The 57,671-nt window shown below is 51.4% G+C and carries 53 protein-coding genes and 3 tRNA genes (1 of these 56 running past the window's edge); 29 read left to right on the top strand and 27 right to left on the bottom strand.

Annotated elements, in window-relative coordinates:
* From fliG to PsB1_RS01925, 6 genes are all read right to left on the bottom strand, one after another.
* Positions 1–366: the start of a flagellar motor switch protein FliG gene (gene fliG / locus PsB1_RS01950; RefSeq protein WP_284358714.1), read on the bottom strand. The gene continues 642 nt to the left of window position 1, outside the view; the window shows 366 of its 1,008 coding nt (coding positions 1–366); its start codon is at positions 364–366; its stop codon lies off the left edge, out of view.
* 5 nt (positions 367–371) lie between these two features.
* Positions 372–1,973 carry a flagellar basal-body MS-ring/collar protein FliF gene (gene fliF / locus PsB1_RS01945; protein WP_284358713.1) on the bottom strand — a complete coding sequence of 534 codons (1,602 nt, stop codon included), beginning with the start codon at positions 1,971–1,973 and terminating at the stop codon, positions 372–374.
* Between the two features lie 234 nt (positions 1,974–2,207).
* Positions 2,208–2,477, bottom strand: coding sequence for a CtrA inhibitor SciP (gene sciP, locus PsB1_RS01940; RefSeq protein ID WP_284358711.1), 270 nt, complete (start codon positions 2,475–2,477; stop codon positions 2,208–2,210).
* Between the two features lie 139 nt (positions 2,478–2,616).
* Complete coding sequence (locus PsB1_RS01935) at positions 2,617–4,008, bottom strand: flagellar hook protein FlgE (RefSeq protein WP_284358710.1); 1,392 nt, start codon at positions 4,006–4,008, stop codon at positions 2,617–2,619.
* 123 nt (positions 4,009–4,131) lie between these two features.
* A complete protein-coding gene (locus tag PsB1_RS01930) occupies positions 4,132–4,812 on the bottom strand; it encodes a flagellar hook assembly protein FlgD (RefSeq protein WP_284358709.1) in 681 nt (226 codons plus the stop codon).
* A 15-nt stretch (positions 4,813–4,827) separates the two neighbouring features.
* Entirely contained in the window at positions 4,828–6,480 is a 1,653-nt protein-coding gene (locus tag PsB1_RS01925) for a flagellar hook-length control protein FliK (protein ID WP_284358708.1), read from the bottom strand.
* A 715-nt stretch (positions 6,481–7,195) separates the two neighbouring features.
* Between PsB1_RS01925 and flgK the strand changes: the two genes are divergently transcribed.
* The 6 genes from flgK to PsB1_RS11865 all read left to right on the top strand — a co-directional run bounded on the left by flgK (position 7,196) and on the right by PsB1_RS11865 (position 13,997).
* Positions 7,196–9,340, top strand: a complete 2,145-nt coding sequence (flgK, locus tag PsB1_RS01920; protein WP_284358707.1) for a flagellar hook-associated protein FlgK — start codon at positions 7,196–7,198, stop codon at positions 9,338–9,340.
* Between the two features lie 39 nt (positions 9,341–9,379).
* On the top strand, positions 9,380–10,303 hold the full coding sequence (locus PsB1_RS01915) for a flagellin family protein (protein ID WP_284358706.1): 924 nt from the start codon (positions 9,380–9,382) through the stop codon (positions 10,301–10,303).
* 120 nt (positions 10,304–10,423) lie between these two features.
* Entirely contained in the window at positions 10,424–11,629 is a 1,206-nt protein-coding gene (gene mnmA / locus PsB1_RS01910; RefSeq protein ID WP_284358705.1) for a tRNA 2-thiouridine(34) synthase MnmA, read from the top strand.
* Positions 11,630–11,637: 8 nt separating this feature from the next.
* The gene (locus PsB1_RS01905) at positions 11,638–12,159 is read left to right on the top strand and encodes a hypothetical protein (protein ID WP_284358703.1); all 522 of its coding nucleotides are present in this window, start codon (positions 11,638–11,640) and stop codon (positions 12,157–12,159) included.
* Positions 12,156–12,986, top strand: a complete 831-nt coding sequence (locus tag PsB1_RS01900) for a 23S rRNA (adenine(2030)-N(6))-methyltransferase RlmJ (protein WP_284358702.1) — start codon at positions 12,156–12,158, stop codon at positions 12,984–12,986. Before PsB1_RS01905 ends, PsB1_RS01900 begins: the two co-directional genes overlap by 4 nt.
* Positions 12,987–13,190: 204 nt before the next feature.
* Positions 13,191–13,997, top strand: coding sequence for a cold-shock protein (locus PsB1_RS11865; protein ID WP_284358701.1), 807 nt, complete (start codon positions 13,191–13,193; stop codon positions 13,995–13,997).
* A 28-nt stretch (positions 13,998–14,025) separates the two neighbouring features.
* Here PsB1_RS11865 and PsB1_RS01890 read toward each other — a convergent pair whose 3' ends face one another.
* Positions 14,026–14,865: a hypothetical protein gene (locus tag PsB1_RS01890; RefSeq protein WP_284358700.1), complete on the bottom strand. Its 840-nt coding sequence runs from the start codon at positions 14,863–14,865 to the stop codon at positions 14,026–14,028.
* Between the two features lie 112 nt (positions 14,866–14,977).
* On the opposite strand from PsB1_RS01890, the gene PsB1_RS01885 reads away from it, so the two are divergent.
* The 3 genes from PsB1_RS01885 to PsB1_RS01875 all read left to right on the top strand — a co-directional run bounded on the left by PsB1_RS01885 (position 14,978) and on the right by PsB1_RS01875 (position 17,557).
* Entirely contained in the window at positions 14,978–15,964 is a 987-nt protein-coding gene (locus PsB1_RS01885; protein ID WP_284358699.1) for a P1 family peptidase, read from the top strand.
* A 37-nt stretch (positions 15,965–16,001) separates the two neighbouring features.
* Positions 16,002–16,078 (top strand) — tRNA-Arg (locus tag PsB1_RS01880).
* A 285-nt stretch (positions 16,079–16,363) separates the two neighbouring features.
* Complete coding sequence (locus PsB1_RS01875; RefSeq protein WP_284358698.1) at positions 16,364–17,557, top strand: Fic family protein; 1,194 nt, start codon at positions 16,364–16,366, stop codon at positions 17,555–17,557.
* A 108-nt stretch (positions 17,558–17,665) separates the two neighbouring features.
* Here the strand turns inward: PsB1_RS01875 and PsB1_RS01870 are convergent, their stop codons facing one another.
* From PsB1_RS01870 to PsB1_RS01850, 5 genes are all read right to left on the bottom strand, one after another.
* Positions 17,666–18,685 carry an adenosine deaminase gene (locus PsB1_RS01870; protein ID WP_284358697.1) on the bottom strand — a complete coding sequence of 340 codons (1,020 nt, stop codon included), beginning with the start codon at positions 18,683–18,685 and terminating at the stop codon, positions 17,666–17,668.
* Positions 18,686–18,822: 137 nt separating this feature from the next.
* A complete protein-coding gene (locus tag PsB1_RS01865; protein ID WP_284358696.1) occupies positions 18,823–19,023 on the bottom strand; it encodes a hypothetical protein in 201 nt (66 codons plus the stop codon).
* A 24-nt stretch (positions 19,024–19,047) separates the two neighbouring features.
* On the bottom strand, positions 19,048–19,995 hold the full coding sequence (locus tag PsB1_RS01860; RefSeq protein WP_284358695.1) for an NAD-dependent epimerase/dehydratase family protein: 948 nt from the start codon (positions 19,993–19,995) through the stop codon (positions 19,048–19,050).
* A gap of 166 nt (positions 19,996–20,161) precedes the next feature.
* On the bottom strand, positions 20,162–20,836 hold the full coding sequence (locus PsB1_RS01855; protein ID WP_284358694.1) for a DUF6134 family protein: 675 nt from the start codon (positions 20,834–20,836) through the stop codon (positions 20,162–20,164).
* Between the two features lie 48 nt (positions 20,837–20,884).
* Positions 20,885–21,640, bottom strand: a complete 756-nt coding sequence (locus tag PsB1_RS01850) for a ChrR family anti-sigma-E factor (RefSeq protein WP_284358693.1) — start codon at positions 21,638–21,640, stop codon at positions 20,885–20,887.
* Positions 21,641–21,726: 86 nt separating this feature from the next.
* On the opposite strand from PsB1_RS01850, the gene sseA reads away from it, so the two are divergent.
* Together sseA and metC are read left to right on the top strand one after the other, a co-directional pair.
* Complete coding sequence (sseA, locus tag PsB1_RS01845; RefSeq protein ID WP_284358692.1) at positions 21,727–22,581, top strand: 3-mercaptopyruvate sulfurtransferase; 855 nt, start codon at positions 21,727–21,729, stop codon at positions 22,579–22,581.
* 8 nt (positions 22,582–22,589) lie between these two features.
* Positions 22,590–23,798, top strand: a complete 1,209-nt coding sequence (gene metC / locus PsB1_RS01840) for a cystathionine beta-lyase (protein ID WP_284358691.1) — start codon at positions 22,590–22,592, stop codon at positions 23,796–23,798.
* Here metC and PsB1_RS01835 read toward each other — a convergent pair.
* Positions 23,785–24,273: an Lrp/AsnC family transcriptional regulator gene (locus PsB1_RS01835; RefSeq protein ID WP_284358690.1), complete on the bottom strand. Its 489-nt coding sequence runs from the start codon at positions 24,271–24,273 to the stop codon at positions 23,785–23,787. The genes metC and PsB1_RS01835 overlap by 14 nt on opposite strands.
* A gap of 162 nt (positions 24,274–24,435) precedes the next feature.
* Between PsB1_RS01835 and PsB1_RS01830 the strand changes: the two genes are divergently transcribed.
* The gene (locus PsB1_RS01830; protein WP_284358689.1) at positions 24,436–27,915 is read left to right on the top strand and encodes an indolepyruvate ferredoxin oxidoreductase family protein; all 3,480 of its coding nucleotides are present in this window, start codon (positions 24,436–24,438) and stop codon (positions 27,913–27,915) included.
* A tRNA-Met gene (locus PsB1_RS01825) sits at positions 27,906–27,982 on the top strand. Before PsB1_RS01830 ends, PsB1_RS01825 begins: the two co-directional genes overlap by 10 nt.
* Before the next feature lie 33 nt (positions 27,983–28,015).
* Here PsB1_RS01825 and PsB1_RS01820 read toward each other — a convergent pair.
* On the bottom strand, positions 28,016–29,269 hold the full coding sequence (locus PsB1_RS01820) for a pentapeptide repeat-containing protein (protein WP_284358688.1): 1,254 nt from the start codon (positions 29,267–29,269) through the stop codon (positions 28,016–28,018).
* 294 nt (positions 29,270–29,563) lie between these two features.
* Here PsB1_RS01820 and queC point away from each other — a divergent pair, with 294 nt between their 5' ends.
* From queC to queD, 3 genes are read left to right on the top strand one after another with little or no spacing between them, the layout of a single operon-like run.
* Positions 29,564–30,301 (top strand): 7-cyano-7-deazaguanine synthase QueC, encoded by a 738-nt coding sequence (queC, locus tag PsB1_RS01815; RefSeq protein ID WP_420887854.1) that lies wholly within the window; start codon positions 29,564–29,566, stop codon positions 30,299–30,301.
* Positions 30,298–30,933, top strand: a complete 636-nt coding sequence (gene queE / locus PsB1_RS01810; RefSeq protein WP_284358685.1) for a 7-carboxy-7-deazaguanine synthase — start codon at positions 30,298–30,300, stop codon at positions 30,931–30,933. The genes queC and queE overlap by 4 nt, the downstream gene beginning before the upstream one ends.
* Positions 30,930–31,301 (top strand): 6-carboxytetrahydropterin synthase QueD, encoded by a 372-nt coding sequence (queD, locus tag PsB1_RS01805; RefSeq protein WP_284358684.1) that lies wholly within the window; start codon positions 30,930–30,932, stop codon positions 31,299–31,301. The genes queE and queD overlap by 4 nt, the downstream gene beginning before the upstream one ends.
* Positions 31,302–31,319: 18 nt before the next feature.
* On the opposite strand, the gene PsB1_RS01800 is transcribed toward queD, so the two are convergent.
* On the bottom strand, positions 31,320–31,997 hold the full coding sequence (locus PsB1_RS01800; RefSeq protein ID WP_284358683.1) for a crotonase/enoyl-CoA hydratase family protein: 678 nt from the start codon (positions 31,995–31,997) through the stop codon (positions 31,320–31,322).
* Positions 31,998–32,163: 166 nt separating this feature from the next.
* Here PsB1_RS01800 and pyrC point away from each other — a divergent pair, with 166 nt between their 5' ends.
* Complete coding sequence (gene pyrC, locus PsB1_RS01795) at positions 32,164–33,249, top strand: dihydroorotase (protein ID WP_284358682.1); 1,086 nt, start codon at positions 32,164–32,166, stop codon at positions 33,247–33,249.
* Between the two features lie 18 nt (positions 33,250–33,267).
* A complete protein-coding gene (locus tag PsB1_RS01790) occupies positions 33,268–34,485 on the top strand; it encodes a cation:proton antiporter (RefSeq protein WP_284358681.1) in 1,218 nt (405 codons plus the stop codon).
* A 10-nt stretch (positions 34,486–34,495) separates the two neighbouring features.
* Here PsB1_RS01790 and PsB1_RS01785 read toward each other — a convergent pair.
* The 3 genes from PsB1_RS01785 to PsB1_RS01775 all read right to left on the bottom strand — a co-directional run bounded on the left by PsB1_RS01785 (position 34,496) and on the right by PsB1_RS01775 (position 38,416).
* Positions 34,496–34,570 (bottom strand) — tRNA-Thr (locus PsB1_RS01785).
* Between the two features lie 241 nt (positions 34,571–34,811).
* Complete coding sequence (locus tag PsB1_RS01780) at positions 34,812–35,936, bottom strand: alkaline phosphatase D family protein (RefSeq protein WP_284358680.1); 1,125 nt, start codon at positions 35,934–35,936, stop codon at positions 34,812–34,814.
* A gap of 149 nt (positions 35,937–36,085) precedes the next feature.
* Positions 36,086–38,416 carry a TonB-dependent receptor gene (locus tag PsB1_RS01775; protein ID WP_284358679.1) on the bottom strand — a complete coding sequence of 777 codons (2,331 nt, stop codon included), beginning with the start codon at positions 38,414–38,416 and terminating at the stop codon, positions 36,086–36,088.
* Positions 38,417–38,683: 267 nt separating this feature from the next.
* On the opposite strand from PsB1_RS01775, the gene murA reads away from it, so the two are divergent.
* From murA to PsB1_RS01735, 8 genes are all read left to right on the top strand, one after another.
* Positions 38,684–39,961 carry a UDP-N-acetylglucosamine 1-carboxyvinyltransferase gene (gene murA, locus PsB1_RS01770; RefSeq protein ID WP_284358678.1) on the top strand — a complete coding sequence of 426 codons (1,278 nt, stop codon included), beginning with the start codon at positions 38,684–38,686 and terminating at the stop codon, positions 39,959–39,961.
* Positions 39,962–40,417, top strand: a complete 456-nt coding sequence (locus PsB1_RS01765) for a DUF2948 family protein (protein ID WP_284358677.1) — start codon at positions 39,962–39,964, stop codon at positions 40,415–40,417.
* Between the two features lie 74 nt (positions 40,418–40,491).
* Positions 40,492–41,796 carry a histidinol dehydrogenase gene (gene hisD, locus PsB1_RS01760; RefSeq protein WP_284358676.1) on the top strand — a complete coding sequence of 435 codons (1,305 nt, stop codon included), beginning with the start codon at positions 40,492–40,494 and terminating at the stop codon, positions 41,794–41,796.
* A 38-nt stretch (positions 41,797–41,834) separates the two neighbouring features.
* Positions 41,835–42,308: a UPF0262 family protein gene (locus tag PsB1_RS01755; RefSeq protein ID WP_284358675.1), complete on the top strand. Its 474-nt coding sequence runs from the start codon at positions 41,835–41,837 to the stop codon at positions 42,306–42,308.
* A gap of 5 nt (positions 42,309–42,313) precedes the next feature.
* Positions 42,314–42,757 carry an arsenate-mycothiol transferase ArsC gene (locus PsB1_RS01750; protein ID WP_284358674.1) on the top strand — a complete coding sequence of 148 codons (444 nt, stop codon included), beginning with the start codon at positions 42,314–42,316 and terminating at the stop codon, positions 42,755–42,757.
* Between the two features lie 74 nt (positions 42,758–42,831).
* Positions 42,832–43,137, top strand: a complete 306-nt coding sequence (locus PsB1_RS01745) for a hypothetical protein (RefSeq protein ID WP_284358673.1) — start codon at positions 42,832–42,834, stop codon at positions 43,135–43,137.
* A 10-nt stretch (positions 43,138–43,147) separates the two neighbouring features.
* Positions 43,148–43,984, top strand: coding sequence for a HesA/MoeB/ThiF family protein (locus PsB1_RS01740; protein ID WP_320412708.1), 837 nt, complete (start codon positions 43,148–43,150; stop codon positions 43,982–43,984).
* On the top strand, positions 43,920–44,570 hold the full coding sequence (locus tag PsB1_RS01735; protein ID WP_284358672.1) for a transglycosylase SLT domain-containing protein: 651 nt from the start codon (positions 43,920–43,922) through the stop codon (positions 44,568–44,570). Before PsB1_RS01740 ends, PsB1_RS01735 begins: the two co-directional genes overlap by 65 nt.
* Before the next feature lie 17 nt (positions 44,571–44,587).
* Here PsB1_RS01735 and PsB1_RS01730 read toward each other — a convergent pair whose 3' ends face one another.
* The 7 genes from PsB1_RS01730 to PsB1_RS01700 all read right to left on the bottom strand — a co-directional run bounded on the left by PsB1_RS01730 (position 44,588) and on the right by PsB1_RS01700 (position 50,028).
* The gene (locus PsB1_RS01730; RefSeq protein WP_284358671.1) at positions 44,588–44,950 is read right to left on the bottom strand and encodes a hypothetical protein; all 363 of its coding nucleotides are present in this window, start codon (positions 44,948–44,950) and stop codon (positions 44,588–44,590) included.
* A gap of 7 nt (positions 44,951–44,957) precedes the next feature.
* The gene (locus tag PsB1_RS01725) at positions 44,958–45,242 is read right to left on the bottom strand and encodes a DUF2312 domain-containing protein (RefSeq protein ID WP_284358670.1); all 285 of its coding nucleotides are present in this window, start codon (positions 45,240–45,242) and stop codon (positions 44,958–44,960) included.
* 83 nt (positions 45,243–45,325) lie between these two features.
* On the bottom strand, positions 45,326–46,315 hold the full coding sequence (locus PsB1_RS01720) for an alpha/beta fold hydrolase (protein ID WP_284358669.1): 990 nt from the start codon (positions 46,313–46,315) through the stop codon (positions 45,326–45,328).
* A complete protein-coding gene (locus PsB1_RS01715) occupies positions 46,312–46,863 on the bottom strand; it encodes a tetratricopeptide repeat protein (RefSeq protein WP_284358668.1) in 552 nt (183 codons plus the stop codon). Before PsB1_RS01715 ends, PsB1_RS01720 begins: the two co-directional genes overlap by 4 nt.
* A 106-nt stretch (positions 46,864–46,969) precedes the next feature.
* Positions 46,970–47,587 (bottom strand): HAD-IA family hydrolase, encoded by a 618-nt coding sequence (locus tag PsB1_RS01710; RefSeq protein WP_284358666.1) that lies wholly within the window; start codon positions 47,585–47,587, stop codon positions 46,970–46,972.
* A gap of 5 nt (positions 47,588–47,592) precedes the next feature.
* Positions 47,593–47,718, bottom strand: a complete 126-nt coding sequence (gene ykgO, locus PsB1_RS01705; RefSeq protein ID WP_085339923.1) for a type B 50S ribosomal protein L36 — start codon at positions 47,716–47,718, stop codon at positions 47,593–47,595.
* A 450-nt stretch (positions 47,719–48,168) separates the two neighbouring features.
* On the bottom strand, positions 48,169–50,028 hold the full coding sequence (locus PsB1_RS01700; protein WP_420887853.1) for an ABC-F family ATP-binding cassette domain-containing protein: 1,860 nt from the start codon (positions 50,026–50,028) through the stop codon (positions 48,169–48,171).
* A gap of 161 nt (positions 50,029–50,189) precedes the next feature.
* On the opposite strand from PsB1_RS01700, the gene PsB1_RS01695 reads away from it, so the two are divergent.
* Both PsB1_RS01695 and PsB1_RS01690 read left to right on the top strand, forming a co-directional pair.
* Complete coding sequence (locus PsB1_RS01695; RefSeq protein WP_420887852.1) at positions 50,190–51,689, top strand: amidohydrolase; 1,500 nt, start codon at positions 50,190–50,192, stop codon at positions 51,687–51,689.
* A complete protein-coding gene (locus PsB1_RS01690) occupies positions 51,686–53,035 on the top strand; it encodes an amidohydrolase family protein (protein ID WP_284358660.1) in 1,350 nt (449 codons plus the stop codon). Before PsB1_RS01695 ends, PsB1_RS01690 begins: the two co-directional genes overlap by 4 nt.
* Positions 53,036–53,057: 22 nt before the next feature.
* Here PsB1_RS01690 and cobT read toward each other — a convergent pair whose 3' ends face one another.
* Positions 53,058–55,016: a cobaltochelatase subunit CobT gene (gene cobT / locus PsB1_RS01685; protein WP_284358658.1), complete on the bottom strand. Its 1,959-nt coding sequence runs from the start codon at positions 55,014–55,016 to the stop codon at positions 53,058–53,060.
* Between the two features lie 250 nt (positions 55,017–55,266).
* On the opposite strand from cobT, the gene tig reads away from it, so the two are divergent.
* Positions 55,267–56,859, top strand: a complete 1,593-nt coding sequence (gene tig, locus PsB1_RS01680; protein WP_284358657.1) for a trigger factor — start codon at positions 55,267–55,269, stop codon at positions 56,857–56,859.
* A gap of 20 nt (positions 56,860–56,879) precedes the next feature.
* On the opposite strand, the gene PsB1_RS01675 is transcribed toward tig, so the two are convergent.
* The coding region (locus PsB1_RS01675; protein ID WP_284358656.1) for a response regulator at positions 56,880–57,671 on the bottom strand (792 nt) is incomplete at its 5' end.

The raw sequence follows: 57,671 nt of genomic DNA, 5'->3' as shown, positions 1-57,671 counted from the left end.
ATAATTGGCGAGCGTGGTTTCAGCGACATTACCCAATTTATCCCACATGGTACGTCCAGCGGGGCCACGGATTTCTTCCATAATGGCATCGACTTTGTCTGCCGGGAGAATGGATTGCAGAAGCCTTTGGGTCTGCTCATAAGAGCCCATTACCGCGCCCGTTGCCGACATGCGGCCAACAAAATCAACCATCAATTCTTCGACTGCGGAGGCCTGAACATTGCCCAAATTGGACATGGCTTGAGAAATCTCTTTGATTTCATCATCGTCGAGCAATTCCCACAGATTTTTATGCTCATCGCCAAGCACGAGTAGGAAGACCGCTGCTTTTTCCGCACCTTTGAGTTGATTAATGGAAGTGATCATGACGGCTACTTATCTTCCTGCAACCATGAACGAATGACAGAAACGGTCTGATCAGGATTTTCTTTAACCATATCAGAAACCTGCTTCATGGCATTCGCATTGAGCGAGCCTTGAATGCGCGCGATATCAATTCGATCTTCGTCAATCTCCCCATCCTCGGTCAAGGCAATCGACCCATCAGGGCCAACGACGCCAAGAACGCCCATCGGACCTGTAGCAGGTTTAGGAGGCTCAAATAGACCTTTGATCATCGGCCGCGCGACAAAGAATAACAAGGCCGCTGCTACTAAGGTCATGGCCAGGATTTCTGCGGCACGCAAGATGTCATTCTTATCAAAGGCAAATGGCCCAGGCGCAGTTGAACCTATATCATTTGGAGATTTGGCAAAGCGCACATTCACAACTTCAATCTTATCGCCCCGTTCAGGGTTAATCCCTGCTGCGGAACTAACAAGGGCTGTGATTTGCTGCATTTCGGCTTGCGGACGTGGCGACCAAGTTGGAGCACTGCCAGCTTTTGCTGCCGGTGTCGTGACCCCGTCTACGGCAACAGCGACGGACAAGCGGGTTACTTTGCCAGGTGTAACGATTTCGGTGCGCGTGCTCTTTGAAATTTCATAATTAACCGTCTCGTCGGTTCGGTTGGAGTTGGAAGCATTGCCCCCTGCATCGCCTGGATTCTGCCCGTCAGGAACATTTTGCGCTTGGGTTACGCCTTGATCTGTACTTCTGTCGGCAGCGACTTCTTCAATTGTGCGCGTTGAACGAGGTGCTACTTGGTCTGGATTGAAGTTTTCTTGCGTGGTTGTGACTTGAGAGAAATCAAGGTCAGCTGTGACTTGAACCCGAGCGCCCCCAGCCCCAACAATGCCTTCAACGATCTCTTGTAAGCGGCGGCGTAATCGCTCCTCATATTGGGTTGTGCGGTCATCCATCGCCGCAGAAGCGGCATCAGCCCCGATACTGGCCCCTGCCAAAAGCTCACCCCGCTCGTCAAGAATAGTCACTTTATCAGGGGAGAGACCCTGCACAGCGGCAGCAACGAGGCTTCGGATTGCCGCAGTTTGCTTTTCAGACAAAGAGCCACGTTCCAGGCCAACGACGATAGAAGCCGTGGGCGGTTGACGATCAGTTTCAAACAAGGCCTTTTCAGGGATAACCAAATGAACCCTGGCCGATTTTACGGTTTCTAAGCTATCAATAGAGCGTGCCAATTCCCCTTCCAAAGCGCGTAATTTATTGACATTTTGCACAAAGGTAGTGGCACCGAGTGCATCTTGTTTGTCAAAGATTTCATAACCAATGGATCCTTGGCCCGGCAGACCGTCAGCCGCCAAACGCATACGCGCTTCAGCCACTTTTGAGCGGGGAACAAAAATGCTCGAGCCTTCCGGCGACATTTGAAAGTCGACATTGGCGGCAGTGAGGCTTTCAGAGATTGCCGCTGCGTCTTTGGGCGATAAATCAGAATACAATAAGGCACGCTCTTCAGCGCCAACACGAAACATAATCGCAAAAAGGGCTACTGCAACCAAAGCAGTTACCCCAAAGGCGGCGATCAGTTTGACCGGTCCTGCTGATTTAAGAAGACTGAGCAACCGATCCAAAACCCACACCCTCCAAGACGAGCCATCAAACCGGCGGATTTGATAGCGTTTCCGCCTGACATTCTAACGCTACTCAACCATTTACCAAGTCATTGACGACATGAATTGGCTCAGGCGTGAAGGCAAGATAACCAAGTGGCCCATGCAGACCACTCGGTCATTTTTGCCTGCTAGGCAGCTTTTTCCCGGTGTTAGGTAAAAAATAAGTTAATTTTGGCCCATAAGCCTGTAAACTTATCGATAATTTTGTAGGCGTGTTACACGAAGGCCTGGTAAACCATGGCGATCTACTTGTCTTTGCCAACCTAGGAATTCCTCAGTTGTGATACGATAACGCGTGCAAGCATCTTCAAAGCTCAACAAACCCCCTTTGACAGCCGCGACAACTTCTGCCTTCCGACGGGCAACCCAGCGCGCCGTATTTGGCGGCGGTAAACTCGATAGGGTAAGAGGTGTTCCCTCTGGCCCTGTTACAGATAATTCTCGTTGCATGGCGTGCACCATGTGCTCACCTCCATATCTTCTCGTGCGAGAAGATATGCCTTTCGATTTAAGGTCGCCCTAAGCGACAGGCTTAATTTTGAATGATTTAAGTCATCAGAATTTTTCTGATCGCCACATGAATTGGGTTAAGCTAGTCGTCTTAACGCTTCATGCGAATCACTTCGTCGAGCATTTCATCGGCCGTCGTGATGATTTTGGATGACGCACTATAGGCGCGTTGCACACTGATCATATTGGTAAATTCCAGTGCCAAATCCACGGTAGAGGCTTCTAAACTTGATGAGTTCACTTGACCGGCACCACCCTCTCCAGCTTGTTTGAGATTATAGTTTCCTGAATTATCTCCTGGCCGATAAATTCCACCACTGCCTGGACGAAGCCCTTCGGGATTAACAAAAGTGCCTATGGGCAGTTTGTATAGCTTTCGGGTGACACCATTATTGAACAGCGCGGTGACAAATCCATCCTTACTGACTTCAATGCCACGAACTTCACTAAACAGGGCACCGTCGGTCGTCGTACTGCTGATTGAGGTTGCGCTATCAAATTGAGTGACCCCACCTTCAGGAGAGATCTGACCAAGGTCAAGTCTAAAACTTTGTGCCGCAAGACCTGTACTTGGGGCCCAACTGACAGTACCCGGAGCTGGTGGATTTGCCGTTGCTGCCCCAATGTTAAAGGCACCTAATAGGGCAGCCGTTGTATTGGTGGTATCAATACGGCCGTTGGGGGTAAATGCTAAAGTGCCTACCGCGATCTGACCATTAACTAAGGGTGCACCAGCAGCAATATTGCTGGCAGGGGAGGCATAGATTTCAGTTGTCCATTGATTGGCAGTCGCACTTTTAAGCATACCTAGGGTGAACGTTTTTAACCCTCCCAGACTGTCATAAATTTGAAACGTCCAAGCAACATCTGGCTTTACCGCGCCAGAGGCCATATTGTTGGTTGCAACATTATATGTGTTGTTGGTTATATTTGGGTTGGTTGGTGTTGTGGACTTCAGATTGCCGTTTATTTTGGCTATGGTTGAAGGCGTAGCTGTACCTGAGACAGAATTAATGTTAACCGTTTCAAGGAGCGTAAGATCGGTTGGGCTGGTTGTTAGATCCCCATTTGATTTTACCCGCCAGCCTTGGAGATAAAATCCCGCCTGATTGACAAGATTGCCATCATCATCAGGGGTAAAAGAACCCACACGCGTGAAGGCGACATCATCAGCAGCTGATCCTACTGGCTTGTTGGGAGAAACTACAAAAAATCCTTGCCCGCTGATTGCTAAATCTGTCACGGTGCCAGTTGAGTTTAAACTACCTTGCGCAGTGATCAGCTGTCGTGTTCTTGTAGTAACCCCACCAGCCGAATAAGGGATGCTTGTGCTTTGGACATTCACGAGACGGGTAAAATCGCTTCTATTGCGTTTAAAGGCTGTGGTGTTTGAGTTTGCAATATTATCTGAAACCACAGACATGGCGGTGGAATTGGCCAGCAGGGAGGAAACCCCCGCCAACATGGCACTAGAGATCGACATTGAATGCTCCTGGTCGTGTTTATGTTAGGAGCATTCTGCCCAACCACTTAAGTCCGTATTATCAGACCCAAGTATTGATTTTTCGTTGATTTTATATGTTATGCTGTATGTTGATTTAAATGATTAGGATGATTGCAGTCCGATTTTAAGAACCGTGGACAAAGGAAGGGGAACCCCATTAATTGTGATCCTAGGCGTTGTCCCTGATAGATCGACACCAGAAATAATGCCCTTTTGTTTGATCGTACCTGCAATGGGTTTTCCATCGCCGCCTATACCCACAACTTCCAATCGATACGTGCCACTGGGTGCATTATTGCCAGACATATCTTTACCATTCCAAGTAAAGGATTTTTCGCCAACGGAGGTTTCCCCAGTTGATGTAAACACAACTCGGCCACTCGAATCGAGAACCCGAATGGTGGTACTGGATGAAGCGCGCGGCAATTCATACGTCCATTTGGCTTCCCCCCCGGTTGTTAAATTTGTTGATGGCCAGATTGCGGTGGCTTCTTTGCCCAGATAAGCAACAGCCGTAGCGCCAACGCTTAATTTGGTGGCATCGGTGAGCGACGTTAACAATTCATTGGTTTTGAGCTGTTGTTCTACGCCAGAAAATTGCACTAATTGATTGGTGAAGTCTTTAGTATCTAAAGGGGAAAGCGGGTCTTGATTTTGTAGCTGTGCAGTCAACAAAGTCAAAAAAGTCTCAAAATTTTTCGCCAAGGACGCTTTTGAATTCTGGTTCGTAGTGTTAACATTTGTAAGCTGGTTGTTTGTGTTCGAGATATTTGAGGTGGTCATCGTATTTCCTTATTCTTATGCAGTTAAAGCGATGCGGGTGCGTTGCCATATTTCAACTGGACTAAAGGCTCTTTGCTTGGTCTCGCGCTCTATATCCACACGCGCAGCATCGGCTGAATCAAGTTTGTCTGGGGTAAGGGTTTGTGGTTGAGGTGCCGACTGTTCCCCCCCATGCTGGTGCTGTGCATGGCCTTGATCGCTCATAGAAAATGACAAGCCATTTTCCTCTAGCTCCAGACCTGAGTCCATCAGGGCGCGCGCTAAGTCTCGCGCCGACCGGGTAAGGTCATTGAGGGCTTCAGCTCGGTCGGTACTGACGACAGCGCGAACTTTTTTATTGGCACTGACTGTCAGGCGAACATCGACTCGCCCCAATTCAGGGGGGTCAAGGCGCAATGTGAATTCCTTCATCCCATTATTGTATCGCCTCATCATTGCGGCTGCCAAAAGGGGAATGGTTTGGGGCCCAAGGCTTGGTGGTTTGTGGGAAACATCACCCCCAGCCACTACGTTAAGAGCGTCACTTCTGCTCGCCGTGGTAACCCCGTCGCCAGATCCGATCAATGGAGCAGAAGATGCTATACTCTCTATGCCTTCAACCTTACTTTGGCTATCTTTCGGGCCTGACTTGGGGGTTGACCCAATCAAAGCACCCGTCGCTAATCCCATAGCTTGTCCTGAGTTGGTCGTTTGCAAGAGGCTAGGATCAGGGGTAGGCGTGTTGGTTCCACTCGGGCCTCCTTGGGTGCCAGTATTGATGGTCCAACCAGCCGATCCATTCCCTTTGAGTGCGTTCACGTGCGAGTTGATCATCTCGCCAGCACGCTGAGCACCAGGCCCCTTGGCTTCACCCCCGATTTCAAGCTTAAGGCCTATAGCGTCGATTTGTTTGGTTCCTGGGCTGGAGTAAGAATCGGTCCCAGACACAAATGTGGCGGCTGGTGGGGAAGGTGGTTCGGAAAGATATCCACCCCCTATCTGTTGTTCATGCAATTGGGCACTCATTTTACTCCAAGCATTGGCATCAGCCCCTTGAAAGGGGTTGGACACCACCGCGGCCTGAGCATTCGCCAGATTATTTGATTGAGTATTTGCCTGGGCACTTATGTGGGTTGGGAATAGGGCCTTTGCTCCATCAGCAATTGGCGTTTGGAGGGATTGAAGCAGCGACAATTGGGCCGCATCTGTTGTTTGAGTGGCTGGCTCTGGGCTCATAGTCTGCAAACCAAGCCCAGCAAGCATGGCCATCAATGCAAGATCATCGGATTTGGTACCCGCTTGCGGCCCCTTGCTTACCCCCTGCTCGGTCAAGGCGGGCGCAAGTGGTGGCGTTGGCGTGGTGGGAGTGCTGAGACCATCCGGCGGAGCTAGACTGCGTGTTTCACCAGCCTCATGAGACTGCGCGCCATCGGTTTGGTTGGCATAATGTGCGGCATCTGAAGAGACCATACCTGTCCCATTACCCTTCGATGCATTTGTCTCTGGCTGGCTAGCCCCTTCATCAGGGGTGCGTGGTTCTTGATTGTGGGCAGGGGTTTGGGTGGGCTGGGCCAAGCCAATCATGGTATTTGCAAAGCTTGGGGCTTCTTGATCGTTGCTATCGGAATTTGGACGCGAAACAGGCTTGGCGCGCCGCGATTGGTTCGACCCATCCACTGTATCCAACATCCTTCCCCCAACTTCCAACACTCTTTCCCCCAATGAATGTCCCAACCCATGTTTAGGATCTAATCAGCTTTATGGCTCCGATAAGCCAAGGGTGGCATGTACGTTGGAGCTTTCAGAACCAAACGCATTCAAGTTTTAAGTGACGCGCGGTTTGGCTCTTTCAGAACCAAACGCAATTTAGGTCTCCAGACCCTCTGCCTTCACTACAAAGCCCCAAGGTTATCCTTAGGTTTCGTATGGCCTTCTCACACAGGCAAGCAATTGCTGTGCCAGACGGGTTAGGGATAGGGTTTACTTTCAACTAATTGAAAAATATGGTCTTAATATTGGTAAACACCGTGTAAAGCCGTCAATTGTGTCAGGGCGGCGGCACAGTTTGCCCAGTCGTGGGTGCGATAGGGTCATTGGCAGATCCGCCATAGAGCAGTGCTGAGTATGGCTGGGGGTCATCTCCCTAAACGGCCACACCTAGTCATCAAGTAACACATGTGGCCCAGACATTGCTTAGCTTAAGTCAGTTTGCAATAGCTCAATCCCGAAAGACACGCCATAATCAAACTTAAGATCATGAAAAATATAGATTTTCTAGCAAAATGATCATGTGGGGCGTGCGGACAAGGGGGGTATGAGTAGGAAATAATCACGGTTCCGCCCGGTAAAATTTGCCGGGTAAAAGCGGAGCAAGCGAGAAGAAGAAAGAAAAGGCAAAAACCACATGTCGCTCAACACGATTATGCACATCGCCACCAGTGGCCTCTTCACAAGTCAAAAAGGTATTCGCACAGTCACGCAAAACGTTTCCAATGTGAATACGCCAGGCTATGTGCGCCTTCAACATAATCAATACATTCGTGAGATTGGCGGGACTGGCCAAGGTGTGGAAACGGGATTGGTGACGCGTGCGGCAGACCGCTTTTTAGCCGCTGCCGCATTGGCCGCCTCCAGCAGCGCTGGCAATGCGGGGGGGCGATCAAGTTATCTTGAAAATGTCCAGGCCGCGTTCGGGGACCCTACCAGTTCAGGATCAATTTTTGCGTCCTTAAACCGAACCCTCAAAGCCTTTGAAACCGGTGTTTTAAATCCTGGTTCTACTTCTGCACGTCGTGGTGCCATTTCAGAGTTACAGAATTTTCTCTCGCGGGTGAGCACGATCAGCCAAACCGTTGATGCGGCACGCGTTGATGCCGACCAGCGCGTGAGTGATCAAGTTCAACGCGTCAACAAATTATTGGAAGATATCGCGGCCGCCAATAGCGAAATTTCGCGTGCCATCGCTGTTGGCGACGCGACTGGCATTCAACAGCGCCAAGCTGATATGATCCAAGAATTGTCCACCTATGTGGATGTAAAAGTCATTCAGCGTCCGGAGGGAACCTCTGAAATTAGAACCAGCAGTGGTTTGTTGCTGGCAGGCCATGATGCCGCTAAACTCAGCTTTACGCCTTCAGGCACTGGCTCAAACATTTTTGATCGCATAAAGATTCAATATGGCTCTGACCCAACTTTGCGGGAGTTTGAGCCTGATCTACAAAGTGGCTCATTACGTGGTTTGCTCGATGTACGCGATCGAGATTTAGGCAAGATCGCCCATAGTTTAGGTGAATTAGCAGGGGGCTTCACTGACGCACTTAATGCCGTGCACAATCAAAATGCTACTTTGCCCCCTTTGTCATCGGCCAAGGGAGCCGACACAGGACTTATGTCGACAGATGCCTTAGGTTTTACGGGTAAGACCACCATTGCCGTGGTCAATGCCGACGGTCTATTGGTCAGCAAGGTCGAGATTGATTTCGACACCGGTGCCATCACCGTCAATGGTGTGCCTTCAGGATCAACTGGAACGACTATTGGCTCCTTCGTTACCGCCCTTAACGCAGCGCTCGGCTCCAATGGCACAGCCACCTTTATCAACGGTCGGTTGCAATTGGAAGCTGCTCCCCCTGTGCCAGCAACAAGCAAGCCCAATGGATTTGTGTTTGACGAACCAGAAACAGGAGGTAGCAAGCGTGGAAATCGGGCATTTGCCCATTTCTTTGGCCTCAATGATCTGGTGCAATCAGGAAATCCAGTGAATTATGTCACGGGCCTTAGGGCAACAGACGCTCATGGCTTTGTCGCAGGTAGCGTTATCAAAATGCAATTGGTTAGTCCTAATGGCGGCTTGACCACCCAAAAATCAATCACCATCCCACCTGGCAATATTGGCGATGTCATGGCAGCCCTGAACGATCCAAACACGGGTCTAGGCCTATATGGAAGCTTCGTTCTTGATAACCAAGGCGCAATGAAATGGGTACCAAGTCCGGGACAAAGTGAGTTACGCTTGGAACTGACTGAGGATGTCGGCCCACGTGGTACAACCAGTCTTAGCTTTGGCGCTCTTTTTGGTATTTCGTCCAAATCGCGTGAACTGCGGGCGCAGAGTATCGCGGTAAACCCAGCCATTGTTGCCGATCCAAACAAGCTGGGATTTGCCCGCCCGGATGTCACAAACGTCTTAGTCGGTGGACTGGCGGTGGGCTTAGCCGATAGCCGTGGGGCGCAAGCCTTGTTTGACACCTCTAAAACTAAGCTTTCCTTCCTAGAGACACCCAATGGCGAACCACGCTTTATGACACTTGCCGACTTCACCTCCTCAGTCGGCGGCGACATTGGCCGCGTGGCCAGTCAAGCTAAATCGGACAAGGAAACGGCCGATAGTTTTAAAGACGAGGCCGATGCGCGGCGCGCCAATGTGGAAGGTGTCAATCTGGACGAAGAATTAGTGAAACTGACCACGTTTCAACAAGCCTATTCTGCCGCAGCGCGGATGATCAAAGCAGTCGATGAAATGTATGATACGCTGTTGCAGGCGGTCTAGGTCTTACTGGAACTAATCAAGATCAAAGGAGAGTCACCCATGACACGAGTAGCGACCTATAATCAGTATGTTGGGAGTGCGGCGGGCATGGCTACCGGCCAGGCCAATATGGCCAAGGCACAACAACAAACCTCCACCCAAAAAGTCAGCAATGATTTGCAAGGCTTTGGGATTGAAGCGGGTCGCTTATTGTCGGCCAAAACCTATGCTGAACGCCTAGACACTCGTGCAGAGATTCTCAAAGGTCTAAATGCACGAGCTGAGATTGAATCTTCGGCCTTAGAAGCTGCACAAGCGGCGGTTAAAAAGGTTCGTGAAGGGCTAACCCAAGCTTTTGCTTTGCAAAGTGGCGTTGGTCTCAAAGCCACGTTGGAGCAGGCTTTGAGCGTGATCATTACGTCCGCCAATATCAAGTATAATGGGGAATCGATCTTTGGGGGCGAACAGGGTTTCAATGATCCTCTTGTACCAGCCAGTCTCGATACTTTGGCTGCACAACCCAATACTGACGCCTATTGGCTCGATACTGGACGCAATCGCACCGTGATGATTGAGGATAATCGCGCAATTGAACTTAGTGCTAATGCTAAGGAATTGTTTCGACCATTTGTTGATTTTATACGCTCCATTCGGGTTTGGGAAAATGCCAATGCCCCCTTGTCTGGTAAACTGACGACAGATCAGCAGACCTATGTGCAAAATCTGTTGCCCATCATCGCATCGGTTGAAAAAGGCTTAATCGACAAGTCAGCAACAGCGGGCATTACGGCCAAGCAACTGGAGGTAGCAGCCGATACTAATGATGATCGGCGCGATACGCTGCTTGCCACGATTGGTGGACAAGAGAACGTCAATTTAGCTGAAGTCGCAACCCGTTTGGCGGCGGCTCAGACCCAATATCGGGCTTCTGCTGAAGTCTTTGCGCAAGTGAAGGATCTCAATCTACTGCTCTACCTACGCTAGATTGTGTTTGTGACAATTGTAATTGTCTTGATGGAAGGTGCCACTCTATGAGCATAGGATCCATTGTGCTAGGGCTTCTAAGTTCGCGACAGACCTTGAACCTGTCTCGAAGGAGATGTCATGACCGATGCTACCACCATCCTGCGTGATGGCGCAGTTTCTCACTCCATTCCAGATATCGAGCTGGGTATCGATAAGCCGCGGCAGAACACCCGTGTGGTGGTTGCTATGTCTGGCGGGGTTGATTCTTCCGTGGTGGCTGCATTGGTGCAAGCTTCAGGCTATGAAACCATCGGCATCACCTTACAGCTTTATGACCATGGCGCAGCAGTCAAAAAGCAAGGGGCATGTTGTGCCGGGCAAGATATATATGACGCCCGTCGTGTCGCTGATCAAATCGGTATTGCCCATTATGTCCTTGATTATGAAAGCCGCTTTAAAGAAGCAGTGATCAATCATTTCGCCGATACCTATCTAGCAGGCTTTACCCCAATCCCATGTGTGCGGTGTAATCAAAGTGTCAAGTTTAAAGACTTGTTAGAAACTGCCAAGGATCTTGGCGCTGATTGCTTGGCGACAGGCCATTATGTGGCGCGGGTGGATGGCCCTCAAGGTAGTGAGATGCGCCGCGCAGCGGATGCTTCGCGCGATCAGTCCTATTTTCTGTTTGCGACCACGCGTGAGCAATTGGATTATTTGCGCTTTCCCTTAGCGGGCTTATCAAAAAGTGCTGTGCGTGAGATCGCAGCGATCCTAAATCTGCCAGTTGCGGTTAAGCCTGACAGTCAAGACATCTGCTTTGTCCCCAATGGAAAATATTCAGAGGTCGTTGCCAAGTTGCGCCCTGGAGCGAGCGAGCCTGGTCAGATCATTCATGTCAATGGAGGTGTGTTGGGGGAGCATGAAGGGGTTATTCATTTCACCGTCGGGCAGCGCCGTGGCCTTGGGATAGCAACGGGGGAGCCATTGTTTGTGGTGAAGATCAACGCTGAAACCAAAGAAGTTGTGGTAGGCCCGCGTGCCAGTTTGGCGATCAAGCGCATGACACTCACCGATGTGAATTGGATTGGCGAACCAGTGCAGGGCGAAGATGCATTGCATGGACGGCGCATTTTGGCGCGTGTGCGCTCGACCCGTCCCCCAGTACCGGCTACCTTGCTCATTGGCGCAGGCTGGTCAGTTGAGTTAGACGAACCAGAAGAAGGGGTTGCACCGGGCCAAGCGTGCGTCTTTTACGACCTGCGAGACGGTGGCGACCGTGTTTTAGGGGGGGGGTGGATTGGCATCACATCTAACCAGATAGAAGTTTCTCATCTTCTAGGTTAAGCCAATCTATGGTCCAATATCACCAACCCAAACACCTAAGTGTGCTCCCGCCTATTCTGCGACGCAAGTTAATCATTCCCGATAATCCCCGCGAATTGGGAAGCTTGGTTGTGATCATAGGCCTCGCGATTACTCTGACATGCGCTTGGCCTAATTGCCATGATCTTTATAAACGTATCGGCAAACAACAAGTCAAAGCCAGTTTGGTTGCCGTGGTGCCCTATCGTGCCAACTCACAATCAAGGCTGGTAGGGGTCTATTTATTCAAGGATGAAACCAATAGGTTGGTCGCTGTCCGCGGTAATCGGGTCTATTTAAAGCAAGCAGCTATTCCTCATCAAGCGCGTATTGTTTGGAAGTCAGGGCGCTCGCTTGAGGCCCAAGTGGTGTTTGAGTATCTTGATTATTTGGTGGGTCTGCCGATCGGCCTAGCTGTATTGACTTGGGGTCTGTTCATGCGCACCACAAGGCGGGAATTGATTGAGGCAGGGATGGTCTGCGATCTTGAGGATGAAAGCGCGTCGCGATGAATTATCGCCATGCGTATCATGCAGGCAATTTTGCCGATGTTTGGAAACATCTAGCCCTTGTTTTCTGCCTTGATCACTTGGCTTTGAAGGAAGCGCCGTTTCGCGTGTTGGATGTGTTTGCTGGCATTGGATGTTATGATCTTAAAAGCGATGAAGCCCAGCGCAGCCCCGAATGGCAAGATGGGATTGGCCGTCTATGGGCCGCTGAAGCCCCCCCTGTTGTGCGGCGCTACCTTGAAGCCGTCGTTAGTGCAGGTGATGGACCGATGACATATCCAGGCTCCCCCGCTTTGATCGCCCAAGGGCTACGTAGGCAGGATAAAGGTCTTTTTTGTGAGCTGCACCCAGAAGATTTTCAAGCCTTGACGCTTTATTTTTCGTCCTCCCGCAATCTTAAAATTGAATGTCGTGATGGTTGGGAGGCAATCCGCGCGCATTTGCCCCCGATTGAGCGGCGCGGCTTGGTCCTGATCGACCCACCCTTTGAGCAAAAGGGTGAGTTTGCTCGACTGGTGCAAGCTCTAAATGACGGGCTTGAGCGCTGGGCCACCGGCACCTATATCCTTTGGCACGCCGATAAGGATCGCGATCAAACAAGACACTATCGCGCAGCCTTAGCGCAGACAGGGGCACGACTTTTAGGCGCGGACTTGCAGGTGGCCGCGCCTCATGAGGGGGTAGGATTAGTCAGTTGCGGACTGACCATAGCCAACCCCCCATTTGGTTTGGAGGACGCTTTGAAGGAGGCTGGAGCCTATCTTGCAGCACTTTTTTCACGTGGAAGTGTGTCAAAGGCTGAAATCGCTCAAATTTCTGGCCGCTGGTGAGGTTGCTTCTCGCGCCACTCTCGCGCATAAGACAATAGCAGGTTTGTTTCAACAGCTGATACAACCGCACCGACCCTTCTTTTGGTCGCTCACGCCCCATTCTTTGCGTGCTTGACCAACCGATGTTCATCGTGTGTTGGTTTGTTTTAGACGAAATAACCCTGTGGCGGCGCAACCCTGCTCCGTCGGTTCCCGGGGAATTACATGCGTTTCGACGACGACGACGAAGATATCAAGCCAGGCGACAAGAAGAAGAAGCCACGTGAGCGTGCACGTGGCATGGAAGAACCTTCCTTCGACGCACCAACACCTTCTTTCAACGAGCGTGGATCACGTCGTGATTATGGTGGCAGCGGCTTTGGCGGTGGTTTTGGAGACCGCCCGCCTAGATCCTTTAAGGACCGACCTCTTGGCGGTGGTGGGTTTGGAGACCGCCCTGCTCGGCCTTTCAACGACCGGCCACAAATTGGTGGTTTTAGTGAGCGCCCGCCTAGACAATTTAATGATCGTCCTCAAAGTGGGGGTGGCTTTGGCGACCGCCCATCGCGTCCGTTTAATGACCGCCCGCCACGCCAATATGGCGATCGGCCAAAGGGTGGCAATTCAGGTTTTGGCGACCGTCTGCCACGCCGTGACTTTGGCGGTGGCGGCGGTGGTGACCGTGGTCCGCGCAATTTTGAAGATCGCGCGCCAAGAGAGCCACTGGAAAACCATGAAGGCACTGTGAAGTTCTTCAATGGTGAGCGTGGTTTTGGTTTCATTACCCCCGATGGCGGTGGTGCCGATGTGTTTGTGCACATTTCAGCCGTGCAACGTTCGGGCTTTGAAGCTTTAGAGCCCGATCAACGCATCGCCTTTCAAACTTTGCCAGATCGATTTGGCAAAGGCCCAAAAGCGATCAATTTGTCTCTATTGGATGGGCCATCGCCCGGTGGCACTGCGCGTCCTGCCGCAGCACCTGGTAGCGAGAGCGATGATCAACCCGACATGGGCGATTACGATCCAGAATAGGATTTATCCTGCCTAAGCCCGGACAATTCTAATCGGCTTGCTCGGCTTCGATGATACGATAACGCCGCCCTTGCACACTTACATGAGGCGGCGTTTTTGTGCGTTCAAACGCTTGCCACGCTGGCTCAAGCTCTTTCCAGAAATTGGCTTTTGCACCTTTGCCAACTTGCAGCATTCTAAACGGGCTCATTTGAAATGGGAAAATATGCAAAGGCACACTGGCTTGGCCTGCTCTTAGGGCGAAATACACCATGGTGTACACTTCTTCCATATCCTGATCGGTAAGACCATAATGTCGCCCAGTTGTGCAACCAGCTTGCAGCAAGCTTGGTGCCCCTTTCCACCCACGCTTTTGGTCAAACGCATTGGGCCACCCAAACCCAAGACCCAGATAGGTCACACCCGCTGGGCGTAGCTGGTTTGGCGTGATCGCGTAAAATCCCTCGGCTTGACCCGAATTAGCCGATTGCCTTGGGCCAATCATGCCATTTTTGCCGCATAATTTGACGGTACGTAGCCGAATATAAGCGCGCTGCTGGGCAGGCTTTGCCCAAACTTCTAGCTTGGATTGATCGCGAATGAGACGCAGATAAAGCGGTGCGCCTAAGTTTAGCCCCAAATCCGAATATGCAAAGCTTAAGCGTTGGCGGGTCCGCTCAATGGCTGCGGCTCCAATTGAGGTGACTGGAATTGTGGTCTGGAATAAGTGCTTTTCACTGCGTGGCTCAGCAGGCGCAGGCACGACGTGTTGAGCCACCTCAAGATTGCCAGCTAAAGCCTTTGTCGCACATACCGTCATCCCCAATGCGACCACATAAGCCAGCCAAAGGGCACCAACAGAACGAAACGAACAACAGTAGAAACTCATGGTCGATCTCATTCCATATGATGCCATCAAGGACTTCAGAGTTTCCATACTTAAGCCACCAATCACCGCCGCCCCTATAGGCCAATGCAGGGTAAAACGATATAGTTCTGTCATGGACCAGCTTCACAACCGCATTACCGATGTTCCGGGCTTAAGAATCGGCCATGCTGAAGACGTGCGTGCTTTGACTGGGGTCACGGTCATTTATCCAGATGCCCCAGCCGTGTGCGGGGTTGATATGCGTGGTGGTGGACCAGGCACCCGTGAAACTGATGCGCTGGCTCCTGAAAATTTAGTCGATGCGATTGATGCCTTGGTGCTCTCTGGTGGTTCTGTGTATGGACTTGGTGCAGCTGATGGTGTTGTGGCCAAATTGGGGGCGTTGGGTCGGGGTTTTCGCTTGATGGATTTGCCAGATATTCCACGCTCCCCAGTGGTGCCAGCAGCAATTCTTTATGATTTGGCCAATGGCGGCCAAAAAGATTGGGGTGTGACACCGCCCTATTACGAGCTTGGCAAGGCTGCTTTGGATCGTGTTACTGTTGAATTTGCATTGGGTGCAGTTGGAGCTGGCATCGGGGCACGCGCAGGGCAATTGCGTGGCGGATTGGGCTCTGCAAGTCAGCGCACCTCAGAGGGAATTCATGTGGGTGCCATCGTCGCGGTCAATTGCTTTGGCAGTGTTATCATGCCGGGCACCGACGCCTTTTGGGCCTGGCCACTTGAACAAAATGGCGAGGCCGGTGGGTATCGCCCAGACCCCAGCTTGACTGTGGACGGCGATGATTGGGGTGCCGCAAAAGCTGATCCATCGGGCGCGATGGGCCGCACCAATACCACAATCGCTTGTGTGGCAACCGATGTGGCACTCACCCCCGCACAAGCCAAACGTATGGCGCAAATGGCCAGTGCAGGCCTTGCCCGCGCAATCCGACCCGTTTTTGCCCCCTTTGACGGCGATGTGGTTTTTGCCTTGTCCACAGCCCATCAGCCTTTGGCCGAGCCTAGTCAATTGACCATCACCCGGATTGGTGCTTTGGCTGCGGATTGTCTGGCACGGGCTGTTATGCGAGGGGTATATGCAGCCAAAGACGCTTGATCTTCGTCACAGCCCCGTCTAACACCGCCGCCTCAGCGCGCCCGTAGCTCAGCTGGATAGAGCATCAGACTACGAATCTGAGGGTCGGGCGTTCGAATCGCTCCGGGCGCGCCACGCATTGCTTTTTTTACCATGAGCAAGTCATACCCCGCCGGGTTCTGCTTCCCATTTGCTACCAAATGCCAAAAACCTAACGGAATGATCTGGAACAACTTTTTTCTGCAGTGGTAGCAGCAGTGACCACCAGATTATGGTTAGCAAACGGGCATTGTGGCGCATGTTTGGTATTTACATTCCATTGTGTTCGGTTTGAGTTGTTTCGATATCTCTACAATGTGCCTTTCCTAATAACGTAAAAGCTGCTTTCCTTTAATAACGACTTTCGCTATGAACGCGTGTGTGAATAGTCCAACCTCCGCATCATTTGATATTAGCCCTTCAAATCGGCTGGGCCAACACCGTGAAACGGTCGCTGGCGGGGAAGTGGTGCGCGCCTTTATTCCGCCGCCCTTACCGCCCAATCCGCCGCTTCAGTTGGAGCCCCTGTTCGCCTTATTGGACCGGGCTAATCAAGCTCTGGGGCGACTGGATGGGATGAGCGCCCTTCTGCCGGATACCAAATTGTTCCTCTATTTCTATGTGCGCAAAGAGGCCTTGGTGTCGTCTCAGATTGAGGGTACGCAAAGCTCCTTCACCGATTTATTGCTGCATGAAAATGATCGAACAACGCGGTTTGGCCTTGATGATGTCGAAGAGGTCTCAAACTATGTGGCCGCTATTCAACATGGGCTTTCCCGCCTTAAAGAAGGCTTTCCGATTTCGCTGCGTATGATTTGCGAGATGCATGCGATCTTGCTGCGAGGTGGCCGCGGGGCAGGCAAGCAGCCCGGAACCTTTCGCACCACCCAGAACTGGATCGGGGGTACACGGCCTGGCAACGCTACTTTTGTACCCCCGCCCGCCCAAGATGTCGTTGCCTTAATGGGGCAGGCGGAAGTCTGGTTGCATGGCCAAGGCCAAAATCTGCCACTGCTGGTGCGCGCTGCACTCCTGCATGTTCAGTTCGAGACGATCCACCCCTTCTTGGATGGTAATGGTCGGCTTGGTCGCCTGCTGGTGACCCTGCTCCTTTGCTCTGAAAAGGCTTTGAGCCAACCCGTGCTCTATCTGTCGCTTTACCTAAAGACACATCGGGAGCGCTATTATGAACTCCTCACCAAAGTGCGCAAAGAGGGCGCTTGGGAAGAATGGCTGACCTTTTTTCTCGAAGGTGTGCTTGAGATTGCCATACAGTCAACTGAGGCTGCAGGTCGCATCCTTGCGGTCTTTGCCCATGATAGAGCCCAGATTGAGGCGTTGGGTCGCCCTGCCTCATCGGTTTTACGTGTTCATGTGGCCTTACAAGCAAACCCGATTGTATCGACCGTGCGATTAAAACAAGCTACGGGCCTTACCATCCCATCGATCGCACGCGCGCTTGAAGCGCTAGAGAGGCTGGGAATCGTACGTGAAATCACAGGTCGCTTGCGAGACCGTTTGTGGCAATACAGCGCCTATCTCGACATTTTAAGCGAAGGCGCTGACCCAAATTAATCACCCTGAACTACGGTCTTCTTAATCCAACAAGAATAAGGTTGAAAAGAATAAAACGTTAAAGGCCCATATCACTCCAAAACGTGGAAATTGGATCCATATGCCCCCCTAAAACCGCGCTGCCCAAGCATCGATTGCGTCGTGATGGGTTTGCTTTTCGGCCTGGGTTAGATAGCTGCCCGCAAAACTATTATGGGCGAGGGTAACCAATTCTTCCTTAGTGAGGTTAAGCGCCTCCGCAATTGCGCGCCAATTGGCATTGAGATAGCCGCCAAAATAGGCTGGATCATCAGAATTAATCGTTGCTTTGAGGCCCAAATTTAACATGGTTCGCAAAGGGTGATTGGCAAGATTGTCTACCACACATAAGGATAAATTGGATAATGGGCAGACGGTCAAAGTAAGGCCATTTTGGACGATGCGTTCAACCAAGGCTTTATCTTCAAGCGCGCGGTTGCCATGATCGATGCGGTCAATCTTAAGCACGTCTAATGCTTCCCATACATATTCCGGCGGGCCTTCTTCTCCGGCATGGGCGAACAGATGCAGACCCTTGTTGCGGGCCGCTTCAAAGACGCGCGCAAATTTTGATGGCGGGTGGCCGACTTCGCTGGAATCAAGCCCAACACCAAATATCTTATCAAGATAAGGTTCAGCTGCCCTTAAGGTCGCAAAGGCGGCGGCTTCATCTAAATGGCGCAAGAAGCATAAGATTAGCTTAGAACTAATCCCCAATTGGGTTTGCCCATCGGCTAAAGCCCGTGAGATCCCGCCAATCACCACACCTATATCTATGCCACGATCGGTATGGGTTTGGGGGTCAAAGAATACTTCGACATGACGGCACGCATCACTCGCCACATGGCGCAGATAGGCCATGGTGAGGTCATAAAAGTCTTGCTCGACCTGCAAAACGCTGGCCCCTTGATAATAAATATCAAGGAAATCTTGCAAATTTGAAAAGCTGTAGGCGGCGCGCACCTCTTCAATAGTCTGAAACGGGATCGCGATGTGATTGCGTTGCGCCAATGCGAACATCAGTTCTGGTTCCAGCGATCCCTCTAGATGTAAGTGCAATTCTGCCTTAGGCAGGCCACTGATAAAGCGATCACGATCAAACTTGGGCATCTAGACCCTCAAAGCTGGATATAACGGACGTGCGTGGGCTGCATAAGCCTAACCAATGAGCTGACCTTGTTTTAAACCATAGAAGGTTCCGCGCAACTGGTTTGCCCGATATTGGGTTAATGAAGTTGGGTGGCACCTTAATTGAGCGCATAGGGATCGGGGGCCTTGTTGGAGTCAATGGCTTCGGCCACCGCTTGCCAATAATCGGCTAAATCACGATCGCCTAATGCCGTTGCTTCTGATGCGCGCATCACTGCAATCACAGCACCATCTTCCCCGTAATGACCCTGAAGCAGGCGTGCTGCATGGTAGATTTCGTCCACTTTAAGCACGTTCACCCCCCCATTTTCTGGTGTTGGGTATCAAGGCTGCCTGTTCAAACCTGCGGCAAGTTCACAAAATGCTACCTTAATCCCACACGCTTCTAAGTGAGATAGATCGGCCGCAGGCAAAGGCGAGACTTGGCTCGCACGGGGTGGGGCAATGGGGTCAATATGGACAGGCTTACCGGTCATGGCCTCCACGGAACAAAGGAGCTGTGATGGCGCATAAAGCGTGCCGCTGCCAATATCAAAGAAGCCACCATGCCCTTGCAACGTGACTTGGACGATGGCCGAAGCCGCATCTTCAACATGAACCCAGTCGCGCGCACCTGCTACATCGCTCAAGCTGCTTAAATCCCATATGCCAAGTTTGTTTGCATTGCGGGCTGCGTTTAAGGCGCGCGTTGGTAAACTAGCCCAATCACCCTTGTGGTCCTCTCCAGCACCATAGACAGACGAAAGCCGAAAGCCAGTGCTAATCGGGGGCGCATTGGGACTGTACCCCTGCCGCGCAGCAAACAAATCAAAGGCTTGTTTGGCCCTGCCAAAAGGTGTTGTTGGTTTGAAAGTGGCGATGACATGTGGGTCTGCGCGCCCATCACTTTGTCTATCGCCATAGACTTGGCTTGTGGAAGCCCAGCAGATCGGGCGTTGCTTTGCAGCGGCAAAATCCCAGAGCCGGCGAGGCAAATGATAAGCGGTTTCAAACAAAGCATCACCATCACCTTGGCGATGGCCAGCATCAGCAAAAAGCATAATTGCCCCAACATCGCGCCACGCCCGTTCTAAGTGTGGCAACAAATCTTGCGGTGTCCAAATATCATATAAGTTTGCCGGAAGGCATGTCCATTTTTCAGCACAGACTGGGCCAATGGTGTCACAAATGATGACATCAGCACTTCCATCTTCCGCCAATTGACGTGCCACCGCACTGCCAATCAGGCCGGCACCGCCCACAATCACAAATTTCCGACCTTGAAGCGGCATAAACAATCTATCGCGTGCAAATCTTACACATACAAAAATGTGCGAATTTCACACATTTTAAGAAGGAGTGTAATCAGTGTCCATAGGACAAGGCAGAATGGGTTAGCCTGGTGTTCAGCCTAACCAGTATGGAAGACTTGGTAAGGGCGAAATCATGATGAATGCATCATTCGTGCGGCGAGGCTGCTAAAGGTGTTAGTTTGCGGTAATCAAATCTTTGTCCAGCGATTTTAAATGCTGTTCGCACCCATCTCCCAGCATTGTCATACCAAATGTCTTTATTGACTGTGCCGCGCAGACGATAATGGTTGGTCTGAACAGCATTGCCATTGATAAGAACAATATCGGAGCCAATGCGATCGACGTTCACCCGTGATAGCTTGCCGTCTCGGCTGTCTAACAGGCGGGCTTGGTTAACCGTACTGCGCCGCCACCAACTCGATGGCACAATGCCCGTAGGTGCTTTGCCTTTAAAGCCACTGCCATTCACCACTAATTGATCGCCAGAGAACTTGGCTTCCACCGATTTAATGGTACGATTTTCTTTGTCTGTGCAGTCAAGACTGGTTAATTGTTGCCCGCGCCAAGTTTCTTCACACCGATGGCTATAGGTGAACCCGATTGGGCCAATTTTTCCTGCCATATCAACTGCGATGCGTACAGTGGTGAGATCGTTCGCTCTAGAAACACTGACACTATGGCGGCCCACAGGCTTACCATTCATCAATATTTCAAACTCGGTGCGCCCTGCCACGCTCGCCGAGGTTTGGCTTGGCAGCCAGACTAAACTTAGCGCGATTAAATAGGTTGTGCAAAGCACGTGAGGGAGCGAATGTGCCATAATCTTTGTTATCCTAAGGCGGGCATGAGATCATAGAACCAACCTTGGTCATGAGAAGCGGTTTATGAGCCAACCCAAGGGGCCTATCAGTCTGATCGGCGCGGTTTGGGCAATGAGGCAAATACAATCGCTTCCAGCTTCGGCACCAGGTTGGTGCTCACTGCCCTCATCATGGACCAGCAAATGCCCGCGCCGATAAATCTGGCCCCCATCATCTAATGACCCCGTCAACACCAGGGTTAATTCCAGGCCCTGATGCCCGTGTTCTGGAACCTTGCGCCCGGCTTCAAGTTTGAGGAGTTCAACGTCACAATCCGATAATGGCCCTGTCAATTGCATGGTCAGCATGCCGGTAAGATTCCGCCGCCAACGGCCTTGATCGATGGAAGACAAAACATGAGCAACATCATTTTGTGGGCGCAAAGCATGCATTGAGTTGTCATGAGTGGTGTCGCTTTCCAACCAATTGGGCGCAGAGATGGCGACAGGTTCTAGCGCATCTAACAATGCGCCCCCGGTACTATCGAAGATTTGGGTGTAAGCGCAAGCATGGGGCTGAAGCGCTAAATGCGCCGCTACAACAAAAGCTGGCCCACGTGGAAGATTGCCCGCGACATAATCAAGCAGCACAGCTTGGTAACGCTGCTCATGATCGAGTTGATAGGCCGATTGGTTGTAGGTCATAATGCTAGATGCCAGATAGGTATGTTCGCCAGAGGGAAAGATTGCCAGATGGAAAGAAAACGTGTGTAAGTTACGCACAATTGACATGAGTGGATCACAAAGGCTTCCTTCAAACTGCATCTGGCGATCTGCATATGGGCGTTTGAACGTTTTCAGGCTGGTCAATGGGTTGTGAGGAGGTCTCATGCCATGGAGAGGCACAATAGATGGCGGTACCTGACAGTTCAAATGATCCTTTAGTGTCAACGCAATGGCTGGCTGATAAGCTTGATGCGCCCGATATTCGTGTCGTTGATGCTTCTTGGCATATGCCTGATATCAATCGGGATGGCAGGCAGGAGTATTTAAGAGGACATATTGAGGGTGCAGTTTTTTTTGATATTGATGAAATCGCCGACACAGACAGTCCCTATCCTCATATGATGCCTAGTCCTGAGAAATTCACAAGCCGGGTGCAGCGTTTGGGGCTTGGGGATGGTTTGCGATTGGTTATTTATGACAGTCTAGGGGTGTTTTCGTCCGCTCGTGTATGGTGGATGTTTCGCACAATGGGTCATGAGGATGTTGTTGTCCTTGATGGTGGCTTACGAAAATGGCACGCAGAAGGTCGCCCGCTCGATGACGGCTTGCCTGTGGCCCGAGAGCGCCACTTTACGGTGCGCCGGCGCGCAGATTTGATCCGCGATAAAACTCAAATCGTCCGCAAATTAGAAACCCGATCTGCCCAAATTGTTGACGCGCGCCCGGCCGGACGATTTGAAGGCACAATGTCGGAGCCGCGCGCTGGCTTGCGTAGCGGCCATATGCCAGGATCACTCAATTTACCCTATACGACGGTTTTGAACCCAGACGGCACCCTGAAAGACAGCGCAGCGCTGGCAGACGTTTTTCAAGCAGCTGGTGTTGATTTGCGTCGGCCGATCGTGACTACCTGTGGATCAGGGGTTAGTGCTTGTATTGTGGCACTTGCACTTGCCAGACTTGGGGTATGGGATGTCCCGGTCTATGACGGTGCATGGTGTGAGTGGGCTTCAGACCCGCATGCCGCAATTTTGCCGTAAGGACAATCATGACTATTCCTACCGATTCAAAGCAGGTCAGCCAAAGCCATTGCGTGCAGCCGGAGACAGAGCTTGTGCAGCTGGGTCGTGACCCCATGAGTCATGAGCGTGCAGTCAACCCCCCTATCCAGCGTGGTTCAACCTTACTGTTTGACCAGGCAGCAGATTTGTATCATGCAGGCCCAAACCAGCCCATCAAGGGCTATGGTCTTGAAGGCTTGTCCACGCAAGATCGATTGTGTGAAGCGTTAACCCAAATCTCACGCGGTATGGGTGCTGTATTGGCCTCGTCGGGCTTACAGGCTTTGACTTTGGCGTTGATGGCCACGACTAAGGGTGGCGATCATGTGTTACTGACTGATTCCAGTTATGGCCCAACGCGGCGGTTTTGTCGTGAGGTTCTTGGTCCATACGGTGTTGAAACTGAAATATATGACCCCCGCATTGGAGCTGGGATCGAAGCCCTGATCCAGCCCAATACCAGCTTGATCATTTTAGAAAGCCCTGGCTCGCTGACCTTTGAAATCCAGGATATTCCCGCCATTACAGCCGTTGCTAAGGCCCACCAGATTGCCACTTTAATCGATGATACTTGGTCTGCTGGTCTTTATATGAAACCCTTTGAATTGGGCGTGGATATCTCTATGCAGGCTTTGACCAAATATCAAAGTGGCCATGCCGATGTCTTGGCCGGTGCGCTGATCACCCATAGCCCTAAATGGCTTGCTAAGCTCAAATCCATGCATCAAATGCTCGGTATCGGAACAGCCGCAGAAGAAGCTTGGCTGACGTTACGGGGGCTCCGCACTATGGGACTTCGTATGGCCCATCAAGACAAAGTGGCGCGCCAGATCGCAGCCTGGCTCGAGGCCCGATCTGAAGTGGCTCAAGTCCTCCACCCAGCCTTACCATCACATCCCGATCACGCCCTGTGGCAGCGTGACTTTACGGGGGCTGGGGGTGTATTTAGCGTGGTCCTAAAGCCTGTTGCAACGGCTAAAGTCCACGCGATGTGCGAGGCTTATCGACTTTTTTCTATGGGCTTTTCTTGGGGTGGCTATGAGAGTTTGGCGCTGCCAAGTTCGTTGAATGTCAAACGTCGTTTCCCAAGCCAGCACGCACAAGGGCCATTGATGCGTTATGCGATCGGGCTTGAAGCCCCAGAAGATTTACTGGCCGATTTGGAGCATGGATTTAGCGTCCTTAACGACGCTTAATCTGACTTAAGCTCAAAGGGATGGACGTGGTACGTTTGGTTACCCGGATTACGATCCGCGACTGCACGTCTGATACCAGACCTTGCCCCAAAAGCTTGTCGCGTAGAAAGCCATCATAGGCATGCATGTCTGTTGTAACCACGTGGATCATATAATCCACAGCCCCTGTCACAGTGGCACAATCAACCACTTCTTGCCAAGTTTCCACTGCGGCTTCAAATTTCTCTAGGTTTTCTCGATTAGGCAAAGCCAGCTTCACGCTGGCCATCACTTCAAACTCCAGCCCAAGTGCAGCGCGGTCCAAAATGGTGACGCGCTTTGTAATCACACCGATTTCTTCCAAGCGTTTGATTCGCCGCCAACATGGGCTGGAAGATAGTCCAACCTTATCAGCTATTTCGGCAACAGAAAGGGTGGCATCCTCTTGGATGAGATCTAATATGCGTCGATCAACGACATCAAGTTCTTCAGACACGAAATTTCCTCAACTACGACAAAGTTGCCAAGAATCTTGCGCAGATCATAGAAAGTTTTGAAAAAAAGGGCAAGCTTTTTCCATTAAAACAGAAGATGATGCCCTTTTAGGTAAGATCAAGTTCACACGGTTTCCCAAATCCAAATCCGAAGGCAAAGCCAGATGTTGCATCGCGAAGTTTTACTGACCGACAAATACGAACTCACCGAGGGTAGGGCTTTTCTGACAGGTATCCAAGCCCTTGTGCGGTTGCCCTTGGATCAAAAACGCCGCGATAGGATGCAGGGTATTAAATCGGCAGGCTTTATATCTGGCTACCGTGGTTCCCCGCTCGGTGGCTATGATATGCAATTAGAGCGTGCAAGTCAGTTTTTATCATCACACGACATTGTATTCTGGCCGGGTCTGAATGAGGATTTAGGGGCAACTGCGGTTTGGGGCAGTCAGCAATTGGGCCAGTTTGATGGTGCTCGCTATGATGGGGTGTTTGGCATTTGGTATGGAAAGGCCCCAGGCGTTGATCGGACTGGCGACGTGTTTAAGCATGCCAATTTTGCTGGAACATCGAAATTTGGCGGCGCAATCGCCATTGCAGGTGATGACCATGTTTGTAAAAGCTCTACCTTGCCGAGCCAGTCTGAATTTGCATTTATTGATGCTGAAATGCCTGTTTTGTCGCCATCTTCGATCCAAGATGTGTTGGACTATGGCCTCTATGGCATCGCCTTATCTCGCTTTTGTGGCGCTTGGACCGGCTTAATTGCACTCGCCGACACCATGGATTCTGGTGCGGTCATTGATGTTGGTACCCACCGGCTTTCTATTGTAAGCCCGACAGATTTTGAGATGCCAGAAACGGGATTGAGCCTACGCCGGGGCGATGATCCTATGGCGAAGGAAGCGCGCTTGCGCCACTTTAAGCTTCCCGCAGCGCAAGCCTTTGTACGTGCGAATGGTTTAGATCAAGAGATTTTAAGCAGTCCAAAACGTAAGATTGGCTTGGTTGCAACAGGCCAAGCTACCCGCGATATTTATGAAGCATTAGATGCCCTAGGGATCAGCCCTGAGCTTGCTGCTGAACTTGGTATTGCCATTTACAAAGTTGCTATGCCTTGGCCGCTAGAGCCCTACAGCCTTCGTGGGTTTGCCGTGGGTTTAGAAACATTGTTGGTGGTTGAACATAAGCGCGCCTTAATCGAACCCCAGATCAAAGAAGCCCTTTATGAAGTTCCCGATGGGCAACGTCCACGTGTGATAGGGAAAAAGGGATTAGATGGGCAGCCTCTATTGTCCCAAGTTGGCTCTATTTCCATTCCCGACCTTGCTCAGACTTTGTTTGACCTTGTTCCCCACGGCCCCCATCGGGCGCAGGCTTTGGCCTATCTGGCTAGGGTTACTCAAAGCCAGGAGCGGGCAAAAACCCTTGAAGGGGATGCGCATCGCAAGCCTCATTTCTGCTCGGGCTGCCCGCATAATACGTCTACTTTGGTGCCAGAGGGGTCGCGGGCTTTGGCAGGCATTGGCTGCCACTATATGGCTACTTTCATGCCCGACCGGCAAACCGATATGACAAGCCAAATGGGTGGGGAAGGCATTGGCTGGATTGGTCAAGCGCCCTTCACCGATGAAACGCATGTCTTTGTGAACTTAGGTGACGGTACCTATTCACATTCAGGCTCTCTGGCGATCCGCGCTGCTGTGACCGCTAAGGTCAATGTTACTTATAAGTTGTTGTATAATGATGCCGTTGCAATGACTGGTGGGCAATCAACGGAGAGCGGCCAAACCACACCCCAGATTTCTAAGCAATTGCTGGGTGAAGGTGTGCGTGAAGTGGTAATCGTGGCCGATGATCCCACCCGCTATGCCACAATGACCTTGGAGCCTTCTGTGCGCGTCTATCCACGCTCAGAGCTGGATTCTATTCAGCGCCGACTGCGTGAAACCAAGGGCGTCACAGTGATTATCTATGACCAAATATGCGCAACTGAAAAGCGTCGTCGCATCAAACGCAAGCTTTTAAAGCCAACGACCACCCGCGCTTACATTAACCCAGCTGTGTGCGAGGGATGTGGAGATTGTTCAAAAAAATCAAACTGCCTATCCATCCATCCCTTGGAGACTGAATTTGGCACCAAGCGCCAGATTGACCAATCGTCGTGCAATCAAGACCTGCGTTGCGTTGAAGGATTTTGTCCCTCCTTCGTCACAGTAGAGGGCAGCCATAATGCCAAACGCGAGCGGGCGCGTCCGTCTTTTGATGCCACCAATATTCCATTGCCTGAGCCCATGAGTTTGGATCGCCCACGTTCAATCGTCTTCACAGGCGTTGGCGGTACAGGGGTTACCACCGTTTCAGCCATTGTTGGAATGGCGGCCCATGTCGATGGTCACGCATCTTCGATTTTAGATATGACGGGCCTTGCCCAAAAGGGTGGTCAAGTCCTAAGCCATGTACGCATTGCGGCTAAGCCCAGTGACATACGCTCCGGCCGAGTGCCGCCTGCTTCAGCCGACGTGATGATTGCTGGCGATCTGATTGTAGCCACCAATTTGGATGCCTTGGAGTTGGTATGTAGGGCCACCACCCGTGCCGTGGCTAACTTTGATATTCATCCCACTGTTGATTTCATTCAAAACCCCAAGCGTAGCTTTCGCGGGCAGCCAAAGGTCGATCTGTTTGCAGAAGCCGTGGCGGAACTCGGTGTGATCCATGCTGAAGGTCTTGCCGAGGAATATCTGTATGACGGTCTTTATTCCAACATGATCCTGTTGGGTTTCGCGTGGCAACGTGGGCTGGTTCCGGTTTCTCTTCGCGGACTTTACAGAGCCATCAAGCTTAATGGTGTTGCCATTGATGAGAATGTGTTGGCCTTTGATCTAGGTCGCCTTGCCGCTTTTGATCCTGGGCGCTTGAAGGCCATGGTTCCGGTACGGGAGCCGCCACCACCCAAATCGCTCGACGAAGTTATTGCTCATCGAGCAGCCCATCTGCAAGGTTATCAAAACGCCGCTTATGCCCGCCGTTATGTTGATATGATTGACAAAGTGCGGGCCACAGAAACCAATCTTGGGCTTGGCTTAGATCTCACGCGCGCTGTTGGGGTTAATCTGGCTAAAGTCATGGCCTATAAAGATGAATATGAAGTCGCGCGGCTTTATGCCGATAAAGCCTATCTAGAGGGACTTAACGCCACATTAAGTGGTCGAAAATCTGTCAAAATATGGTTGGCACCACCATTCTTGGCACCTAAAGACCCCGTTACAGGTATTCCCAAAAAACTTGCCTTCGGGTCATGGGTGCTGACCCTATTCAAAGTCCTTCGTTACGGTAAAGTACTGCGCGGGGGGCCACTGGATCCTTTTGGGCAAACCGCTGAACGGGTAAATGAGCGGCACTATCGCGACCAATATCTGGCCGACTTAGAAGTTGTGATCACGCATCTTTCAGCCGCGACCCATGCGATCGCCCTTGAACTTGCCCTTTTGCCCGAAGATGTACGTGGGTTTGGCCATGTCAAGGAGGCCAGTATGGTCAAAGCGATGCGCAGGCGTGACACCTTGATGGGCCAACTGACCCAAGGGCTTGCTCGCTCAAACGATGCGCACTACATGACGGCTCCCGATGTGTTGGCTGGGTAGCTCAGCTGGTTAGAGCGCACGACTCATAATCGTGAGGTCGAGAGTTCGAGTCTCTCTCCCGCCACCATCGGTTCACTATAATCGATTTTTGAGTAATTCTTTAGGCCGCATTCACTTTAGTCAATCTAGGGTGTGGCAAGGAGGGATCGCTGCGTTTAACCCCAGCTGATAGGGCACCTTTAAACGATGTACCATGTAAGTTGGCATCATAAAACAATGCATCGCGAATATCGGCTTGGTCGAAATTTGCATAACGTACATCGGCCCCGGTAAAATCGGTTGGTTTGGTTTTACGGGCACTAATGCGCAATGGCCCCAAATTTGCATTGCGGAAGTCTGCGTTTTTCAGGCGGGCATGGGAAAAACTTGCACCGCGTAAATCAGCGCCAGAAAAGCATGCCCCACGTAAATCCGCGTTGGAAAAATTTGCGCCCTGTAATTGAGTTGCCATAAAGGTAACCCCGACCCCATTACAATTGACCGCAGACAATGCAGTCAAACGCATGCCTTTGAACATGGCCGACATCGGCCGCAAATCCTCACCATCAAAAGTAGCATGCTGGCCCGCTGTACCATTGCTTTCCCACCAAGCCTCGTGCTCACTGGCCATATTTTCCAGTGTGACCGCACGTATCTTGGCCCCGTCAGTTGGATCACCAAGGGCACCGATCGCTTGGGCAGGGTCGATTTTGGAATATCCAAGTTCCACCCCGGTGAGGATTGCATCTTCAAACTTCGCACCCTCCAACTTGGCACCAATAAGATTTGCACCTTGCAGATTAGCGCCAGCGAGATTGCAATCTTTTAAAATGGCACCCGATAAAACGATACCTTTCATGGAACAATCTTGGAAGTCAGCGCCCTTAGCATGAATGCCATTGAATTGAGAGCCATCCAAAGTCGCACCGATAAAAGTGGCTCCTTCCGCATCGCCATGGCGCGTGCGCTGCTTGATCGTCATCTTGCCGCCCTTCATTTCGGCTTGGGTGTGCTCACCTTCACGGCAGTCCGATTGGGTTAGATCACAATAGGATAGATCGGCACCACGCAGATTTGCACCGCGCATGTCAGCCTTGGTCAAGCGAGCGCCACGCAAATCCGCTTTTCTAAAGTCACAGCCAAAAAGATTGGCACGTTCACAATTGGTTTTGATCAGCCGTGCAAGTTCAAAAATACAACCCGTCAAATCTGCTTCGGCGAGGTTGCGCCCTGACAAATCGACCCGTGACAAATCCACATTGCGCAACACAGCCCGTTTGCCCCCCGGTATGCCGCTGACGTAGCGCTCATGTAGGAGTATCACATTTTCGAGTGTATCTGGATCTATTTTGACGTATGAAACGAAACTACTCACTTATCACCTTTTTGGACAATAGTCTATTTCATTTAAGCGTTTTAGTATAACCCATGAGTATTGTCTGATGGTTAAAGGGTGATTTCATTTTGTTACTACTATTCATACTGGCTCTTAACTTTGACATATTGAATGGATCATCGACTCTATTGAAGGCTGGTACCATTAATGTAGGGGGCAAGCTGTTGCAGCTTGATGCTCAACGACGACTGGCCATCAGCAAGGCTGGTTTCAGTTCACATCTAAATCGGTTATTGACACCATGCACAATGTCCTTGGCCTGTTGAGAATCTAGTGGTGTTAAAGCCTAATCAAGCGCTTGTTTTATTTTCTGGTGGTCAAGATTCAACCGCCTGCTTAGCATGGGCGTTAGATCGCTATGACCATGTGGAGACGGTTGGTTTTGACTATGGTCAGCGTCATAGGATAGAGCTTGATCAGCGCTTGGTGGTCATTGATGCTATGCGCACGAATTTCCCGTCTTGGCGGCCTAAGCTTGGCGATGATCATCTCTTAGATCTCACGCTATTAGGCCAGATATCTGAAACAGCTTTAACCCGCGATACCGCCATTTCTATGGCTGAAACCGGCCTGCCAACAACCTTTGTTCCCGGGCGTAACTTGCTTTTTCTAACCTTTGCAGCTGCATTGGCCTATCGGCGCGGATTGGGGATTTTGGTAGGCGGCATGTGTGAGACGGACTATTCTGGCTATCCCGATTGTAGACGCTCTACTTTAGACGCCATGGAGACAGCGCTCAACCTTGGTATGGATGTGCATTATGAGCTGGCTAGCCCCCTCATGGATCTGACAAAGGCGCAGACTTGGGCGCTGATGCATGATTTGGGCGGGGATGATTTGGTGGAGATAACTGTGGAACATAGCCATACCTGCTATCAGGGCGAACGAGACCAACGCCATGGGTGGGGCTATGGCTGTGGCATCTGCCCGGCGTGTGCGTTGCGCGCTTCTGGTTGGGCAGCATGGCAGGCGCAACGGCAGGATTTTAGCCAGATTGAACAACGATCATGACCTATATGGTTAAGGAGTGTTTCTATACGTTGCAGGGTGAGGGTGCCCAAGCTGGGCGCGCTGCGGTCTTTTTGCGTTTCGCGGGCTGCAACTTATGGAGTGGGCGCGAGCAGGATCGATCAAGTGCAATCTGCCAGTTTTGTGATACCGATTTTGTTGGCATGCATGGGGAGGGCGGTGGTAAGTTTGAGACTGCCGAGGAGCTTGCATCTGTTGTTGCACACAAGTGGCCACGCAGTGGCCAAGGTCAGGCCTATGTCGTGTGTACAGGTGGTGAGCCACTGTTGCAGCTTGACACCCCATTGATTAATGCGCTGCATCGGTCAGGCTTTGAAATTGGGGTCGAGACGAATGGCACTTTGATGGTTCCATCGGGTATTGACTGGATTTGTGTAAGCCCAAAAGCTGGGGCCGACTTTGTACAGCGGACTGGCCATGAGCTAAAACTCGTCTATCCACAGCCAAACGCTATGCCAGATCGTTTCAACAATTTGGATTTTAAGCACTATTTTCTACAACCCATGGATGGGCCCCAAAAAGATGACTATACGGCCGCTGTAGTTGCCTATTGTCTTGCTAACCCACAATGGCGATTGAGCCTGCAAACCCATAAATTGCTTGGAATCCCGTGACCCGCTGCCTTTTGACCAAAAGTGTAACCTTCGACGCGGCCCATCAGCTCCATCAAGGCGATGAGAGCCACCCTTATCGCCGTTTGCATGGCCATTCATTCCGATTGGATGTTTCCATAGAAGGGGAAGCCGATGACAAGGATCAATGGGTGGCAGATTTTGCTGATTTAAGTGATGCCATCACAACAGTACGCGATGTGTTAGATCATGCTTTTTTGAATGAAGTTGCAGGTCTAGAAACCCCTACTTTGGAAAACATCAGTGTGTGGGTGGCCAAGCAATTGCAGCCAATCCTACCTAATTTGTGCCGTGTTGCAATTGCAAGACCATCCTTAGGAGAAACATGTACTTTAGAGATTAAAGGTTAAAAACTACCTCTATATCTATTACAGCCTATGACTCGCAAGGCTGGCCTTAATGCGTTCTAGGGTTGCGCCCCGGATCGCTAATTTATTACCGTGATAAGCATGACCGGGTAGTTGCGCCAAATGGCGAGCATGTTCAAAGGCTTGAGTTTCAACCTGATCCAGTGGGACCACGTGGTCTATATAGCCTGCTGCCACCGCCCCTTCTGGATCATAGATAAAGGCTTGGATCAACGCCTTGGTCATATGAGACGGGTTCAGGCGATCCCGCGATAGCTCAATTGCAAAAGTTGGCAAGACCATGCCATTGGTGGTTTCATTGGCACCAATTTTATAAGGTCCTGCAGCACCAAAACGGGTGTCGCATGCATGGAGCAGGAACACGCCCATCGCAATCGCATGACCTGTGCAAGCGGCCACAACAGGCAAGGGGCTACCATAGAGGCGAACCAGTAATTGACCACCCTGAACGAGTAGCTGCACAGCGGCCTCTTGACCCGATCCTGTTAAAGCGAGCAAGTCAAACCCACCAGAAAAGCGTCCTTCACGGCCTGCTAACACGATGGCTTTGGCTTTGGCTTCGGCTTCATCCAGCGTCCAATGCAAGGCTTCAATCATTGCCAGATTGATCACATTGGCCTTGCCATCGTCCATCCGCACGATCGCAACCTCATGGTCTATTGTGAGTGAAGCACTCATTTTCCGCTCCTGATCTTGTTTGCTTGGAGGTAGAGGATAAGTGGCGCTTTTGGTCAATAAGGATGGTGAAACTCAAAGGGCCGGAACTGCAATGATTTGACGCGCACGTGGCATAGTTCTAGTTCAAGAGCCAGCAATAGAACAAGAATGGCTTTGGAGTAATTGCATGAATTTGTTGGGTGCCCAGGGAAAACTGGAACAGCCTTTGACACGTTTGGTGATCCATAGACCCGATGATTGGCATGTGCATTTGCGTGATGGGGCAATGCTTGCAGGTGTTGTCAATGCGACGGCGCGTCAATTTGCGCGCGCGATCGTGATGCCCAATCTAGTGCCTCCAGTGACAAAAGCTGCTGCCGCCGATGCTTACCGAAGCCGTATACTGGCAGCGGTGGAGACCGGGCTAGACTTCACCCCCCTTATGACTTGTTATCTAACGGACGACAGCGATCCTGAAGACATCACCTATGGCTTTAAAGTGGGGATATTCACGGCTGCCAAACTGTATCCTGCCCATGCCACCACCAATTCAAGTCATGGCGTTACCGATTTTACCAATCTTTACCGCGTTTTTGCGGCTATGGAGAAGATTGCCATGCCACTTTTAGTGCATGGGGAAGTAACCCAATCCCATATTGATATTTTTGACCGCGAAGCAGTGTTTATTGAGCAGATCCTTTCGCAGATCATGCGCGATTTCCCTGCCCTTAAAATCGTGTTTGAACACATCACCACCTCTGAAGCTGTCGATTTTGTGGAAGCCAGTACCCATCCCATTGCTGCTACCATTACGCCTCATCATCTTGAGTTTAATCGAAACGCCATGTTTGAGGGAGGCATTCGTCCCCATTTTTATTGTTTACCTGTCGCCAAACGTGAAGTTCATCGTCTGGCCTTGCGACGCGCCGCCATTTCAGGTTCCCCCAAGTTTTTTTTGGGAACCGATTCTGCACCCCATACGGTAGGTGCTAAGGAATCAGCGTGCGGCTGTGCGGGGATTTATAATGCGCCTTACGCGCTTGAAAGCTATGCAAAGGTTTTTGAAGAAGAAGGCGCACTTGATAGGCTGGAAGGGTTTGCCAGTCAGTTTGGCCCAAGATTTTATGGTTTACCCAGCAATCAAAATCATATCGTGCTTGAAAAAACTGCCCAAGCGATACCGCCCCATTTGGACATAGCTGGTAACCATGTTGTTCCTTTTCATGCTGGCCAAACCTTGAACTGGACTTTTCAAGGTCAAACTTCGCATTAATTTTGGATCCTTGCTTTTATGACGATACCTACGACAGAACTTTTCTTGATCGCCATGGTGATCATTTTTACGATACCCTATCTTTTTTGGCGTGTATTGAAGACAGATTATTACGCGCCGTTGGCAGTGGTGCAGATCATTGGCGGCATTGTGTTAGGTCCAGGCATCCTTGGGGCAGTATTCCCAGCTTATTACGACTTTATTTTTACACCAGCGGTGATCCAATCGCTCAACGGGATAGCGTGGTGGGCGGTGATGATCTTTGTTTGGATCGCTGGCATTGAACTGGACTTAAAGAGTGCTTGGACAAACCGGCTTGAGACCGGGGTAACCGCTGGTCTTGCGATGATCATGCCCTTGGTATTTGGCTGTGGTGCCGGGATTGTGCTGTTGAATTTTAGCGGCGGTTGGATCGGCCCAAAGGGCCATGATTGGCAATTTATTGTTGGAATTGGGATGGCGTGCGCGGTCACGGCCTTACCGATTTTGGTCTTGTTTCTCGAAAAGCTTGAAATACTTCGCCAACCCTTGGGTCAACGCATTTTACGATTTGCAAGCTTAGACGATATCGCGATCTGGGGTGTTTTGGCCATCATTTTGCTGGACTGGGGGCGTGTGGGCCGTCAAGCCATGTTCCTCTTAGCCTTTTTTATCAGTGCCGTTGCCATCTTGAAACTCATGCGCGCAGTCAAGGAAAGTGATCGCTGGTATTTAGGGTTGATTTGGCTTGCTGTCGTCGGCTTTGCGGCCGATTGGTCGGGCCTGCATTATATGGTGGGTGCATTTTTAGCTGGCGTAGTGCTGGACGCTGACTTGTTTGATCGCACAAAGCTTGATCGGTTTCGCGACCACGTCTTGCTCGCCATCATGCCGGTCTTTTTCCTTAGCACAGGACTTCGTACCAATTGGGACGTAGGTGGACTTGTGGTGTTTGGCGCGGCAGCAATCTTACTGGTGGCGGCGGTGAGTGGTAAACTTGTCGGTGTGCACTTGGCTGGGCGCATTCTAAACTGGCCGAAAGGGGAAGCCCATGTGATTGGCTGGCTGCTTCAAACCAAAGCACTCATCATGATCATTTTCGTCAATGTGCTTCTGGATAAAGGAATCATTTCAAATCAAACCTTTACGGCCGCACTCTTGATGGCGGTCGCCAGCACGATGCTTAGCATTCCCATGGTGACACCGCAATTGGCGAAGCTTAGAAATGTGGTGGATAAGCCTTCCGCAGAAGGATGAGGCTAAAAACTGGTGCCACAGGCGAGGATTGAACTCGCGACCTCATCATTACCAATGATGCGCTCTACCACTGAGCTACTGCGGCTGTAAGGTGTGAAGCACCCATTTTGTGTTTGTGGCGCGCTGATAGCCCGCTTACCTCTTTATGAAAAGAGGGTTGTCGCATATCTTCTTGAAATGAACGAAACCATACCACCGTCAAACCCGCCAACAAAAGCCTCGCTACAACAACCCACTCACAAGGCGACGCAAGAAGAGCGCCTTAAGGCGGCTTTACGTGATAATCTCAAACGGCGCAAAGAAGCGGCCAGAAAGCGGGATCTGCCCTAACCATGCGGTGATGAGCTGTTGTTGACTTGCAAGTCAGCGACTGAAACGATTTGGCTGATCGCGACTTGTCCTTGTTCGCCCCGGATTTCAACGGTAAGGCTAGGCTTAGGACGTTTCGCCCAATCAAAGGTAATGAGGCCAAAGTTACGCGCGCGATAGACGTCACCAACCCGCAGCGCATTTGGCGGCAACACGGGCCATACTTCGGTTAGTCCCGATGAGGTAAAGTCCCAGATTGGATAAGGCACATTGGTATCAAGGCGTGAGACCTCCGCATAATGGGTGTCGCCGGATAGGCAGATTAGGCCATTGGCTTTGGTTTTACGGATCGTGCTGATAAGGCGCTGATGATCTTGGGCATAATTGATCCAGCCCTCCCAGCCTGCAAAGTCGGCGAGAACTTGCAAGGAGCTGGCAAAAATCCGCACATCGGCTGGTTCGCGCAATTGTGCCTCCAGCCATTGCCACTGGGCTTCACCCAGCATGGAGGCCTTCAAGTCAGGGTTGCGCGCATAGGGGCCAGGTACCATTTGGCCCGCTTTTTCTAATTCCTTGGCCCAAACGTCATAGGGCTTGCCCCCCAAATCAAGTTTGATGATTTCAGAGCGATTAAAGCGTAGGTCGGGCAGGATGATCTGAACCCGTTGCCCCGCTGGGCCAAAGACAAAAGACGTATAAATACCCTCGCGCGTGCGACGTGGGCTGGTGGCCGCTTCGCCCCAGAAGTCACAAAACAACTGGCGGGCTTCGTTTTTTTTGGGATATTCCACGCCGGCATCATTTTCACCAAAATCATGATCGTCCCACATGGCGATAATGGGCGTGGTTTCGCGCAGCTTTTGGAAGCCGGGCTTGGCCGCTAACTTGGCATATTTGGCCTTCATTTCTGAAACGTCGCGGGTGTCGAGATAGACATTATCGCCCAAAAACAGAAATAAATCGGGTTTTTCCGCCACGATTGCGTCCCAGATCGGCTGATCCTTATCTTGGTGCGCACATGACCCATAGGCAATTTTATTCAGTCTTTTTCCCGATAAAGCATGCCAGTCTGAGGCATGGCTGGCCACGGGTGCAGCCATCGCTGCCCCAAGAATCAATGCGTCGCGTCGTGTCGTATGCATAGGGGCTCTCCACAAAAAATGAGGGGCTCAAGTGCAAGCGCAAATCGTCAGACTTGAGCCCCGCAAGGGTCCGGGGGGACATGGGGCTTGGTCTGTCTCGTTTTTGACGGGTAAAACCAGACAGACCCTAAGTGTTAAAGCGAGGCGCTTTAGAAGGCTTTCTTCAAGGTGAAGACCATTTGTTGCGGCGCACCAGCTAATAGGGTTTGATTGTCGCCCGTATTGCCAAAACCATTCGATCCGATGGTCGAGACATAGGCCTCGTCGGTGGCATTGGTGACATTGAGTTGGGCTTCCAAACCGTTCAGGAAGTCATTGCCGCCAAAGCGGTAACCCAGGGTGATCTCCGTCAAAGTATAGGCATCGACTTTGCCGTTCACATCATCATTGAGATATGTGAAATAGCGCTCGCCCGTATAGGAGGCACCCAATTTGGCAAACAAGCTGCCATTGTCATAGGTGAGCTCACCCTTGAACAAGAATTCAGGCGTATTGACCGTTGTTTTGCCCTTGGTGGGGGTTACGATTTTTCCAGAACGGTCGGTGACGTTATCGGCATATTCAGACTTGTTATAGGTAAACGAGCCAAATATGTCGAATTCCTTGGTCAATTGATAGCGACCCACAAATTCTGCACCAATCGTGTTAACACCGCCCACGTTGGAAAGGATAGGCGCGTTCCCTACGATGCCGGCTCCTTGGGAGACGCCCAGCAAACGATTGTCAAAGCGCACCAGATAGCCTGCCGCGGCTAATTCAAATTTGTCGCCGCGTGTGCGCCAGCCAAGTTCTGCGGTGGTGGATTCTTCTGGATCCAAAGTCCGCGCGACTTCATCGACATTGGATTGGCTACGCGATGCAAATGGCCCGGCGGTTGCCGCAGATACGTAAGCGGCAACGTTTTGCGATAAAGTACCAAAGATTTGACTGGTTTCGCTCAATTCATATTTGAACCCAACTTGGGGCAAGAAGCTGGCATTGGTGTCGAGTTTGCCAGTCAAGCTATTGGCAGGGGTCGGTGCGTCATTGTTGATGGTTAGGGTTTTGACCTCATTGGTAACTTTCAACGATTTAAAGCCCAAATTGATCGACAAAGCATCGCTGACACTCCAATTGTCCTGCACGAAAAACTGCAAGGTAGAGGTGTCAAACTTATATGCCCATTGGGTGAAAAATGGGTTGGTCATGAACTTTAGGGATGGGCGGTTGTTAGCGGCACGCGCCAAGCCGTAAAACCGACGTGCCTGATTGAACTTGTTATCTTCCATCCACAAGCCGGCAGTGACTTGATGCTGGCCCCCGTCAATCGCTAAGGTTCCAAACCAACCCGTGCGTGATATTTCATATTCTGTGGTTCGAACCGAAATCGGGGCAGGGTCATTAATTAGGATACCAGAAGCGTCAGGCGCGCCTTTAGGCGTTGGGACATAAGGGGTATACCATGTTCCTTGGCCTTCATTGGCATGATTATAAATGCTAGCTTTCAGACTGACTTTGCTGGTTAATGGGGCTTCAAGACTGATGTAACCCAATTTATCTTTGCGTAGGCCTGAGGCATCATAATAAGCATCATCTACGCTGGTAAATGGCTTGGGGAAGGAGCCGCCAGCTTGATAAATGTCGGCTAATGCCACGGCAAGCGGGTAATTGCCAGAGATGTTGTCCCACTTGTATCCCAAACGCTTAATCTGCTCGAGGCTCAGATCTTGATAGTCATTTTCTGCCCGATCCGACCAATTATAGGCGGCGGTGATTTCAGCTTCACCAATGGGCTGAACATATTTGAAATTGACTTGGTCGTGGTTTTGCTCGCCCACGCCCTTCCACTTGTCGGTTTTGCTTGATGCATAGGACAAGCTGCCACGGCCGCCGCCAAAGCCTTCTAACGTGCCGCTATCGAGGCGAACGAAAGCGCGTTGCAAAGCATCTGAACCTGTTGACAGATTCACTTGTCCGCCAAAACCCTCACTTGGCTTGCGCGACATAAATTGAACTGTACCGCCCAAGTTCGACGTTGAATTGGTCCCAAGTCCACCTGCACCTTGGCTAAGCTCTACGCGGCCAATGTTTTCAGAGATGATGGCGCGCGATACATGCAGGCCGTTATGGTTGCCGTAGCTCATATCGCCCAATGGCACACCATCTAAGGTGAAACCTAATTGGTTTTGATTAAAGCCGCGCACGGAAATGCGGGTTGACCACTCATAATTACCCAAAGCGTCGGCGGATTGGAAGTTTACACCTGGCAAGCGCTCAATCGCTTTGATCGGGCTGGTGCCCGGTGAAGAAAGCGCGATCGCTGCGGCCGTTACAGTTTGGGTTTGACGTGCGCCAGAAACGCCATAAACGACAATGGTTTCTACTTCTTGGCTGGCACTCTCGCTGGGTGTTGGTGCCGCAACAGTCTGGCCCAGCGCGCTTGAAGCTGCACACAAAGAAGCGACGCATGCTGAGATCCTCAATAGGTGTTTAAAAGTCATATTCGTCCCCTGATACCCACAAGCGAAGTGGGTGGAGATGGCGACTTAGGAGACTTCTGCGACGCATTCATAACAGATCGGCAAAGCTTCCAATAAAAATTTATAAAGGACTTGTTACACAGTGACCTTGTGCAGCTTTGTTTGATCAGGTCGGCTTGGTGTATCTATTTCCATTCAGGCAAGATGCCTTACACCCAATTGCCTTGAAAAAACCTTAGAGCTTGTCATAAGCGTGTGACCACATCATCGGGCCTGAAAAGAACAACCATGGATCGTATTGCCCTTGTCGGCGGGATAGAGCTGAAAGGTTCGATACCAATCTCCGGCGCCAAAAACTCTGCTTTGAAATTACAAGCTGCAAGCTTGCTTACCCAAGAACCTCTGGTTCTCACCAATATGCCAGAATTGGCCGATACGCGTTTTATGATTGAGCTTTTGGAGCAATTGGGTGTCACCTGTTTTTGGCCCAAGGGTTCTGGCCGCTTGTCGATGCATGCAGAGGATTTGACCAGCACGATCGCGCCCTATGATCTTGTGCGAAAAATGCGCGCGACTTTTAATGTTCTTGGCCCCCTTTTGGCCCGCGTTGGCCATGCGACGGTATCTTTGCCGGGGGGATGCGCGATCGGTGCGCGACCGGTTGATCTGCATCTGAAAGCCTTTGAGGCGATGGGTGCGGATATTGTGATCGAAGGTGGCTATGTCAAAGCGGCAGCGCTTCGCGGCCTTAAGGGTGCTAAGATCATCTTTCCATTCGTTTCGGTCGGTGCCACCGAACATGCACTTTTAGCCGCTACTTTGGCCAAAGGTGAGACTGTGCTTGAAAATGCGGCGCGCGAACCAGAGATCAGCGATATTGCCAATTGCTTATTGGCCATGGGCGCTAAGATCGAAGGCATTGGCTCCTCAACGTTGCGCATACAAGGGGTCGATGAGTTAACAGGTGCAAGATGGTCAGTCATTCCCGATCGCATTGAAGCGGGCTCTTATGCCTGTTGTGTCGCGGCGGCGGGGGGCGAGGTTACATTGACCAATATGGTACCTGAAACCATCTCGTCCCTCATCGATGTGCTTCAGCGTGCCGGGGTGGATGTGGTTGTTGGCGAGGATTGGGTAAAGATCACCCGCGATCCTCATAAACCAATTAAGTCTGTCGATATTGATACCCAGCCTTATCCGGGCTTTCCGACCGATACCCAGGCCCAAGTGATGGCCCTGATGACGCGGGCAAACGGCGCATCCATCTTTCGCGAAAACATCTTTGAGAACCGCTATATGCATGCTCCAGAATTGCGCCGTTTAGGTGCGGACATATCCGTGCGTGGTTCAGAAGCGGTGGTTCGCGGCGTTGAAACCTTGCGCGGTGCGCCGGTTATGGCCACGGACTTGCGTGCCTCAGTGTCTTTAATCATTGCAGGCTTGATGGCCGAAGGGGAAACCATCATATCGCGTGTCTATCATTTGGACCGTGGGTTTGAGCGATTGGAAGCCAAATTGTCGGGCTGTGGTGCCAATATACGACGTATTTCGGGATCGGAGGATTAAGTGGCGATAGCTGGCTTACGATTATTGGCTGAAGATGCAGATGATCTTTTGATCGTCTCAGCTGCGGTTCAAGATGCCATCTTTAAAGTCTCTGATGCTCTTTGGTTGCCAAATAAGCGCCGCTTCACGCTGCGGCTTCAGCGGTTTGTGCAAACTGATGAGATGGCGAACGGGAAGGGTAAACCCATCCACGGCCAACGTGTGTGGGCTGCTTTGGCGTTTGAAGGGGTTTTATCTGTCCAAGCTAAGAAAGTGGCGCAAAGCCGCCGTGAAGCATTTGCCAGTCTATTGTCATTGGCGTTTGAGCCCGGTGAGGCTCCGGGCGGAAAACTCACCTTGTCCTTAGCCGATGGCGGGGAAATCCTGCTGCAACTGGAATGTATTGACGCGGTTTTGGTCGATTTGAGCCCGCCTCGTGACGCGGTCGCTAAGCCTGATCACGAACTTGAGACCTGATCCCTCTTATCTTGCACAACATCCATGTACCCATAGCCTCCCAAAATTGCCCGCTAAGGGTTAAGATCTAAGCCATGACCCGATTGTTGTTTGCATCCACCCCTCACTTTAACGCCGAATATAAAGCGCTCCTATTGGGCCGAGGAGAGGCCGTGGATGGGGTTGAGGACCGCGCTCGTGCAATTCTGGCCGATATTAAGGCCGGGGGCTTTGCTGCACTGGACGCTTGGAGCCAAAAGATTGACGGGGTTGGTTTATCGCCACAAAGCGTTCGGGTCACACAAGCCCAGTTGAATGCTGCGATGGCAGCATGTGACCCTAAAGTGATCGCTTCTCTAGAACGAGCGGCTCAGCGTATCACAGACTACCACCAACGCTCAAAGCCAAGCGATGACATATGGGTGGATGCGCAAGGCGTCACGTTAGGTTGGCGCTGGACGCCAGTTGATGCTGCGGGCCTCTATGCACCAGGCGGCATGGCGGCTTATCCGTCTTCGGTTCTCATGAATGCATTGCCGGCCAAGGCTGCAGGGGTTGCCCGCGTGGTGATGATGACCCCTCCAGGGCGAATGCATGAGAATCCAGCCATTCTGGCTGCCGCCAAAATTGCGGGCATAGACGAGATTTATGGGGTTGGTGGTGCGCAAGCCATTGCAGCCATGGCGTATGGTGCTGATCCGATTGCCCCTGTGGACGTGATCGCAGGGCCTGGTAACGCTTGGGTATCGACTGCAAAGAAACTGGTGTTTGGGCATGTTGGTATCGATTCCGTGGCGGGTCCATCGGAAGTTTTTATCATAGCTGACGCAGACAACGACCCAGCCATCATCGCTGCTGATTTAATGGCCCAAGCCGAGCATGATGGTTTGGCCCAGTCGATCTTGTTCACCGATGATGCAAATTTTGGTCAAAAGGTGCTCGATGCCGTTGCCACGATGATTGAAGCAGGCCAAACGGGACCTGAGGCTAAGATCTCTTGGCTGGCCTATGGCGCAGTGATTATTGTAAATCATCTCGATCAAGCGATCACCTTAAGCGATCTTGGCGCGCCAGAGCATGTGCAGATTGCCACACACAATCCAGAAGCTTTGGCCAAGAAAATCCGACACGCTGGGGCGATTTTTATGGGCCGGCTGGCCCCTGAAGCTTTGGGCGATTATCTTGCGGGTCCCAATCACGTTTTGCCAACTGGTGGGCGTGCGCGCTGGGCTTCGGGCTTAAGCACCCATATGTTTATGAAACGCACGACGTTGATGGGCACGGGGATTGAGGGTCTACGCGCACTTGGGCCTTCTGGTGTCACATTAGCACAAGCCGAAGGGCTACCTGCCCATGCAGCTAGCATTGCATTACGCTTAAAGGCAGTTGACGGGACATAAGGTCTTGAACCTACTGGCAGCTCTTGCAAGGATCGCCTATGACCCACAATCGCCATCTCGTCGATGTTCGCCTCGATGAAGCTTCTTTGTCTGCCCAAACCGCCGATGGTGAACACGAACGTCGAGTCGCTATTTTTGATTTGTTAGAAGCTAATAGCTTTGATGTGATTGACGGCCCCGATGGCCCCTATGCCTTACATTTATCGGTGGTCGATCAAAAGCTGATTTTTGATGTGAAGCTCATGGATGGTACCGATGTGCGTATTTTTATGCTCTCCTTATCACCTTTCAAGCGGGTGGTGCGCGACTATTTTATCATATGTGAGAGCTACCATCAGGCCATTCGCCAAGCCACACCTACCCAAATTGAAGCCATCGATATGGGGCGTCGCGGCCTACATAATGAAGGGTCACGTCTGTTGGAAGCGCGCTTAGAAGGCAAGGTAAAGCTTGATTTTGATACCGCGCGGCGTTTGTTCACCTTGATCTGCGCTTTACACGTTAGGCTCTAAGACAGGTGGATTTTGTTCGTCCGCCTCAGTCGGTTTTATTTTGTTGCACGATGAATGCCATTCGCTCACCCATAGCAGAAGGCCTCATGAAGCGGCGCTTTGGCACCCGCGTCTTTGTCGACTCGTGCGGGCTGCGTAAGGCAGAGGTCATAGACCCAATGGCTGTAATGGTGATGGATGAATGGGGGGTGGATATCATCAAGCATCGGCCCAAGACATTTGCAGACCTTGAAGACGATAGTTTTGATCTCATCATCTCCTTAGCACCTCAAGCGCACCACCGCGCTTTGGAATACACGCGTCATTTAGCTGTCGAGGTGGAGTATTGGCCAACGATGGACCCTTCAGCTACTGAAGGCAGTCGGCTGAGCCAGCTTGATGCTTATCGTGAGGTTCGTGATGCCTTGGATCGCCAAATTCACGATCGCTTTAAAATGCTGAAACTTTAGATGTTCGGGCCTGATGAGATCATAGCTTTGGTATAATTCTGCGACCGAATGGCGCAGCGGGCTAGTGTGGCTTCATGAAACGTACGCCCAATGATCCATCCACCTCAACACCCGACAAAATCTCAACTTCAGCGCAGCCAGACACCCATGAGTTGGGGCGTGATGGGTTATTGAAAGTCTTAAGTCAGCGCTTGATTGACGCGGCTAGAACGGGGGAAGCCCTCGAAGCCAAAGCCTATCTTGAATTGCTGGATTATCTCCAAGAACTTGATTGGGACTTGGAAATGGATGATGCTCAACGCGCCACCGCTGTGCGCGCCGCGAGGCAGGCAATGATTGATGAATTAAGTGAAGCCCTAGAACGCCTTCACGCCGGATAGGAGCAAGTTTGTGTCCAAGCGCCTTCAAAGCGCTGATCTTGCATTGGCGGCCACACACCGTCATCATGACGGCATGAAAACTGGATCCGTCCGCCTTGATCGGCATGCCCGCCACATCCTACTTAAGGAAATCGGGGGACCTGGGCAAACGCGTTTAGCCGGTGCCACCGTGGCCATGATCGGGGTCGGGGGTCTAGGCGCGCCTGCTGCCCTTTATTTGGCAGCAGCTGGAGTAGGGCGGATTATCCTGATTGATCCAGATGTGGTGGAGCTTACTAACCTCCAGCGCCAAATCCTATTTCGCACCGAGGATGTGGGGGTTGATAAAGCGCGCGCAGGGCAAACCAATCTTCAAGCGCTTGACCCAGCGATTGGTGTGGAGGCCTTGGTGCAGCGCTTGGACGCCACCAATGCTGAACGATTGATTGCTGGCGCTGACATCGTTTTGGATGGCAGCGATAATTTTGAAACGCGGTTTGCCGTCAATGCGGCCTGTCATGCTTTGGCCATTCCATTGGTTTCGGGCGCTGTAGGTCGATGGGATGGGCAGGTTGGTCTATTTGCGTCAGGTATCAGTAAGTCCTATCCACATGGTCCTGTTTGGCCTTGCTATCGCTGTTTTATTCCACATATACCCCCTGACGCGGAAAGTTGCGCTCAACTAGGGATTGTTGGTGCGTTAACCGGAATCATTGGATCCATGATGGCCTTAGAGGCGATTAAGTGGATTACCCGCGCGGGCAGTCCCTTAGTGGGGAAGATTTGGATCATGGATGGCTTAAGTGGTTCTAGTCGAACAATTGTGCTGGAGGCTGACCCTGCCTGTTCATGCTGTGGGGTGCGTTAAGTTGGGCTTTGGTCGATGGGCTTTAGGGATAGGTCTATGGTTTTGTGCATCCGATGCGCAGGCTCATACACCAACATCTGTCATGTGTGAGTTATTGGCCAAAAATCCCGGATGGGAGGACGCCCTGCGCGCGGCTTCGGTGAAGTGGAAAGTCAACCCCGGTGCAATCCTAGCTGTGATTGACTATGAGAGCCGATTTCGCGCAGATGCCAAAGGCCAAGGTGGAAGGGAAGAAAAGGCTTTGGGCAATTATGGCTTTACCCAAGCCAATTTAAGAACATGGAATTGGTTTTTGCGCGATACCAAACGCGCTGGCGGTTCACGGTCCGACTTTGGGCTTGCGGTTGATTTTGTCGGCTGGCACTTTGCGACCATGGAGCGGCGTATCAAAAGCCCACGCCATAATGTCGCCAATCATTATCTAGCCTATAAATTAGGGGAGGGTGGCTATCAAAGGGGCGCCTCTGCCCATTCGCGCCAATTGGCTTATCGCATCGAGGCGCGGGCCAAATCACATGATTTGGCGCTGCGAAGTTGTGGTTTTGGGGCGCAAACACCCGATACGGAGCAAGCGTCTATGCCCTGAAACATGGGGGCTGATCCCTATTTTGGGCGAAATTTAGTTGGTTTCAGGCCTATCTTCCGGCTTAAGGGCTTTCTCGGCTTAAACTTGATTTCTCGTTGTGGCTGCTTCCCGTCATGGGGTGCCGCGTGCGTCTTCTTAAGCCCCTTGCGATTGATTTGACGCACTTTTAGGCCTTGGCGCAAGGATAAAGGGGCGCTCAATTGGCCTTTGTCAGGATCGGCGAACGCAGCTCCATAATTTTTGAGGCGCTCTTCTACCGAGCTCAGAAAATCAGTCTCCCACTCTGAAAGGCCCTCAGGACTTAAGTTGGCTTTATCAGCCGCCCGCTTAAGCGCCAATAAAGCCCGTTTTGTTAGGGCAGGATCAATCCGACGTGCCAAGCCGTCCTCAGATCTCGCCGACAGCTTCCAAATAAAGGTCCAGCATCATTTCGGCTTCTGCGCGGTCATTGGCGTCTAATTTGCGTAGGCGGATCACGGCGCGCAGCGCTTTGGTATCAAAGCCCAAGGCTTTTGCTTCGCCATAAACTTCTTTGAGCTGCTCTGCCAATTCGGATTTTTCGGTCTCTAAGGTTTCAATGCGCGCGACAAACTGGCGTAGTTTTTCCTTCGACGAGGACGTCAAGGATTGAGGGGACGAAACGTTTTTGTGGTCATCATCAAGATCATACATAAAGGAAACCTTAAGCCATCAAAATTGGGAGATTGCTGAGAAGTTAGTTGATTGTGTTTTACCCGACCTAATCATGCACGCAATCACGCCTCTGCACGAAATTGGGTAGAAGTCTCTTCATGGGCCGTATCATAGGCATAAGCGCGGATGATGCCCACGACTAAATCAGGGTCCACCCAATGGGGCATATGCCCAGCATGTGCAACGCGATAGCTTCGGGCATGAGGTATATCGCGTTTGAGGCCGGCCGCATGAATGGAATTATCAACAATGATATCACCTTGCCCTGAAATAATGGTGACGGGTAGTTTAAGTTCGCCATAACGGGGTGCTTGCAGGCCCATTTGCACACTACCTACACGTAAATCTTCTGCATTGGCCTGATAAGCGTGGGGTCTAAAGATCAAAGGAGTCCCGATGATTTCGCCGTAATCGGCTGGATGTACTGGGCCTGGTGCAAAGCTGTTTACAATGCCCTTTGGTGCCAATTTAGGGCCCAAAAAGGGGGGCAAGATCCAAGTCAGAAGCGAACCCAAAATCGGCCAACCAATGATGCGATTATGCCAGGATGGTGCGCTTTCCCAAGGATGTGACACCGGCGCGATCAGAACCAAAGCCTTGACCAAGTTTGGATGATCAAGTGCCAGTCGCAACAAAACGCCAGCACCCCATGAATGCCCGACGCCCACCACAGGGCCGTTTGCACATTGTCTAACGATATCGGCAATGAAAGCTGCTTGCTCACCTAAGCTTGCGGCATTAGGGGGGCGCATTGAATGCCCTAGCCCTGGTCTATCAGGGGCTATAAGGCGCAGATTAGTGAGTTTGTTACCCAAAGCCGCGAAAAGCTCACGGGCGTTGGACGCAGCGCCATGCAGCAATAAAATCTCAGGTCCATCGCCACGTTCTACCACATGGGCTTTTACGCCACGTGCTTCAACAAACCGCCCTATTGGCGGCCATGATCGATTGATCAGGGCAAGCCTCAACGCAATCGAGGTCATTCCAAAGACAACTACCAACAACAAAAGCACGCCAAGTGGTGCCAATCGGGCGATCATTTCAGGGATCACAACGACAACCCATCCAATTGAGTTTCCATTCGCATCAGACCGCGTTTGGCGCTATCGAGATAGGGGTGATAAAACAATGCCTCCATATAGGCATGTTCGGCACCCTTGTAATCGCCTTGATCTTCCAAAACCAAACCAAGCCCTGCCCAAGCCACAAAATGACGCGGCTCTAAAGCTAAAGTCCTATGAAGCAAAAGGGTGGCTTGGGTAAGATCACCATCTTGATAAGCAATGGCTGCCAGACGCGCCTGACCTTCTGAGAAATTGGGATCAAGCTCACCAATCGATTGAAGAGCATTTCGCGCAGTTTCGTAATCTTCAATTTGCGCGGCGTGGACGGCCGTAGTCATTAACAGGGTAATAGTCGGTGAAGGATGTCGGCTAAAGATCAAGATAATTTCACCTTCATAGCGCGACGCTTCTTCCGCAGAACCACTCCGCGCTAACCCCTGAAAGAGGAGATTGAGGTTTTGATCAGGTGTGAGATCTAAATCACCCCGGTCGGTCACCCGCGCATCGGCTTGACCCTGATCGATTGGAGGGTGCATGGGTTGTTCCATTTGGGTCGGCAGCGCCCCAGCTGGCAGAAGGAACAAAAATGGCAGAAATCGTAGTGCGCGCATATCTCATCATGCGCGCAAGTGAGGGGTAACGTCAAACCGGCAAGCCTACTTCTTGCATCGCCATCTTTAGCCCTTCTGGTCGCTCAAATAAATGGGTGACAAAACCAAAAGAGCGCGCGGCATCAATATTGGCCGGCGAATCGTCAGTAAAAAACACTTCTTTAGCTTTGAGCCCGCCCATGCGTTTAAGGGCGATATCAAAGATCAGCCGCTCTGGCTTGGCGGCTTTTTCATCACCAGAGACGATGACATCTTGAAAATATTTGGGAAAATCAAATGAACCAAAGCAGGTTTCAACCATTTCACTTGGCATATTGGTCAGCACATATTGGGGGATGGACGATGTGGCCAGATGCGCGACCAAGGCGGTAGTGCCTGTGATTTCGCCGGTTATCATCTGCCCAAAATGTGTTTTCCACGCCGCAATCTCACGGGCAAACTCTGGGTAAAGCTCCTGACGTTTGGGTATAGTTACGGCCATGGGCTGACCTAGGTCATGGAGCATGTGCCATGACATTGGGCAAACTTGATCGAGGAAAAAATTTAACCGCTCCGGGTCTAAAATGATGTGTTCATAAAAAGAACGCGGCGACCAGCCCACCAAGACATTGCCATAATCATAGAGTATTGCGCGGATGGGCGCAGACAAGTCGCTTAGCCCTGTTTGGCCTTGAAGCGTGGGTCAACCTTGTTGATGACATAGACCCGACCTTTACGGCGCACGACCTGACACGCAGCATGGCGGGTCTTGAGTGATTTGATAGAGCTCTTCACTTTCATGCTCGTATTCCAAAGGTGGCGCGCACAGGGCGCTGTTAAGCGTCAACGCAATAAAGCGGCGCTGATACGTGCCAGCGCGTCATAAGTCAATTCGCAGAAGCAGGTTTGTCCGCGATGTGTCTTGCTGCCTATGCCTAAAAGAGGTTGAACTCGGCCTGAACTCGGCCAGATTAGGACTTAGCTTTAGACTTAGTGGGTTCTGGGCAAATAATCACGGAATAGGCCGCCCCCCAACATGTTGTTGTGCCTAAAAGATAAGAGATTTCAAACTTTGAGACTAAATAATAATTTGTGCGCCTGATCGGCAAGAAGCTAGCGGCATATAGCGAGAGCTTATCTTGCTCTCGCATGATTTCACGTAGACGCTCCTCAGTTGGGTTTGAATAAAACAAAACGCCAAGAATGACTAGAAGAGACAGGATCAATCGCATAGGTTAAACCTCGATACATTCATGAATTAGATGATTTATGTGTTTCGTCCAGCATCACAGAACCAAGAGATTCTTTCAGTTCAAGCAATTCAATCCACTCGTCCTCTAGCGCATTTAAATCAGATACAAGCTTCATCAATTGATGAGACAGGGTTTCAAATCGAGCGGGCTCACTCTGGTATAAGTCAGGCTTATTCAATATCGTCTCCAAGCCTGCGCGATCACCTTCCAGTCTGGGGATCAAACTCTCTAGTTCAGCCAATCGATGCGTATCTTTAAATGAGAGCTTTGTGACAGCTTTATGTCTTGGTTGGTTTAAATGGTCACTGGTTGATTTTGGCTTTGGGTCATTGGACTTAGCAAGAAATGGGACACCTTGGCGCAATAAATCCGACCAGCCACCGGGTGTTTCGATCCAAGTGCCATCGCCACATGGGGCCAAAGTCGCAGTAACAACACCGTCTAGGAAGGCGCGATCATGGCTGACCAGAACAACGGTACCTCGATAATCGGCCAACATATCTTCCAGTACGTCCAGGGTTTCCATATCAAGGTCATTGGTTGGCTCATCCAAGACAAGGACATTGGAGGGTTTAGCTAAAGTCAAAGCCAATAAAACCCGGTTACGTTCCCCTCCTGAGAAAGAACCCAAGGGTTGGCGTAATTGGCGGCCATCAAACAAGAAGTCCTGTGCATAAGCGGCAACATGTTTGGGTCGATCCCGCACCATGATTTGATCACCGCCAGCAGGCGCGAACGTGTCCCACAAAGTCGCCTTAGGATCGAGGGCGGCGCGCGATTGATCAAGATAGGCAAGGGTCAGATTATTGCCTAAGCGGGTGGTGCCCGTATCGGGGGCCAATTCGCCGACCAAGAGCTTAATCAGGGTTGATTTTCCCGCTCCGTTGGGCCCCACAATGCCCAAACGATCGCCACGTACGACGCGTAAATCGAGATTCTTGATCACGTCGCCGCGACCTTTAAAGCCCTTGGAAACCCCTTTGGCCTCAAACACCAATTGACCAGAGCTTGAACCGATATCGGCTTGCAGAGCAGGGGCATCCTTTCGGATTAAGGCGGCTTGGCTTCTGCGGGTCTCACGCATTTGCATTAAGCGGCGCAAACGGCCTTCGTTGCGGGTGCGCCGCGCCGTAACCCCGCGTGCTAACCATCGGGTTTCACCTTCAAGCGTTTTATCCAGCTTTTCAAGTGCCTTGCGGTCTTGTTCTTCAATGCTCGCGGCCCAAGCTTCAAATTTGGAGAAAGGGGCATCCAAGCGGCGCATCTGACCATTGCGTAGCCATAGACAATTGGTTGAGATGGCACTCAAAAAAGCGCGGTCGTGGCTGACGACTAAAACCGCGCCCGAAAATTGCTTAAGCCGCTGCTCCAAGTCTAAAATTGCTGCAAAATCAAGGTGATTGGTTGGTTCATCCAGCATCAAAAGGTCTGGATCCGCCGCAAAAGCGCGCGCTAAGGCAGCCCGGCGCGCTTCGCCCCCAGACAGGCTAGCAAGGCTTTGTTCTGGCGAGAGGCCAAAACCATGCAATGCCCTTGCGGCGGCGTTAAGGCGAGCGGCTTCATCGCGGTCATGGGGGACGTCTTGGCTGGCCCAAGTGAGCAAGGAAGATGCACAACTAAAGTCTGGCTCTTGGGATTGGGTGGCGGCATGCACGCCCTTAGAAACCACCCGCTCACCTCCATCAAATTCCAATTGCCCACTCATAATCGCCATTAACGTGGACTTGCCCGCGCCATTGGCCCCAACCAAGGCTGCGCGTTCGCCTCGCCGCAGGCATAGATCAATACCTGAAAAAACCGGTGCGCCGCCGCGTTTAAGAGCGATGTTTTTGAGTTGGATAACAATGTCTTTGCTCATAAGCGGCAGTTGTGGCTATGGGCCCTCAAGGTCAAGCTCTCCCTACAGGGCATCCACACCCACTTGATCGGATTTACGCCAAGTCACTGTATCGCAGCAATCCCGGCACTTGTGCGAAACAACTTAATCGTGTTGCTTACTCGTTCTGAATGGGGGTTAATTTGGCTCAAATCACACCACGTGCCAGCGTACTTATTCTGGCTTTGGCTTGCGTTAGCATTTTTGCAACAGGCTGCTCGACAACAGGTTCCAGCTTTTCTGTGCAAGCTTCCACGTCCAAATCAAAAGCCGAGGCACTGCCAAAGCCGAAGGTGGTCGCTAAGCCGATCGCCAAAGGCCTAGATAGCAATGGCAGCCTAGATCCCTTTTCATCGACCTATAAGCCGCTGCCCAGTGTGACCACAGCCATTGTTGGTGCCACGATTTTGACCGCGGCCGGTCAAGAAATTGAAGGCGGCAGCGTGGTTTTCTCTGACGGGAAAATCGTGGCTGTTGGCAAGGATATCGCCATCCCAGAAGGCGCTAAGTGGATCGATGGGAAAGCTAAATTTGTAACGCCCGGCCTCATTGATATACACTCCCATTTAGGGGTTTACCCAAGCCCCGGCGTGCAAGCCAATTCAGATGGTAACGAAGCAACCGATCCCAATACTGCTGAAGTTTGGGCGGAGCATTCGGTGTGGCCACAAGATCCAGGCTTTAACCGTGCGCGCGAAGGTGGAGTCACAAGCCTTCAGATCCTACCAGGCTCGGCTAACTTATTTGGTGGTCGCTCCGTTACATTGAAGAATGTGCCGGCCACAACCATACAGGGCATGAAATTTCCTGGTGCCCCTTACGGACTAAAAATGGCGTGTGGGGAAAACCCCAAGCGCGTTTATGGGTCTCGGACACGTGCGCCATCGACAAGGATGGGCAATATTGCAGTTGCGCGTCGGGCTTGGATTGATGCTGCCGATTACAACCGCAAATGGGCAGAATATCGCGCCAAGGCCAATGCGGGTAAAGCGGATGGCGACCCACCCAAGCGCGATTTGAAACTGGAAACTTTAGCAGGTGTGCTCAACGGCGATATTCTGGTTCAAAATCATTGCTATAGGGCTGACGAGATGGCGTTGATGATAGATATGGCCAAGGAATTTGGCTATAAAATCACCACGTTTCACCATGCCTCTGAAGCTTATAAGCTGGCCCCTGCCCTTAGAGAGGCAGACATTTGTGCAGCAACTTGGGCCGATTGGCAGGGCTTTAAGATGGAGTCGCTCGACGGCATTGCCGAAAATGCGGGTATTGTCCAAGCCTATGGGGCTTGCGCCATCATCCATTCCGATGACCCGACCATGATCCAGCATCTCAACCAAGAAGCTGCTTTGGCGATGGGGGCTGCGGCGCGCGCGGGCATTCCGGTTTCGCGGCTTGAAGCGATTAAGTGGATCACGGCCAATCCGGCCCGCGCCATGGGTATTGGCAACAAAACCGGCACTATAGAAGTTGGTAAAATGGCCGATATTGTGGTGTGGGACGCTGACCCATTCTCCACATTCGCTTTAGCTCAAACCGTATTTGTCGATGGCGGCATTGCCTATGATCGGGCCGATCCTGCGACCCACGCCCGCTCTGACTTTGATCTTGGCCGTCCTAGCTTGGAGGCAAAGCCATGAAACCTTTAGTTCTTTCCTTTGCCTTGATGACCGCTTCACCCCTCGTGGTAAATGCGGCACCCATCGCGATTATCAACGCCCGCATTGAAACCGCAGGGCCATTAGGCTCAATCCGCCAAGGCACGCTGGTGATGGACAAAGGCCGCATCGTCGCGGTTGGAAGCGGCGTCACAGTGCCCGCCGATGCGCAGATTATCGACGCCAAGGGTAAGGTCGTCACCCCCGGCTTGATTTTGGCGTCCACCAGTTTGGGCATTTCTGAGATTGAGCAGGTGCCCTCCACGCGTGATGATGGGGCCGGTGGGCAGATTGGGGCCGCTTTTAATCCTGCTGCTGGGGTTGATCCAGATGCCCCATCTATTGGTCTTGCAAGGTTAAATGGAAGCACACGCGCCTTTTTAACCCCAGTTGCGGGGCGGGGTGGCAATGGTGCCCATGCCCATGATGATAGCGCGTTTCAAACTGCTGGCGGGCATGAAGAAGAAGACCCAACTTTATTTGCTGGCCAAAGCATTGGTATCAGCTTGGCCGCAGGTGCACCCGATATGGTGTTTAAGTCCAATGCCGGGATGGTGTTAGAGTTTGGGGAAACAGCGGCTGCTGCCGCTGGCGGATCGCGCGGCGCTTCTTTGATTATTCTCAAGCAGGTTTTAGCCGATGTGCGCCACTTCATCGCTAATCGCGCCGCCTATGATCGCGGCGAAGGCCGTGAGCTTTTGGCCCGCCGCCTCGACCTTGAAGCTTTAATCCCAGTGGTTCAAGGCAAAACCCCTCTTTTGGTACGGGTGTCGAGCGCTAATGATATTCGTCAAATCCTCAAGCTTGCCCGCGAAGAAAAGCTGTTGGTGGTGCTGGAAGGTGCAGAGGAAGGCTGGCGTGTTGCAAAAGATATTGCGGCTCAAAACATTCCCGTTATGATCGATGCGCAAGCAGCTCTTCCGTCAAGTTTTGAGACTTTGGGCACCCATTTAGGCAATGCCGCCGCTTTAAACGCGGCGGGTGTGAAGGTCTCGATCATGGGTAGCCGTGATTATAACAATTTACGCCAAAGCCGCATGAATGCTGGAACAGCCGTGGCCCACGGCCTGCCCTATCAGGCTGCACTGGCCTCAATCACCCTAAATCCCGCGAAAATATGGGGCGTTGACAAGGATTTAGGCTCCCTAGAGCCTGGCAAGATTGCTGATGTGGTGGTGTGGACGGGCGATCCGATGGAAGGGCAAAGCTATCCAAGTGCAGTCTATATTGGTGGGGTTTCGCAAGCTTTGACCAGCCGCTCAACAGAACTCGCTACGCGCTACAAGCCACGCGCCGACGGATCAGCGCGCCCGGCTTATCGCAACTAAACTCAATCGGATTTTACACGATTTAGCTGGATCTAACTGGGCGCGAGCCGATTTTACCCTCAACACCTCGAGGGTTTCTGGGCGGGTTTCTGGGCGGGATTTTGGGCTTGCGTGCCAGACCAGTTGAGCTACGCGCCAAGCGCATTGCTTTAGGTTCTTCTTCAAAAAGCTCGGCCAATTGATCAACAATCGCTCCACCCAATTGTTCGGCATCCACAATTGTTACCGCGCGGCGGTAATAGCGTGTAACATCGTGTCCAATACCAATCGCGATCAACTCCACCGGGCTATAATCTTGGATCTTGGCAATCGTGTCGCGTAAATGGCGCTCTAAATAGGCACCTGAATTGACCGACAACGTGCTATCGTCAACCGGCGCACCATCTGAGATCACCATCAAAATTCGGCGCTGTTCAGGCCGGCCCAAGAGACGTTCATGTGCCCAATCAAGCGCTTCGCCATCAATATTTTCTTTCAGCAAGCCTTCGCGCATCATCAGGCCCAAATTGCGTCGGGCGCGGCGCCAAGGCGCATCCCCACTTTTATAAATGATGTGGCGTAGATCGTTTAAGCGCCCGGGATTGGCAGGCTTGCCCGCCTTCATCCACGCATCGCGTGCTTGCCCGCCTTTCCAAGCTTTGGTTGTGAAGCCTAAAATCTCGGTCTTGACGCCGCAGCGCTCTAAAGTTCGCGCCAGAATATCGGCGCAGATGGCCGCGATCATGATAGGCCGACCCCGCATTGAGCCTGAATTATCCAATAAAAGCGTGACAATTGTATCGCGAAAATCGATATCGTCTTCCATTTTGAAGGTGAGGGGGGCCAAGGGTTCAGTGACCACGCGTGACAGCCGGGCCACATCGAGCACGCCTTCTTCCAAGTCAAATTGCCAGCTGCGGTTTTGTTGGGCCATCAAGCGACGTTGCAATCGGTTGGCCAAACGCCCGACCACGCCCTGCAATTGGGTCAATTGGACATCAAGATAGCTGCGAAGCCGGGTAAGCTCCTCTCCGTCGCATAATTCTTCAGCCCCTATGGTTTCATCAAAGGCTTTGGTATAGATTTTATAGCTAAAGCCATCGGCGTCGCTGGCCCGGAAATTGGGTCGCGCCGGATTGGTTCCTTCATCTATATCGCTGTCGTCTTCTTCGGTGTTATCGGCATCGTCGGTTTCCATGCTAGCTTGCACGTCTTCTTGCTCGCTGCCCTGCTGGTCACCAGATTGGGTGCTGTCTTGCTGATCGCTGCCTTCTTGGTCCTGTGTTTCATCGTGACTTGGCTCTGGGGGTGGTTGATCGGCCCCATCGGGTTCTTCGCCCTCACCCTCATCAGGGTCAGGATTGTTGCCCAATTCATCGCCTAGATCGAGATCGCGGATCAGGTCATGCGCCACTTCGGCAAAAGCTTTTTGATCGTCTAAGGTTTCTTGCAAGCGCTTGATCGTATCGCCCGCTTTGGTCAGCACTTCGTCGCGCCACAGATCGGCAATGCCTTGACCGGCTTCTGGGGGAACTAGCCCCGTTAAGCGTTCACGCAGTAACAGCCCCAGTGCATCGGCCAAAGGTGCTGTTTGGCGATCCAGCATACGGGCATAGCCCATTTTTTCGCATGTCTCGGCCAAGGCTGCGGTTAGATTTTGCGCAACACCGGGCATCGCCAAAGCGCCTATGGCTTCAATGCGCGCTTTCTCGGCTACTTCATACAATGCACGCGCCCGTGGCCCCTCTGGCATGGCGGCGGCATGGGCTCCTAAATCATGATAGGCGAGGCGAAGGGCCGCCGCATCGGCATGGCCACGTAACCGTGCCACTTCCTGCTCACCCAAGGCACGTGCCGGATGGGGCAGGCTTAGTCGATGTTCTGTCACTGTGGGTCCGTCCGCGGAAAAACTGACCTCCACATCGGGTGTGCGCGACAAAGCACGCGCCGTGTGCGTCACCACACGCTTAAACACATCCTGAGGGGTTTCCTTACTCGTCATCGCTGAGAATAGACATAAGCCGGCGCACTTGGCGTGTCACGTCTTTGTATACCTTGATTTCAGTAATGGATGTGGTGCACCTTGAAGTATCTTATATCTTAGGGACGCTTTTTATCGTGAAGCAGCACCACATGCTGTCGCCGGCATAGACAATTGCCCGCCTCCGTGGCATAGCCGCCCACCTTGCGGGCTTTGGCCCCAGCGCTCATCCATCAACCCGCGTAATCCGCTTCCTTAATGGGACAATATCATGCAAATCGTCGAAAAATCTGCTCAAGGCCTCTGCCGTGTTTATGGTGTTACCTTTCCTGCCACCATGATCGCCAGCCGCACCGATGCCAAGATCGCAGAATTGGCCCCACAATTGAACATTAAGGGCTTTCGCAAAGGCAAGGTTCCAATAGTTCATGTAAAGCGTATGTATGGTAAGTCCATATTGAGTGATGTATTAAACGAACTGGTTCAAGAAGGTGTTGAAAGTTCCATAACCAATCAGGGGGTCCGGGCGGCCAGCAAACCAGACGTTAAAAATCTGGGTAATTTGGCTGAAGTAATGGACGGTAAAGCCGATTTGAGCTTTGATGTTGAGCTAGACATCATGCCAGATTTTACCCCTGTAGATATCCAATCTTTGTCAATAACCCGTCCAGTCGCAGAAGCTACCGAGGCAGAAATCGAGGAAGCATTGGCCGAGATTGCCAAGCAGGCGAAGTCTTTTGAGGCCAAAAAAGGCAAGGCCACCCATGGCGACGCGGTTGTTTGTAACTTTGTGGGCAAACTAAATGGCGTTGAGTTTGATGGGGGTAAAGCTGAAGGAGCAACCGTCATTCTTGGTTCCAATAGCTATATTCCAGGGTTTGAGGATCAATTGATCGGGGTGAAAGCCGAAGATGAAAAAGTCCTCAATGTTACCTTCCCAACCGATTACGGGGTTGCGACTTTAGCTGGTAAGGCCGTGACCTTCGACGTTACGGTTACTGAAGTTAAAAAACCCGTCGATTCCAAAATCGATGATGCTTTAGCACAATCCATAGGTCTCTCTGATCTTGCAACCTTAAAAGAAGCTGTCAAAAAGAACATCCATGACCAATTTGCCCAATTATCAAGGCAAAAGGCGAAGCGTTCCTTACTGGATGCCTTAGACAACACCCATAGTTTTGATTTGCCGCCCAAAATGCTCGCTGCTGAGTTTGAAGCCATTTGGGCGCAAGTGGCCGAGGACAAAGCCGCAGGCAATGAAGACCCTGAAGATGCGGGAAAGTCCGAAGATGAGCTTAAGGCCGAATATACTAGAATTGCCGAACGCCGTGTGCGTTTAGGTCTGGTTCTAGCCGAAGTCGGGCGAATCAATGGCGTCGAAGTTAAAGATGAAGAAGTTGCCCGCGCGGTTCAGGCCGAAGCCGCCCGTTTTCCGGGTCAAGAGCGTCAGGTTTATGAGTTCTTCCAAAAAAACCCCAATGCAGTTGCAAGCCTACGTGCACCCCTTTATGAAGAAAAAGTTGTCGATTTTGTGTTGCAAATGGCCAAAGTGAACGATGTGAAGGTCTCCCGGGCCGAACTAGAAAGCGAGGATGAAACCCCTCTCGTCAACCAAGTCAAAGCCACTCAAAAGGCCTCTCATAAAGCTCCTGCCAAAGTCAAGAAAATTGCCCCACACGTTGAGACTGCACACAAAAGGGGTAAAAATGACACATCCGCTTCTAAGCCTAAAGACGTCTCTAAACCCACAGAAAATAAACCTGCCGTCTCTAAACCTGCTGTCAAAAAGCCTGCTCTCTCTAAACCTGCTGTCTCAAAACCTGCCGTCAACAAAACTGAACCAGCTAAAAAGAAGGCAAACTAAACCCCATTATACCTGCCCGATTAAATGTGACTTGATGCGGCTTGGTTGGCCGCCTCCAACAAAGCGGCGGCAGCCAGCGCTCTGCCTTGGTTTACCGCCCGCACTAATTCGGCAGGGGTAAAAGGTTTATTCAAGGCTGTTGCCGAAACCGTTTCAAGTGATTTGAGCCACATGCGCTGGGATGAACCCCCTTTGGGCCGCTGGGAGATGGCAATCAGCGCAGCTACTGGATATTCAGCGCGCAATATCTCTAGCAAAGCTGCACTATGGATATTGCCGCTATCGATTTCTACAATCACCGCATCCAAATCAAGTTTGTCTTGACCAAATAATGCACCCTCAATATTCGACTGAGCGCTAACACGGTAATTGCTGGTTTGTAGCCCAATCTCGCACATGGCATGGAGGTCTGCAGAGGTTTCAATGAGCAAGACATGGGGGCGTCGATTGCCTAGGTCCAAACGCGAGGAGACTTTGTCCATCAATTCTTGTAATCGCTCTTGTGAGAAGGGCTTTTGCAATATGAATTCGGCACCATCCGCCTTAGCGCGCTCTAGCAATTTAGAAAAAATGGCAGGGTCACCCTTAGAAGTTGTGGCTGCGATAGTAACTTTTGGTGACGCGGCACGAATTTGCGCTATCGCACCACCATTTTTTGAATCAGGTAGCATCAGGTCAGAAATCACCAATTCCATGGACTGATTGGCAATTAAGTTCAGTCCAGTTTTTAAATCCAATGCGATAAGACTGACCCAGCCAGTGTTTACAATCATTTGAGATATAAGACGGGCTTTAGCGATGCTATTCTCAAT

The sequence above is a fragment of the Candidatus Phycosocius spiralis genome, from assembly GCF_030158815.1.
In the GTDB taxonomy this organism is placed as follows: Bacteria; Pseudomonadota; Alphaproteobacteria; order Caulobacterales; family Aquidulcibacteraceae; genus Aquidulcibacter; species Aquidulcibacter spiralis.
Note: the sequence above shows the minus strand (reverse complement) of the source record. Positions and strands in the feature narration are given on the sequence as shown.

Excerpts from the sequence above, each read along its gene's own strand:
- sciP (WP_284358711.1), bottom strand. The coding sequence starts at position 2,477 with ATGGTGCACGCCATGCAACGAGAATTATCTGTAACAGGGCCAGAGGGA.
- PsB1_RS01935 (WP_284358710.1), bottom strand. The coding sequence starts at position 4,008 with ATGTCGATCTCTAGTGCCATGTTGGCGGGGGTTTCCTCCCTGCTGGCC.
- PsB1_RS01930 (WP_284358709.1), bottom strand. The coding sequence starts at position 4,812 with ATGACCACCTCAAATATCTCGAACACAAACAACCAGCTTACAAATGTT.
- PsB1_RS01925 (WP_284358708.1), bottom strand. The coding sequence starts at position 6,480 with ATGTTGGATACAGTGGATGGGTCGAACCAATCGCGGCGCGCCAAGCCT.
- flgK (WP_284358707.1), top strand. The coding sequence starts at position 7,196 with ATGTCGCTCAACACGATTATGCACATCGCCACCAGTGGCCTCTTCACA.
- PsB1_RS01915 (WP_284358706.1), top strand. The coding sequence starts at position 9,380 with ATGACACGAGTAGCGACCTATAATCAGTATGTTGGGAGTGCGGCGGGC.
- mnmA (WP_284358705.1), top strand. The coding sequence starts at position 10,424 with ATGACCGATGCTACCACCATCCTGCGTGATGGCGCAGTTTCTCACTCC.
- PsB1_RS01905 (WP_284358703.1), top strand. The coding sequence starts at position 11,638 with ATGGTCCAATATCACCAACCCAAACACCTAAGTGTGCTCCCGCCTATT.
- PsB1_RS01900 (WP_284358702.1), top strand. The coding sequence starts at position 12,156 with ATGAATTATCGCCATGCGTATCATGCAGGCAATTTTGCCGATGTTTGG.
- PsB1_RS11865 (WP_284358701.1), top strand. The coding sequence starts at position 13,191 with ATGCGTTTCGACGACGACGACGAAGATATCAAGCCAGGCGACAAGAAG.
- PsB1_RS01890 (WP_284358700.1), bottom strand. The coding sequence starts at position 14,865 with ATGAGTTTCTACTGTTGTTCGTTTCGTTCTGTTGGTGCCCTTTGGCTG.
- PsB1_RS01885 (WP_284358699.1), top strand. The coding sequence starts at position 14,978 with ATGGACCAGCTTCACAACCGCATTACCGATGTTCCGGGCTTAAGAATC.
- PsB1_RS01870 (WP_284358697.1), bottom strand. The coding sequence starts at position 18,685 with ATGCCCAAGTTTGATCGTGATCGCTTTATCAGTGGCCTGCCTAAGGCA.
- PsB1_RS01860 (WP_284358695.1), bottom strand. The coding sequence starts at position 19,995 with ATGCCGCTTCAAGGTCGGAAATTTGTGATTGTGGGCGGTGCCGGCCTG.
- PsB1_RS01855 (WP_284358694.1), bottom strand. The coding sequence starts at position 20,836 with ATGGCACATTCGCTCCCTCACGTGCTTTGCACAACCTATTTAATCGCG.
- PsB1_RS01850 (WP_284358693.1), bottom strand. The coding sequence starts at position 21,640 with ATGCAGTTTGAAGGAAGCCTTTGTGATCCACTCATGTCAATTGTGCGT.
- sseA (WP_284358692.1), top strand. The coding sequence starts at position 21,727 with ATGGCGGTACCTGACAGTTCAAATGATCCTTTAGTGTCAACGCAATGG.
- metC (WP_284358691.1), top strand. The coding sequence starts at position 22,590 with ATGACTATTCCTACCGATTCAAAGCAGGTCAGCCAAAGCCATTGCGTG.
- PsB1_RS01830 (WP_284358689.1), top strand. The coding sequence starts at position 24,436 with ATGTTGCATCGCGAAGTTTTACTGACCGACAAATACGAACTCACCGAG.
- queE (WP_284358685.1), top strand. The coding sequence starts at position 30,298 with ATGACCTATATGGTTAAGGAGTGTTTCTATACGTTGCAGGGTGAGGGT.
- PsB1_RS01800 (WP_284358683.1), bottom strand. The coding sequence starts at position 31,997 with ATGAGTGCTTCACTCACAATAGACCATGAGGTTGCGATCGTGCGGATG.
- pyrC (WP_284358682.1), top strand. The coding sequence starts at position 32,164 with ATGAATTTGTTGGGTGCCCAGGGAAAACTGGAACAGCCTTTGACACGT.
- PsB1_RS01790 (WP_284358681.1), top strand. The coding sequence starts at position 33,268 with ATGACGATACCTACGACAGAACTTTTCTTGATCGCCATGGTGATCATT.
- PsB1_RS01780 (WP_284358680.1), bottom strand. The coding sequence starts at position 35,936 with ATGCATACGACACGACGCGACGCATTGATTCTTGGGGCAGCGATGGCT.
- PsB1_RS01775 (WP_284358679.1), bottom strand. The coding sequence starts at position 38,416 with ATGACTTTTAAACACCTATTGAGGATCTCAGCATGCGTCGCTTCTTTG.
- murA (WP_284358678.1), top strand. The coding sequence starts at position 38,684 with ATGGATCGTATTGCCCTTGTCGGCGGGATAGAGCTGAAAGGTTCGATA.
- hisD (WP_284358676.1), top strand. The coding sequence starts at position 40,492 with ATGACCCGATTGTTGTTTGCATCCACCCCTCACTTTAACGCCGAATAT.
- PsB1_RS01755 (WP_284358675.1), top strand. The coding sequence starts at position 41,835 with ATGACCCACAATCGCCATCTCGTCGATGTTCGCCTCGATGAAGCTTCT.
- PsB1_RS01745 (WP_284358673.1), top strand. The coding sequence starts at position 42,832 with ATGAAACGTACGCCCAATGATCCATCCACCTCAACACCCGACAAAATC.
- PsB1_RS01725 (WP_284358670.1), bottom strand. The coding sequence starts at position 45,242 with ATGTATGATCTTGATGATGACCACAAAAACGTTTCGTCCCCTCAATCC.
- PsB1_RS01715 (WP_284358668.1), bottom strand. The coding sequence starts at position 46,863 with ATGCACCCTCCAATCGATCAGGGTCAAGCCGATGCGCGGGTGACCGAC.
- ykgO (WP_085339923.1), bottom strand. The coding sequence starts at position 47,718 with ATGAAAGTGAAGAGCTCTATCAAATCACTCAAGACCCGCCATGCTGCG.
- PsB1_RS01700 (WP_420887853.1), bottom strand. The coding sequence starts at position 50,028 with ATGAGCAAAGACATTGTTATCCAACTCAAAAACATCGCTCTTAAACGC.
- PsB1_RS01690 (WP_284358660.1), top strand. The coding sequence starts at position 51,686 with ATGAAACCTTTAGTTCTTTCCTTTGCCTTGATGACCGCTTCACCCCTC.
- cobT (WP_284358658.1), bottom strand. The coding sequence starts at position 55,016 with ATGACGAGTAAGGAAACCCCTCAGGATGTGTTTAAGCGTGTGGTGACG.
- tig (WP_284358657.1), top strand. The coding sequence starts at position 55,267 with ATGCAAATCGTCGAAAAATCTGCTCAAGGCCTCTGCCGTGTTTATGGT.